At 70.6% G+C, this 57671-nt stretch carries 43 protein-coding genes, 1 tRNA gene, 4 pseudogenes and 1 riboswitch (1 of these 49 only partly in view); of the genes and pseudogenes, 30 read left to right on the top strand and 18 right to left on the bottom strand.

Going from position 1 to position 57671, the window contains the following annotated elements:
• The 7 genes from tmk to ACIBBB_RS31195 all read left to right on the top strand — a co-directional run.
• Positions 1–2549, top strand: the 3' portion of a protein-coding gene (gene tmk / locus ACIBBB_RS31225; RefSeq protein WP_398987931.1) for a dTMP kinase. It extends 880 nt beyond the left edge of the window; the window shows 2549 of its 3429 coding nt (coding positions 881–3429); its start codon lies beyond the left edge, outside the window; the stop codon is at positions 2547–2549.
• 207 nt (positions 2550–2756) lie between these two features.
• The gene (locus tag ACIBBB_RS31220; protein ID WP_398987929.1) at positions 2757–3962 is read left to right on the top strand and encodes a DNA polymerase III subunit delta'; all 1206 of its coding nucleotides are present in this window, start codon (positions 2757–2759) and stop codon (positions 3960–3962) included.
• A 111-nt stretch (positions 3963–4073) separates the two neighbouring features.
• Positions 4074–5603, top strand: a complete 1530-nt coding sequence (locus ACIBBB_RS31215; protein ID WP_398987927.1) for an alpha/beta hydrolase — start codon at positions 4074–4076, stop codon at positions 5601–5603.
• A 114-nt stretch (positions 5604–5717) separates the two neighbouring features.
• A tRNA-Thr gene (locus tag ACIBBB_RS31210) sits at positions 5718–5791 on the top strand.
• 867 nt (positions 5792–6658) lie between these two features.
• A complete protein-coding gene (locus tag ACIBBB_RS31205) occupies positions 6659–7093 on the top strand; it encodes a hypothetical protein (protein WP_398987925.1) in 435 nt (144 codons plus the stop codon).
• 82 nt (positions 7094–7175) lie between these two features.
• Positions 7176–7862 (top strand): TetR/AcrR family transcriptional regulator, encoded by a 687-nt coding sequence (locus ACIBBB_RS31200; RefSeq protein ID WP_398987923.1) that lies wholly within the window; start codon positions 7176–7178, stop codon positions 7860–7862.
• Positions 7863–8043: 181 nt separating this feature from the next.
• Positions 8044–8739, top strand: a complete 696-nt coding sequence (locus ACIBBB_RS31195) for a zinc-binding dehydrogenase (RefSeq protein WP_398987921.1) — start codon at positions 8044–8046, stop codon at positions 8737–8739.
• A 63-nt stretch (positions 8740–8802) separates the two neighbouring features.
• Here ACIBBB_RS31195 and ACIBBB_RS31190 read toward each other — a convergent pair whose 3' ends face one another.
• Together ACIBBB_RS31190 and ACIBBB_RS31185 are read right to left on the bottom strand one after the other, a co-directional pair.
• On the bottom strand, positions 8803–10527 hold the full coding sequence (locus tag ACIBBB_RS31190) for a lysyl oxidase family protein (RefSeq protein ID WP_398987919.1): 1725 nt from the start codon (positions 10525–10527) through the stop codon (positions 8803–8805).
• 350 nt (positions 10528–10877) lie between these two features.
• Positions 10878–11897 carry a LuxR C-terminal-related transcriptional regulator gene (locus tag ACIBBB_RS31185; protein ID WP_398987917.1) on the bottom strand — a complete coding sequence of 340 codons (1020 nt, stop codon included), beginning with the start codon at positions 11895–11897 and terminating at the stop codon, positions 10878–10880.
• Positions 11898–12078: 181 nt separating this feature from the next.
• On the opposite strand from ACIBBB_RS31185, the gene ACIBBB_RS31180 reads away from it, so the two are divergent.
• A complete protein-coding gene (locus ACIBBB_RS31180; protein WP_398987914.1) occupies positions 12079–12882 on the top strand; it encodes a BTAD domain-containing putative transcriptional regulator in 804 nt (267 codons plus the stop codon).
• Between the two features lie 458 nt (positions 12883–13340).
• On the opposite strand, the pseudogene ACIBBB_RS31175 reads toward ACIBBB_RS31180, so the two are convergent.
• Positions 13341–15993, bottom strand: a pseudogene (locus tag ACIBBB_RS31175) (polysaccharide lyase family 8 super-sandwich domain-containing protein).
• A gap of 181 nt (positions 15994–16174) precedes the next feature.
• Between ACIBBB_RS31175 and ACIBBB_RS31170 the strand changes: the two are divergent.
• The 4 genes and pseudogenes from ACIBBB_RS31170 (at position 16175) to ACIBBB_RS31155 (ending at position 20718) form a co-directional block, all read left to right on the top strand.
• A complete protein-coding gene (locus tag ACIBBB_RS31170; RefSeq protein ID WP_398987912.1) occupies positions 16175–16699 on the top strand; it encodes a PadR family transcriptional regulator in 525 nt (174 codons plus the stop codon).
• Positions 16696–17421, top strand: a pseudogene (locus ACIBBB_RS31165) (ABC transporter ATP-binding protein); the annotation flags it as partial. The gene ACIBBB_RS31170 and the pseudogene ACIBBB_RS31165, both read left to right, overlap by 4 nt.
• Positions 17422–17516: 95 nt before the next feature.
• Complete coding sequence (locus ACIBBB_RS31160) at positions 17517–19961, top strand: FtsX-like permease family protein (protein WP_398987910.1); 2445 nt, start codon at positions 17517–17519, stop codon at positions 19959–19961.
• A 115-nt stretch (positions 19962–20076) separates the two neighbouring features.
• On the top strand, positions 20077–20718 hold the full coding sequence (locus tag ACIBBB_RS31155; protein ID WP_398987908.1) for a GNAT family N-acetyltransferase: 642 nt from the start codon (positions 20077–20079) through the stop codon (positions 20716–20718).
• A 51-nt stretch (positions 20719–20769) separates the two neighbouring features.
• Here ACIBBB_RS31155 and metE read toward each other — a convergent pair whose 3' ends face one another.
• The gene (gene metE, locus ACIBBB_RS31150; RefSeq protein ID WP_398987906.1) at positions 20770–23091 is read right to left on the bottom strand and encodes a 5-methyltetrahydropteroyltriglutamate--homocysteine S-methyltransferase; all 2322 of its coding nucleotides are present in this window, start codon (positions 23089–23091) and stop codon (positions 20770–20772) included.
• A gap of 235 nt (positions 23092–23326) precedes the next feature.
• Positions 23327–23486, bottom strand: a riboswitch (cobalamin riboswitch).
• A 256-nt stretch (positions 23487–23742) separates the two neighbouring features.
• Here metE and ACIBBB_RS31145 point away from each other — a divergent pair.
• A complete protein-coding gene (locus ACIBBB_RS31145; RefSeq protein WP_398987904.1) occupies positions 23743–25308 on the top strand; it encodes a glycoside hydrolase family 3 protein in 1566 nt (521 codons plus the stop codon).
• A gap of 226 nt (positions 25309–25534) precedes the next feature.
• On the opposite strand, the gene ACIBBB_RS31140 is transcribed toward ACIBBB_RS31145, so the two are convergent.
• Positions 25535–27226, bottom strand: coding sequence for a bifunctional 3'-5' exonuclease/DNA polymerase (locus ACIBBB_RS31140; protein ID WP_398987902.1), 1692 nt, complete (start codon positions 27224–27226; stop codon positions 25535–25537).
• A gap of 204 nt (positions 27227–27430) precedes the next feature.
• On the opposite strand from ACIBBB_RS31140, the gene ACIBBB_RS31135 reads away from it, so the two are divergent.
• Positions 27431–28345 carry an NADP-dependent oxidoreductase gene (locus tag ACIBBB_RS31135; protein ID WP_398987900.1) on the top strand — a complete coding sequence of 305 codons (915 nt, stop codon included), beginning with the start codon at positions 27431–27433 and terminating at the stop codon, positions 28343–28345.
• 191 nt (positions 28346–28536) lie between these two features.
• On the opposite strand, the gene ACIBBB_RS31130 is transcribed toward ACIBBB_RS31135, so the two are convergent.
• A complete protein-coding gene (locus ACIBBB_RS31130; protein WP_398987898.1) occupies positions 28537–29103 on the bottom strand; it encodes a sugar O-acetyltransferase in 567 nt (188 codons plus the stop codon).
• Between the two features lie 223 nt (positions 29104–29326).
• On the opposite strand from ACIBBB_RS31130, the pseudogene ACIBBB_RS31125 reads away from it, so the two are divergent.
• Positions 29327–30566: pseudogene (locus ACIBBB_RS31125) on the top strand (DUF2786 domain-containing protein).
• A 66-nt stretch (positions 30567–30632) separates the two neighbouring features.
• On the opposite strand, the gene ACIBBB_RS31120 reads toward ACIBBB_RS31125, so the two are convergent.
• Positions 30633–31124, bottom strand: coding sequence for a hypothetical protein (locus ACIBBB_RS31120; RefSeq protein ID WP_398987896.1), 492 nt, complete (start codon positions 31122–31124; stop codon positions 30633–30635).
• Between the two features lie 267 nt (positions 31125–31391).
• Here ACIBBB_RS31120 and ACIBBB_RS31115 point away from each other — a divergent pair, with 267 nt between their 5' ends.
• Positions 31392–31628 (top strand): DUF397 domain-containing protein, encoded by a 237-nt coding sequence (locus ACIBBB_RS31115; protein WP_189108945.1) that lies wholly within the window; start codon positions 31392–31394, stop codon positions 31626–31628.
• Positions 31629–31738: 110 nt separating this feature from the next.
• Here the strand turns inward: ACIBBB_RS31115 and ACIBBB_RS31110 are convergent, their stop codons facing one another.
• Positions 31739–32233, bottom strand: coding sequence for an ATP-binding protein (locus ACIBBB_RS31110; protein ID WP_398987894.1), 495 nt, complete (start codon positions 32231–32233; stop codon positions 31739–31741).
• 336 nt (positions 32234–32569) lie between these two features.
• Here ACIBBB_RS31110 and ACIBBB_RS31105 point away from each other — a divergent pair, with 336 nt between their 5' ends.
• Both ACIBBB_RS31105 and ACIBBB_RS31100 read left to right on the top strand, forming a co-directional pair.
• Positions 32570–33451 (top strand): helix-turn-helix transcriptional regulator, encoded by an 882-nt coding sequence (locus tag ACIBBB_RS31105; RefSeq protein ID WP_329383713.1) that lies wholly within the window; start codon positions 32570–32572, stop codon positions 33449–33451.
• 193 nt (positions 33452–33644) lie between these two features.
• Positions 33645–35102, top strand: coding sequence for an aldehyde dehydrogenase family protein (locus ACIBBB_RS31100; protein WP_398987891.1), 1458 nt, complete (start codon positions 33645–33647; stop codon positions 35100–35102).
• A 25-nt stretch (positions 35103–35127) separates the two neighbouring features.
• Here the strand turns inward: ACIBBB_RS31100 and ACIBBB_RS31095 are convergent, their stop codons facing one another.
• Positions 35128–35868, bottom strand: a complete 741-nt coding sequence (locus ACIBBB_RS31095; RefSeq protein ID WP_398987889.1) for a bleomycin resistance protein — start codon at positions 35866–35868, stop codon at positions 35128–35130.
• A 40-nt stretch (positions 35869–35908) separates the two neighbouring features.
• On the opposite strand from ACIBBB_RS31095, the gene ACIBBB_RS31090 reads away from it, so the two are divergent.
• The 3 genes from ACIBBB_RS31090 to ACIBBB_RS31080 all read left to right on the top strand — a co-directional run bounded on the left by ACIBBB_RS31090 (position 35909) and on the right by ACIBBB_RS31080 (position 38400).
• Positions 35909–36550, top strand: a complete 642-nt coding sequence (locus ACIBBB_RS31090; RefSeq protein WP_398988030.1) for a PadR family transcriptional regulator — start codon at positions 35909–35911, stop codon at positions 36548–36550.
• Positions 36551–36697: 147 nt separating this feature from the next.
• On the top strand, positions 36698–37615 hold the full coding sequence (locus ACIBBB_RS31085; protein ID WP_398988028.1) for an ATP-binding cassette domain-containing protein: 918 nt from the start codon (positions 36698–36700) through the stop codon (positions 37613–37615).
• Complete coding sequence (locus tag ACIBBB_RS31080) at positions 37612–38400, top strand: ABC transporter permease (protein ID WP_398987887.1); 789 nt, start codon at positions 37612–37614, stop codon at positions 38398–38400. Before ACIBBB_RS31085 ends, ACIBBB_RS31080 begins: the two co-directional genes overlap by 4 nt.
• A 234-nt stretch (positions 38401–38634) precedes the next feature.
• On the opposite strand, the gene ACIBBB_RS31075 is transcribed toward ACIBBB_RS31080, so the two are convergent.
• The gene (locus tag ACIBBB_RS31075) at positions 38635–40080 is read right to left on the bottom strand and encodes a glutamate decarboxylase (protein WP_398987885.1); all 1446 of its coding nucleotides are present in this window, start codon (positions 40078–40080) and stop codon (positions 38635–38637) included.
• A gap of 379 nt (positions 40081–40459) precedes the next feature.
• Between ACIBBB_RS31075 and ACIBBB_RS31070 the strand changes: the two are divergent.
• Positions 40460–41161: pseudogene (locus ACIBBB_RS31070) on the top strand (DedA family protein); the annotation flags it as partial.
• A 208-nt stretch (positions 41162–41369) separates the two neighbouring features.
• Here ACIBBB_RS31070 and ACIBBB_RS31065 read toward each other — a convergent pair.
• Together ACIBBB_RS31065 and ACIBBB_RS31060 are read right to left on the bottom strand one after the other, a co-directional pair.
• Complete coding sequence (locus ACIBBB_RS31065; RefSeq protein WP_398988026.1) at positions 41370–43037, bottom strand: threonine/serine exporter ThrE family protein; 1668 nt, start codon at positions 43035–43037, stop codon at positions 41370–41372.
• A 202-nt stretch (positions 43038–43239) separates the two neighbouring features.
• On the bottom strand, positions 43240–43734 hold the full coding sequence (locus ACIBBB_RS31060) for an inorganic diphosphatase (protein WP_003968257.1): 495 nt from the start codon (positions 43732–43734) through the stop codon (positions 43240–43242).
• A gap of 188 nt (positions 43735–43922) precedes the next feature.
• Between ACIBBB_RS31060 and dacB the strand changes: the two genes are divergently transcribed.
• From dacB to folE, 6 genes are all read left to right on the top strand, one after another.
• Positions 43923–45428 (top strand): D-alanyl-D-alanine carboxypeptidase/D-alanyl-D-alanine-endopeptidase, encoded by a 1506-nt coding sequence (gene dacB, locus ACIBBB_RS31055; RefSeq protein ID WP_398987883.1) that lies wholly within the window; start codon positions 43923–43925, stop codon positions 45426–45428.
• Between the two features lie 78 nt (positions 45429–45506).
• Positions 45507–46637: a zinc-dependent metalloprotease gene (locus ACIBBB_RS31050; protein WP_398987881.1), complete on the top strand. Its 1131-nt coding sequence runs from the start codon at positions 45507–45509 to the stop codon at positions 46635–46637.
• Between the two features lie 242 nt (positions 46638–46879).
• Positions 46880–47956, top strand: a complete 1077-nt coding sequence (tilS, locus tag ACIBBB_RS31045) for a tRNA lysidine(34) synthetase TilS (protein ID WP_398987879.1) — start codon at positions 46880–46882, stop codon at positions 47954–47956.
• Between the two features lie 68 nt (positions 47957–48024).
• Positions 48025–48585, top strand: coding sequence for a hypoxanthine phosphoribosyltransferase (gene hpt / locus ACIBBB_RS31040; RefSeq protein ID WP_398987877.1), 561 nt, complete (start codon positions 48025–48027; stop codon positions 48583–48585).
• A gap of 195 nt (positions 48586–48780) precedes the next feature.
• Positions 48781–50808, top strand: coding sequence for an ATP-dependent zinc metalloprotease FtsH (ftsH, locus tag ACIBBB_RS31035; protein ID WP_398987875.1), 2028 nt, complete (start codon positions 48781–48783; stop codon positions 50806–50808).
• Positions 50809–50919: 111 nt separating this feature from the next.
• Positions 50920–51525 (top strand): GTP cyclohydrolase I FolE, encoded by a 606-nt coding sequence (folE, locus tag ACIBBB_RS31030; RefSeq protein WP_398987872.1) that lies wholly within the window; start codon positions 50920–50922, stop codon positions 51523–51525.
• 35 nt (positions 51526–51560) lie between these two features.
• Here folE and ACIBBB_RS31025 read toward each other — a convergent pair whose 3' ends face one another.
• From ACIBBB_RS31025 to ACIBBB_RS31000, 6 genes are all read right to left on the bottom strand, one after another.
• Complete coding sequence (locus ACIBBB_RS31025) at positions 51561–52049, bottom strand: DUF3180 domain-containing protein (protein ID WP_398988024.1); 489 nt, start codon at positions 52047–52049, stop codon at positions 51561–51563.
• Positions 52050–52187: 138 nt separating this feature from the next.
• A complete protein-coding gene (folK, locus tag ACIBBB_RS31020) occupies positions 52188–52784 on the bottom strand; it encodes a 2-amino-4-hydroxy-6-hydroxymethyldihydropteridine diphosphokinase (RefSeq protein WP_398987871.1) in 597 nt (198 codons plus the stop codon).
• Entirely contained in the window at positions 52781–53140 is a 360-nt protein-coding gene (folB, locus tag ACIBBB_RS31015; protein WP_398987868.1) for a dihydroneopterin aldolase, read from the bottom strand. The genes folK and folB overlap by 4 nt, the downstream gene beginning before the upstream one ends.
• Before the next feature lie 211 nt (positions 53141–53351).
• Positions 53352–53810 carry a nuclear transport factor 2 family protein gene (locus ACIBBB_RS31010; protein ID WP_398988022.1) on the bottom strand — a complete coding sequence of 153 codons (459 nt, stop codon included), beginning with the start codon at positions 53808–53810 and terminating at the stop codon, positions 53352–53354.
• 5 nt (positions 53811–53815) lie between these two features.
• A complete protein-coding gene (gene folP, locus ACIBBB_RS31005; protein ID WP_398987866.1) occupies positions 53816–54682 on the bottom strand; it encodes a dihydropteroate synthase in 867 nt (288 codons plus the stop codon).
• Positions 54683–54794: 112 nt separating this feature from the next.
• Positions 54795–55967, bottom strand: coding sequence for an ABC transporter ATP-binding protein (locus ACIBBB_RS31000; protein ID WP_398987864.1), 1173 nt, complete (start codon positions 55965–55967; stop codon positions 54795–54797).
• Positions 55968–56110: 143 nt separating this feature from the next.
• Between ACIBBB_RS31000 and ACIBBB_RS30995 the strand changes: the two genes are divergently transcribed.
• Together ACIBBB_RS30995 and ACIBBB_RS30990 are read left to right on the top strand one after the other, a co-directional pair.
• Positions 56111–56848 (top strand): ABC transporter permease, encoded by a 738-nt coding sequence (locus ACIBBB_RS30995; RefSeq protein ID WP_398987862.1) that lies wholly within the window; start codon positions 56111–56113, stop codon positions 56846–56848.
• Between the two features lie 3 nt (positions 56849–56851).
• Positions 56852–57619 carry an ABC transporter permease gene (locus ACIBBB_RS30990; protein WP_398987860.1) on the top strand — a complete coding sequence of 256 codons (768 nt, stop codon included), beginning with the start codon at positions 56852–56854 and terminating at the stop codon, positions 57617–57619.
• Positions 57620–57671: the final 52 nt, after the last annotated feature.

Genomic DNA, 57671 nt, shown 5'->3' with positions numbered 1-57671 from the left:
CCGCGTCCGTCTCGACCCTGTTCATGCTGGAGCTGCCCGGCGGCCCCACCCCGCGCCCGCGCTCGCCGCTCGAAGGCCTGCGCCGTCCGACGACCGGAACCGGTCCGGACAAGGGCCGTACGGGCGCGGTGCCGCTGCTCGTCTTCGCCGGCGCGGCCGTGGCCGGCGCCATCGCGTCCGCCGCCGCCGTCTCCGTACTGCACGCGAAGGACCTGGGCGGCGGGCCCGTCGCCTTCGCCCTCCTGATCCTCGCACTGACCGGCGGCGTGGGAGTGGGTGTCCGCGGCGCCGGGAAGGTGCTGCCGGGACTGTCCCGCCGGCGGCTGTTCGCGCTGGCGATCGCCTTCACCGGTGTCGCCCTGCTGGTCACGGGACTCGTACCGGACACGGCGACCGTGCTGTTCGTCGCGCTGCTCGCCGGTGTGTCCGCAGGTGTCGCGGCCGGCACCGGCCACGGGCTGATCGACCAGGAGACCGAGGAGTACCGGCGTGGCCGGCACACCGACCATCTCCAGGCCGTCGTTCGTGTCTACGTGGCGCTCGGCGCCGTGGTGGCCCCCGTACTCGCCGCCGCGATCGGACCGCACCGGCTGGCCTCCGGCGACTTCGTCTTCGCGCACGGCGGCGCGGCCTTCACACTGATGCTGGTCGGCGCGCTGCTGCTGCCCGTGGCCGCCGTCGTACTCGCCAAGACCGACGACCGGTCGGGCGTACCGCTGCGGCGGGATCTGCGTGACGCGCTGCGGGGCGGGGCCGACCCGGCGCAGGCCCTGGCCGCGAACGGTTTCTTCATCGCCATAGAAGGCGGCGACGGCGCCGGGAAGTCGACCCAGGTCGAGGCGCTGGCCGAGTGGATCCGCGCCAAGGGCCACGAGGTCGTCGTGACGCGCGAGCCGGGTGCGACGGCGGTCGGCAAGCGGCTCCGCTCGATCCTGCTGGACGTGTCGAGCGCCGGTCTGTCGCACCGCGCGGAGGCGCTGCTGTACGCCGCCGACCGCGCGGAGCACGTCGACTCGGTCGTACGCCCCGCCCTGGAGCGCGGCGCGATCGTCATCTCCGACCGCTACATCGACTCGTCCGTGGCCTACCAGGGCGCGGGGCGCGATCTGGCGCCGACCGAGATCGCCCGTATCTCGCGCTGGGCCACGGACGGTCTCGTACCGAATCTGACGGTGCTGCTCGACGTCTCGCCCGAGGCGGCGCGCGAGCGCTTCACGGAGGCGCCGGACCGGCTGGAGTCCGAGCCGGCCGAGTTCCATCAGCGGGTACGGGACGGCTTCCTCACGCTCGCCGCGTCGGACCCCGGCCGGTATCTGGTCGTGGACGGGGCGCAGGAGCCCGAGGCCGTCACCACGGTCGTGAGGCACCGGCTCGACCAGATGCTGCCGCTGTCGGCCGCAGAGGTGAAGGCGCAGGAGGACGCGCGGAAGGCCGCCGCCGAGGAAGCGCGGCGGCGGGCCGAGGAAGAGGCGGCGCGCAAGGCCGAGGAGGAGCGCCAGGAGCGCGAGCGGCAGGCGCAGCTCGCCAAGCTCCGGGCCGAGGAGGAGGAGCGCAAGCGCCGCGAGCTGGAGGAGGCGCGGCAGCGCGAGGCCGACCGGCAGGCGATGGAGGCCAGGGAGCGGGCCGAGGAGGCGCGCAGGCTGGCCGAGGAGGAGCGGGTACGGCGCGAGGCGGAGGACGCCACGCGGCGCGCGGAGCAGGAGCGGCTGCGGCGGCTCGCCGAGGAGGAGAGCCGGCTCAGGGCCGAGGCGGAGGAGCGGCGGCGCGAGAAGCAGCGCAAGGCTGAGGAGGCGCTGCTGCGGGCCGAGGAGGCGCGCCGGCTGGCGGAGGCGACGGCCGCGGCGCAGGCCGCGGAGTCTGCGGAGTCCGCAGGGACTGCTGGGGACGTGGGGGCCGCGGGGGCCGAACGTCCCGAGTCGGACAACGAGTTGACGGTGCCGACGCCGGTCGTGCCGGAGCCGCCCGCGGGTGCGCCGGGGGAGAAGCGGGTGGTCACCCCGGACGACGCGACGCAGGAGGTGCCGACGCCGTCGGGCGGGGCCGGATCGGGTGACTCGGGCGGTTCGGGTGACTCGGGAGGCTCGGGTGCGGGCAACGACGAGACGCGGGTGATCCCGAAGGTTCCGGATCCGGGGGAGGAGCCGGGTCGGCCGGGGTCCGGCGGGTCTTCGGGCTCGGGCTCTGGCTCGTCGGGTTCGAAGTCCGGGGCGTCGGGGGCGGTGGACCGGGCGGTCGACGAGACGGCCGTACTGCCGCCCGTACAGGACGCTCATCCGGCCGACCGGGTGCCGCCCGGCTACTTCCGGGACGACGCCCAGGGGTCGGCGCCCGCGCCGTCGGCGCAGTCCGCGCCGCCTCCGGCGGGGAACGACCAGACACGCGAACTGCCGCAGTTCGATCCGGAGCGGCCGGCACGGCGGCGTTCGGACTGGGCGGAGGAGACTCCGCTGGACGATCTTCCGACGCTCGCTGACGAACTGCTCGGCCCGCGTGACGATGACGACGACGTCGGCGGGGCGCGCGGCGGTCGCGGCCGGGGTGGTCGCTGAGCGCCGGGCCTGAGGGCCCGCGACTGGGGCTTGGGGTCCTCCGGGGTGCGGTGCTGGGGGCCGGGGGCTGGGGGCCGGAATGTCGGCCTCCGCCCTGGTGGGACGGGATTGTCAGACCCTGCCCCCACAATGGATCTCGAAAGTCGGCATCCGGTCCCGATCCCGGTCCGGATGCCGTAGCGCGCGACTCGAAGGCGGTGACGGCGCATGACCGTATGGGACGACCTGATCGGCCAGGACCGCGTCGCCGGGACGCTCACCGCCGCCGCCCGTGACGCGGACGCCCGGGTCACCGCCGAAGCCTCGGGCACGCCACCGCCCGAGGCGACGAAGATGACGCACGCGTGGCTGTTCACCGGCCCGCCGGGCTCCGGCCGCTCCACCGCGGCCCGGGCCTTCGCCGCCGCCCTCCAGTGCACCAGCCCGGACCGCGCGCTGGGCGGCGTGCCCGGCTGCGGGTTCTGCGACGGCTGCCACACGAGCCTGATCGGTACGCACGCCGACGTCGAGGTGATCCGCACCGACCTGCTCTCCATCGGCGTCAAGGAGACCAGGGAGCTGGTCCGCCGGGCCCAGCTCTCCCCGGCCGTCGGCCGGTGGCAGGTCATCGTCCTCGAAGACGCGGACCGTCTCACCGAGGGCGCGGGCAACGTGCTCCTGAAGGCCGTCGAGGAGCCCGCGCCCCGCACGGTCTGGCTGCTCTGCGCCCCTTCCCTGGAGGACGTGCTGCCCACGATCCGCTCCCGCTGCCGCCATCTCACGCTCCGTACGCCACCGGTGGACGCCGTCGCCGACGTCCTGATGAGGCGCGACGGCATTGAGCCGGAAGCAGCCGCTGCCGCCGCGCGCGCCACGCAGGGGCACATCGGCCGCGCCCGACGGCTCGCCACGGACGAACGGGCCCGTGCCCGCCGGGCCACGGTCCTCAAGGTCCCGCTGCGCGTCGAGGACATCGGCGGCTGCCTCCGGGCCGCCCAGGAACTCATCGACGCGGCGGGGGAGGACTCCAAGGAGGTCGCCGAGGGCGTGGACGTCAAGGAGACCGAGGACATGAAGGCCGCGCTCGGGGCCGCGCCGGGCGGCCGGATGCCGCGCGGTACGGCGGGCGTCATGAAGGAGCTGGCGGACCGGCAGAAGCGCCGTTCCACCCGCACCCAGCGCGACAGTCTCGACCTGGCGCTCACCGACCTGACGGGCTTCTACCGGGACGTTCTGGCGATCCAGTTCGGCTCGCGGATCGGGCTGGCCAACGAGGACGTACGGGACGCGCTCGACCGGATCGCGAGAGCGTCGACGCCGGAGGCGACGCTGCGCCGGATAGAGGCGATCGTGGCCTGCCGCCAGGCGCTCGACCGCAATGTGGCGCCGCTGCTGGCGGTGGAGGCGATGACGGTGTCGCTGCGGGCGGGCTGAGCCGGGCCCGCGTCGGCCTTCCGGGTGTGGCCCGTACGCCGTCCCGTTCGGAGGAGCCACTCGTACGGACGGGGAAAGTGACACCCACCCCGTGACGGCTAGGCTCCACGAATGGACTTCAGCCGCCTCCTCCGTCTCTCCGCCGCCGGGCTCGCCGCGGCCGGTCTGCTCCTTTCCGGCTGCACGTCCGACGACTCGTCGTCGGGCGAGGCGTCGCCGGTGTCGGGGGCTCCGACCGCGCTGAAGAAGTACTACGGGCAGAAGATCGACTGGCGTGGGTGCGGCGTTCCGGGGTTCCAGTGCGCCTCGATGAGGGTGCCACTGGACTACGACCGGCCGAACGGCACCGAGATCAAACTCGCCATCGCCCGCAAGAAGGCCACCGGGCCCGGCAAGCACCTCGGCTCCCTCCAGGTGAACCCGGGCGGCCCCGGGGGCTCGGCCATCGACTACCTCCAGGGGTACGCGGGCATCGGCTACCCGGCCCCGGTCCGCGCCCGCTACGACATGGTGGCCATGGACCCCCGCGGCGTCGCCCGCAGCGCGCCGGTCGAATGCCTCACCGGCAAACAGATGGACGCCTACACCCAGGTCGACCAGACACCCGACGACACGGCCGAGCGGGGCCTTCTGGCCGACTCCTTCAAGAAGCTCGCCGAGTCCTGCGAGAAGCAGTCGGCCGAGTTGCTGCCGCACGTCTCCACCGTCGAGGCCGCCCGCGACATGGACGTCTTCCGGGCCGTCCTGCGCGACGAGAAGCTGACATATGTCGGGGCGTCGTACGGCACCTTCCTCGGCGCCACGTACGCCGAGCTCTTCCCCCGGCGCGTCGGCCGCCTCGTCCTCGACGGCGCGATGGACCCGTCGCTGCCCGCGGAGGAACTGAACCGCGACCAGACGGCGGGCTTCGAGACCGCCTTCCAGGCATTCGCCGAGGACTGCGCCAAGCAACCGGACTGCCCCCTGGGCACCGGGTCGCCGGAGGAGGCGGGCCGCCGCCTGACGGCCTTCTTCAAGGCCCTCGACACGAAGCCGATCCCGACCGGCGAGCCCCGCAAACTCGGCGAGTCCCTGGCCACGACGGGCGTGATCAACGCCATGTACGACGAGTCCGCCTGGCCCGGCCTCCGCGAATCCCTCAGCAGCGCGATGGACGACGACGACGGCTCCGGGCTCCTCGCCCTGGCCGACAGCTACTACGAACGCGAGGGCGACGGCTCCTACACGAATCTGATGTTCGCCAACGCCGCCGTGAACTGCCTGGACCTCCCGCCGGCCTTCAAGAAACCCACCGAGGTCGAGGCGGCGGTGCCCTCCTTCAAGGAGGCCTCCCCGGTCTTCGGTACGGGCCTCGCCTGGGCGTCCCTGAACTGCGCGTACTGGCCGACCATGGCGACGGGCGCCCCCCACCGCATCGAGGCGAAGGGCGCCCCACCGATCCTCGTGGTCGGCACCACCCGCGACCCGGCGACCCCGTACAAGTGGGCCCGGTCCCTGGCCGAGCAGCTCTCCTCCGGCGTCCTGCTGACGTACAACGGCGACGGCCACACGGCGTACGGCCGCGGCAGCGACTGCGTGGACACGGCGATCAACACCTACCTCATCGAAGGCACCCCGCCGAAGAGCGGCAAGAAGTGCTGACCACACCCCCCTCCCCACCCAAGACCTGGTCCGGGGCACCCCCAAGAACCCTGTAGACTTACGGCCGCTGCTGATGCGAACCTGACCGTGCGCGGACAGCCAATTCCGCAGCTTGCCGCCTTAGCTCAGTTGGCCAGAGCAACGCACTCGTAATGCGTAGGTCTCGGGTTCGAATCCCGAAGGCGGCTCTGTGAAGGCCCCAGAACTCACTCGCCGTGATCTGGGGCTTTCGCTTTTTCCGGGGTCGGTTGGGGGCGTGCGCGATGGCCTCATGCCCGTAGGTGGCGGTCGGCGTAGCGACATGCCTTTCTCCGCAAGGGTGTCCGTGAGGATGCGTACGGCCTTTGGCCCGACGCCGTGCAGCGCGAGGAAGTCGGCCCTGGTGGGCGTCGCGATGGCGTCGAGTGTGGTCAGTCCGGCAGTGGCCAAGGCGCGGGTCGTCGCCTTGCCGATGCCGGCCGGTGGATCGCTTCCCGGTGGTGTGGGGGATTCCACGAGGGCGGTCAGTGCCGCGGCCAACTGCCTTGGTGCGCGGTCCTTCCACGCGGTCATCACCAGGGACCACAGGTGCCGGCCGCCGATGTCGGCCAAGGGCGCTTCGACACCGGTCGTCCTGCCGGCGTGGATGAGTCGTTCGGCGTTCGGGTAGGCGGCGGCCAGGGCGTCATCAGTTCCCGCGCCGGGTAGCCTCAACCGCACTGTGCCGTCCTTCGTGACCGAGGCGAAACTCCTTGCCCCGCACGGAATAGGTCACCGTCCCATTCGTGAGGCTGGTACTTCACACATGACGGCATCACCCGGGCGGAGTGACCTGATCGACGACACCCAGGGCCGGTTGGAGAGCGGCGGAGGGTGGCGCTCGGTCGACCACCAGCGGAATAGGTGAGTTCCGGACGATCGTGCCGTTTGCCCCGCGTCTCCGACCTCGCGCGGGGCGAGTGCGGAAGGCGTTAGCGAGAACAGTGTTCTTGATTCTGCTGCCGGGGCGGGGCGTTGCCTTCCTCGATAGAGAACGGTGTTCTCGCTCTTCCCTCTCGTCAGAAGGAAGCCCCGTCATGACCACAGCAGTCGCCACCGCCCACAGCACCCCCTCCGGCCGTTGGGATCTCATCGGGCGCAGCCTGATGGGGCTCAACTCCGCCGTCACCTTCGCCGTGTTCATCAACGGGTTCTTCCTGATGGCGGACGCGAGCGACGACCGGATGATGGTCGAAGGGTGGCGGACCTTCGGGTATCTCGTGTTCAGCGCGATGTGGGCGATGCTCGCCTGCCGGCCGCGGCAGGTGCCCGCGATATGGGAGATGGTGATCTTCCACAAGGTCGCGGCGACCGTGCTCGCCTTCACCGTCCTGGACACCACCGAGGGGATGCAGTCCTCGATCACCGACACCACGGTCGCGTCGTTGACGATCTTCGCGTACATCGTCTGCCGTGGGTGGGAGTCGTGGCGGGTCCTTCAGCGCACCGACGTGACGGACAAGGCGCTTTGAGCCCTAGCCGTGAGCTGGTCGGGGCGGTCCCCCGACCCCGACGTACGAGCGAGAACACCGTTGACTTAATAGGGTGGATTCCATGGTCACTTCACGGCAGGCGGCGCGCGAGCGGATGATGCGCGACATCGTGCGGGTGGGGCGTGAGCACCTGGCGACCGTGCTGCCTGCCGACCTGTCCCTGCGGGCCGTGGCCCGGGACATCGGTGTCGTGCCGTCGGGTCTCTACCGCTACGTCAAGGACCGCGAAGCGCTCATCACGCTGCTGATCGTCGACGCGTACGACGAACTCGCCGACGAGGTCGACGCGGTCCTCGCCGCCGCGTCGAGCCTGTCGCACCGTGAGCGGCTGGCGGCGGGCGTACTCGCGGCGCGGGCCTGGGCCGTTCGGGAGCCGTCCAGGTTCGCCATGCTCTACGGCACTCCGGTGCCCGGCTACGCGGCGCCCGGCGATCAGACCGTGGGGCCGGGTACGCGCCTTGCCCTCGCACTCGCCGGGGTGGTCGAGGGTGCCTGGCGGGCGGGCGAGTTGAGAACTGTGGAGGCTCCGGTCGATCCGGCCGTCCGCGCCGATATGGAGCGGTTGCGGGGGTTGTTCGGCTTCGAGATGCCGGTGGGCAATGTCTGCCGGGTCTACGGGCTGTGGTCCGCGGTCATCGGCGCCATCCTGTTCGACACCTTCGGCCATTACGCGGCGGATACGGTGACCGATCCCGAGAAGTTCCTCCGCGCCCACACCGACGGCCTCGCGGACACCGTCGGTCTCTGACGGCGGCCTCAACGGCCGGAGACGGTGAATGCCGCCGCCCGGGGGCGAATTCAGCCCCGGCTCAGCTGTCGTGACGAGGCGTCGCCGGGAAAGTCGCCGCCGCCGCCAGGGCCGTGAAGGCCCGGCGGGTGTGGGCGGACAGGGAGTCCGTGGGTGTGGACGCCCACGTCGTCAGGGCGCAGTGGAACGCGGCGACGACCATGTCGACCGCCAGCCGGGGGCGGAGATCCGCCGGGTCGGTACGGTCCCGGCCGGCGCCGACCTCGGGGCCATCAGCACCATCCCCGTGGCTGGCGGCAGCGCCCTGCGCGCGCTGGCGCGGATCGGGCCGCTCCTCGGCAAGCGGATCCTGGTCACCGCCGCGACGGGTGGCACCGGGCGGTACGCCGTACAGCTCGCCCGGCTCGGCGGCGCCCATGTCATCGCCTCCACCGGCGACCCGGACGCACACGGGGAGAGCCTGCGGGCGCTCGGCGCGCACGAGGTGGTCGCGGGGCCGGCCGGGCTCGGCGCGCCCGTCGACGGAGTGGTCGATCTTGTCGGCGGCGACCAACTCGTGTGCGCCTTCGAGCGGTTGACGGCCGGCGGGACCCTGGTCTCGGTCGGGCATGTCACGGCCGACCAGGGTGAGAACTTCCCGTACGGCGCGCTCTTCGGCCACGACGGACGGCACGACCGCTCACTCGTCACCTTCTTCCTGCTGGACTGCCCGGACCTCGGGCCGGACCTCGGTCTGCTCGCGGCCAAGGTCGCCGCCGGCGAACTCGACGCGCAGGTCTCCTGGCGCGGCGGCTGGGACAAGGCACCGGAGGCGGTCGGGGCCCTTCTCGATCGCCGCCTCCACGGGAAGGCCGTCCTCGACCTGCTCCGACCCTGATACGGCACCGGCCCCCGGGACAGGTCCCCGGGGGCCGGCGGTTCAATCAAGCGGTACCGAAGGTCAGTTGGCGTCGACCAGGTCGTGCGCCGGCACCTTCACCGTACGCGCGCCCGGCTTGCCGCCCAGGACGACCTTGCGCAGCGCGCTGTTGTTGTCGAGGCTCGTCTCCTTGAGACGGTTCTCGGGGTTGGCGAGCACCTGGATGTAGTAGGTGCCGTTCGGCAGGTTGGTGATGTCGAAGGACTGGCCCGGCAGGTCCTGCGTGTACGTGTCGCCGGAGCCGACGTCCAGCACCTCGCGGACGGAGATCGAGTTCTCCTGGCCGCACGCGGTGGACAGGTCGGTGTTGCCCGGGTGCCAGTTGGCGTTCTTCACCGTGTAGTCGACGGCGTCGGTGTTGGCCAGGCAGAACGCTTCCTTGCCGCTGCGCACCTGCTCGTTCTGGTCCGCCTTCAGCAGCCGGTAGCTGGCGAAGTCGGTGAAGTGCCAGTGCTCGTGGCCCGGCCGCGGGTCCCACTCCATGGTGCCGGTCGGGGTGTAGCCGACCTGCGTGCCGTCCGCGTCGTAGAAGTACTGGTAGGCGTCCATCAGCTCCTTGCCGGGGCTGCGGAAGCCGTCCACGACGAGCTGCGCGGGGCCCGCGTTCCAGACGTTGGCGCTGAAGGCGAGGTAGTCCTTGCCCTTGACGTCCTGGTCGCCGTCGCTGATCTGGATGCCGTAGGCCGGCAGCGAACGCAGGTCGGGCTTCGGCACGTCGGGGACCGACGCCTTGCCGGCGGGGCGCTTGGCGTTGGGCTTGACGGCGGGCGCCTGGCGGGAGCCGTCCGTGCGGCCGGGGCCGTCACCGACGGGCGCGACCGCGGTCTTGAGCGCGGCCTTCTTCAGCGCCCACGGCAGGGCCGGCGGGGCCGGGATGAGCGGGCCGTGGCCCACGTTGTACGAGGGGCCGGCGCCGCTCGTCGGGGCGGCGGGGGCCTCGGGGCGCATCGAACCGTGCCCGGCCATGCCCTTCATGGCCGCCATGTCGTGGCCGCTGTGGCCGGACATCGCCTTCTTGCCGCGCAGTCCGGCTCCCGACTCGTCCTCCCAACTGCGCTCGCGCACCGTCAGGTTGATCAGCTGCGGCTTGCTGGAGATGCCGAAGAGGTCGCGGTAGCGCTTGTTCACCGTCACCTTGGCGGTGTACTTGCCGGCGGCGAGGTCGACCGGTCCGGAGGAGTAGCCGGCGTACGTGTTGGACGCCCAGCCCTTCTCGACGCCCCACACCGAACCGAGGGTGAACGCGTTCTCCGGGCAGCTCTCCGGGTACTTCGACTTCGCGGGTCCGTCCGGGTCGATCCGGCCTGCCGCGTTGTTCGGGCAGTACTTCTCGGAGCGGTTGAGCACGACCTTGCGGTTCGTGTCGGTGATGGTGATCTGGGCGAAGTCCGGCAGCCCCGAGAAGTCCTTCACCAGGTCCGCGGGAAGCGCCTTGGTGGTGGTCTCGGTGCCGTTGTGGATGATCTGCTCGGCGACGACCGGGTCTTTGTACGACTTGCGGGTCACCTTGAGTTCGAACGGCCCGCCCTCGGCCGTGAGGTAGGTCCCGAGGTCGAGGTAGACGCCCGGGTCCTCCTTCCACGAGTCGAGTGTCAGCGAGTTGGTCGCGGCGATCAGGCTGAGCTTCGGCGTGGTCTGCGCCGAGTCGACCTCGGGCGCCGCGGCCACGACGCCGGCGGTAACGGCGAGCGCCGCGCCGGCGGCCAACGCCGAACGCCGGAGCCGGGCTTGGTGCGTTCTGGTCATCGTTCCTCGTTCTCCGAGTTTCCGAGCTTTCCGGATGCTTTCCGAATGCCTGCGTGGACGGTGGACGAACAGCCAACGCGACGTACGGACTCAGATCGCGGAACTGTCTTCCCCGTCCTTGAGAGGCGAGGGAAGGGGCCCGGGGTTGTCTGTGAACCGGGGAGACGTGGATCGTTGGCCGAAAGACGCTGTCAGGTGCCGCATCCGGCCTTCTTTGGGTCGTTTTCGATCGGCGTGCGTTCCGGCCGTGGTACTCCGAGGAAGTACGGCTCGGCGATTCGGGTGGTGCAGCGCCCGGTTCCGGTCGCGCCCGCTCCGGGTCGCGCCCGCTCCGTCGGCCCGGGTAGTGGTCAGTCCAGGTCGCGTTCGGGCGACGTCGCCCACCAGTGGACGAGCTGGTACACCGTCTCGTAGCCCAACTCGGTTCGCAGATTGGTCAGATGGACGTTGATGGTGCGCGAGCTGTAGCCGAGCGCCGTCGCGATCTGCTGCTGGTCCTGCCCCGAGACGAGCGCGCGCAGGATCGTGCGCTGGAGTTGCGTACTGACGGTCCGGCCCGCGGTGCCCTCCCGGGACCGCTCCGGGGCGCGCCACTCCTGCGCCAGAGTCCACTCCTGCTCGAAGGACTCGGCCAGATACGCGCACACCGCCGGGTCCCGGACCGTCCACGCGCCCGCGGAGTCCGGGCGCCCCTCCAGATGGTCGGAGAAGAAGGCGACCTTCCGGTCGAAGACGAGCACGCGCAGGAACGGCCTCGCCAGGGTGCGGAACAGCGCGCCCTTCGGCGCCATGACGGCCACCCGCTCCCGTACGTTGGGATTGGTGCGCGCGCTCACGTGATACAGCGTGCGCAGCGAGACGCCCCTGGTCAGCGCGGCGAGGTCGCGGTTGAACGCCTGCGTGAGGATGCGCCGCGTACGGAGTCCGGGCTGGGCCGCGAGCAGTTCGTGGGCCTCGTCGGCGGCCTCACCGATGTGGCGGTTGGCCGCTTCGACCCCCGCGATGTACCGGGATCCGGCCCGCAGCTCCTCCGCCACCGACGGCTGGTGCGACCGCAGTTCGTCGAGCAGCGCCGGGATCTCGTCCAGGCGCCGGGCGGTCCGCTCCAGCTCATCCCGCACGGACGCGCGCAGCCGGCGCTCCAGCCGGTCCAGGCTCACGGGGACGTAGCCGCCGATCGGTTCGGCCATGACGGCGCCGAGCGCGAGGAGGGACTCCACGCCCGGTACGTCCTCCGACACGGTCTCGCCCGCGATGAGGCGCGCGTAGAGTGCCCGTGCGTCGGGCGGCAGAATCGAGTCGACTTCGACCGGATTCGTTTTCTGTTTCTCGTCCCTTTTTGTCGCCTTCGGATTCGTCTCGGCCGTCATTGCCTTACGCCTTCAAATCCCGGAACTTCCGACGTCTGAGCAGCCGTATTTCTTGATCGGGGCCGCGGAACCAGACAGCCTAACTTCTCACCGGCCGCCTGCGTCTCGACGGGGCAGAACCAGCTGACATGCCCTCGGAGCGGCGACAGGCGAAAGGGCGCGCTCGGGCGAGAGGGAGACAATGAACGTTCGGCTTCTGGGCTTGATCGAACTGGCCGACCGCGGCCGCACACTTCCGCTGCCGTCCGCCCGTGCCCGCGCCCTTCTCGCCTCGCTGGCCTGGCAGCCGCGCACCGTGGTCACCGACGCCGTACTGATGGAACGCATCTGGGGGAGCGAACTCCCGGACAATCCGCGCGACTCGATCTACACGGCCGCGAAGCGGCTGCGCCGGGGCCTGGAGGTGGCGGGCCACACCCACCGGCTGGTGCGGCTGCGCGGCGGCTATCTGCTCGACGTGGATCCGGCCGAGGTCGACGTCCACCGCTTCCGGTCACAGGTCGCGCTGGCCCGGGACGCCGTACGCCGCGGCTATCTGTGCGAGGCGAACGACGCGTTCGGTACGGCGCTGAGCGGCTGGACGGGCACGGCGCTGGCCGATGTCGACAACTCCTGGGCGGCGCGGTGCCGCGAGACGCTGGGCCGCGAGCGGATGCTGGTCCAACTGGCCGGGATCGAGGTCAAGTTGGGGCTGGAGCGGCACAGCGAGGTGGCACCCGAGCTGTCGGAACTGGCCGCCGAACATCCCCTGGACGAAGGCGTCGCGGCGTTGCTGATGGTCGCGCTGCACCGCTGTGGTCTGCGGGCCGCGGCCCTGGCCGTGTACGCGGACACCCGTCGGCATCTCGTCCGTGAGCTGGGCGTCGAGCCGGGGGACGCGCTGCGGCGGGCGCACCAGGAACTGCTCGGGGAGAGCGGGCCCGTGGCTGTCGAGTGCGCGAGCACCACGGAGACGGCGTCGGCGCGGCTGCGTCTCGTCGGCTGATCCGGGCCGGCTGATCCGGGCCGGCTGATCCGGGCCGGGCGGTCCGGGCCGGGCGGTCCGGGCCGGGCGGTCCGGGCCGGGCGGTCCGGCGTCGTTGACCGGGGGCGGGTTTCGGGGACGTCGGCGCGGACTCGGACTCGGCTCGCATCCTGCCCCCTCTCCCTGACGTTCCAGGCCCACCCTCCGGCCGTACGGCGCGGAGCCCCGCGCACGCCGGCCGCCGGGGCCGGACAGCTCCCACGGCGGACGGCGTGAACTCCCCCGAGTAGGGGACTCTCCACACCTACGGCTCCGGGCCTGCCGGGCCGCCCCCGATCCCGCGGGAGGCGCCGCCGCACGGACCGGACACGTCACACCCTGCATCAGCCGTCGGTCCCGGCCCGGTCTCCGGCCGGTCGGCGGTCGGTCTCCGGCCGGTCGGCGGACGATCGACCGGGGCCGGGGCCGGGACGGGGCTTCTAGCGCAGCCGTGCCGTCAGGCTGCCGCCGTGCGCCTGACGGGTGTCGACGTCGAGACGGGTGCCGCCGAGCACCTTGCGGACGCGGACGCCGTCGTCGGACGCTACCGCCCGCAGCCAACGGCCGCGCAGGGTGACCGAGACCGTGCTCCGTTCCATCGTCGGGTCGGAGACCGCGATCGAGACCGTGCCGTCGCGTGATGTCCGCAGGAGCACCGACGCGGCGCCCTCGATCGACAGATGGCCCGCGCGGTGGGTGCCCGGCGTGAAGGTGTTCGCGGCGAGGAGGGACAGGCCGCGGTGCTCGACGGCCTGGACGCGCGTGGTGTTGGCGACGACGGACAGCGGTCCGCGACCGTGCCCGTCCTCTCGCCCGTGCCCGTCGGCGTACGCCTTCAACTGCCCTTCCGTGGCGTTCGGTACGAGCGCGTGGGCCGTCGACAGGCGCGGGGCGCCCGCCGGTTGGTCGACGGAGAGCGAGAACACCCGCTTGGTGACCAGGGTGTCGGGGTTGGACGTACGCACGAGGCGACGGCTCCTGGTGACGGTGTCCAGCGCGACTGTCGGAACGCTGTCGAGGCCACTGTCGCGTCCCCCGTCCCGGCCCCGGCCCCGCTCGCCGTCCAGAAAGAGGTACCCGACCGACACCCCCCTGCCCGCCGTCCGCGTACCGCAGCCAGGACACCGGGCCCGGCGCCGTACCACTGCCCGACCACGCCGCTCCGTCCCGGAGCCGCCCCGTCACCGTGACGGCGTCCGACGCGGCGGCGATCCTGCTGTCGAGCGTCGTCGTCACCGCGCGTCCCGCCGGGTCACCGACCCCGGCCGCCAGGACGACGATCTCCTCGTCGAACATGAACCACGACTTGGTGGCGGCGGCGTTCCGGTAGGCGACGAAGTCGTCGGGCAGCTCGCCGGCCTGCTTCGCGGCGTACGCGACGTCGTCGCCGAGCACGAGCCCGACCGCGCCGTACGTACCGAGACGGGCGCCGCCGGACAGGGTGTTGGTGCCGCGCGGGAAGTAGACGTAGGTGTTCTGCGACTCGGAGGACGAGGTGAAGCCGCGCTCCGGGTTGTCGTACCAGGCCGTGCCGTACAGCTCGGGGATCGTCCTGCGGGTCTCCACCGGCGCGGTGACACCGGCCAGTCGGTACGGCGACACCGTCGTGTAGTAGTCGACGCCGAAGGCGAGCGTCTGGTCCTGGCCGGCGAGGTACAGACAGTGCGCGCCGTCGCCCTGGAACCACGGCATCAGATTCTCGCCGCTCATGTACTCGTACTTGCTGATCCGGCCGGAGCTGCGGGCCAGGGCGAACGCGTAACCGGGCCGCCGGTGCACGGTCTTGTCCATCGCGTTGAACGCGGTGTGGCTCTCGGCGTCCCCGAGGTCCCGCGCCGGCACGGACGTGTCGGCGAGGATGTCGGCGTAGCGCGCGACGCTGACCGGTGAGACGAAGACGGCCGGGTCGAGCGCGGCCTTCGACGTCTGCCGTACGAACTTCACGTACCCCTTGAGCGCGTCGGCGTCGGTGCCGGTCGCGTGTCCCGAGAGGTCGACCACGGCCTCCACGACGACCGCGACGTCCGTGTACCCCGTCGCCGTCCGCGACACCCCGCGGCCCTTGACGACCTCCATCATCCAGCCCTCGAAGACGAGCGGCGCGAACCCGTCGGCCACCCAGCCCTGCACGACCGCCACCAGGTCGGCGGTGTCGATGTAGTCGGTGCCTTCGAGGATCTTGACGGTCTGCACGGCGCGGGTGAGCAGGACCTTGCCGTACGAGCCGGTGTACGCGACCGAGTCGTGCTGGATGAAGGAGCCGTCGGCGTAGAAGCCGTCGGTGACGCCGTGCTGCGGCTGGTACGGGTCGACCGTGGCGTACACGGTCAGCTGGTCGGCGACGGCCTTGGTGACGCGCGCGTCGTCGCCGGTGACGGCGCCCTGGAGGATTCGGTTGGTGGTGATGTCGGCGAGGTTGGCGCCGGTGTGGAAGCGGGAGTCGAGGTCGACGTCGCCGTCCTTGCCGTTGCGCAGATAGGCGTCCATCGAGGCGAGGTAGGTGGCGGCCAGATCGGGCCGGTACGCGGCGAGTTCGTCCTTCAGCAGGACGAGGGTCTTGCTGACGCTCGCGGAGATGCCGATCTCCCAGTTGAACCAGTTGCCGTAGTAGCCCTTCGACTGGTCGCCGTAGTACGTGTCGTGAAGCCGCGTCAGGCCGTCGACGACGCGCCGCTGGACGCTCACGTCGTCGCGGAGGTCCGAGGCGGCGGGGCCGGGGGCGCGGGTGGCGAGGGCGATCTCGTACAGGTACTGGTACGAGGTGTTGAGGTTCGCGTCGCTCGTGCCGAGGGGGAGGCCCTTGAAGAGTTCCCCGGGACCCGCGCCGTCCATCGCGGTGAGGCGGGTGCGGGCCGTCGAGGTGATGGCGGCGAGTTTGGCGGCGACCTCGGGGCGGGCGTTGGAGTCGGCGGTACCGGCGAAGATCGCGAGGGCGTTGGCGAGGATCGCGGCGTGGCCGGCGGGCGGGCCGGCCCCATCGGCGCCGCTTGAGCCCGGCGGCCGGACGTCGGCCTGAGCACGCAGTGGCGCGGCCATGGCGAGCAGGGCGGACGCGGGCAACATCGTCAGCAGGGTGCGGCGCGAGAGCTGCAAGGCGGTGCTCCAAACTCGGCAAACTCGGCCCGAAAGCGCTTGCCGCATCCAAACAACCGTGGTTGCGCCTGTCAACGAATCGGTGCCCGTGACGGGGAGGCCCCGCGTGGACGGTGGGGGCGGAAGTTCGTTACAACATCGCTATACACGTCATGTATACGCCGTGTGTAGAGTGTCCGCCATGTCAATCGGTCACACCCTCCTCGGGCTCCTCGAATCCGGCCCTCAGCACGGCTACAACCTCAAACGCGCCTTCGACGACTCCTTCGGCCACGACCGCCCGCTGCACTACGGGCAGGTCTACTCGACCATGTCCCGGCTGCTGAAGAACGGGCTTGTCGAGGTCGACGGCATAGAGGCCGGCGGAGGACCCGAGCGCAAGCGGTACGCGATCACCGAAGCCGGCATCACCGATGTCGAGCGCTGGCTCGCGCAGCCGGAGAAGCCGGAGCCGTATCTCCAGTCGACCCTCTATACGAAGGTCGTCATCTCGCTGCTCACCGGGCGCGGCGCCGCCGATCTGCTCGACACGCAGCGCGCCGAGCATCTGCGGCTGATGCGCGTCCTGACCGAGCGCAAGCGGCACGGCGATCTCTCCGACCAGCTGATCTGCGACCACGCGCTGTTCCATCTTGAGGCCGACCTGCGCTGGCTGGAACTGACCGCCGCCCGCCTGGACAAGCTCGCGGAGGAAGTACGCCGATGAGTGCCACGCCCCCCACCACCGCCCCCACGGCGCCCTCCACCACTCCCGCGGCCCCCGAAGGCTCGCTGCTCGTCGCGTACGACCTGCGCAAGTCGTACGGCGCCACCCCCGCCCTCGACGGCGCCTCGTTCTCGATCCACGCCGGCGAGATCGTCGCCGTCATGGGCCCCTCGGGATCCGGCAAGTCGACGCTGCTGCACTGCCTCGCCGGCATCGTGGCCGCCGACTCCGGGACCATCAGCTACCAGGGCCGCGATCTCACCGAACTGTCCGACAGGGCGCGCAGCGCGCTGCGCCGCACGGACTTCGGCTTCGTCTTCCAGTTCGGCCAGCTCGTGCCGGAGCTGACCTGTCTGGAGAACGTGGCGCTGCCGCTGCGCCTCAGCGGCACCCGCCGTAAGGAGGCCGAGCGGATCGCGCTGGAGTGGATGGAGCGCCTGGAGGTCACCGATGTACGGGCCCAGCGTCCCGGTGAGGTCTCCGGCGGTCAGGGGCAGCGCATCGCCGTCGCCCGCTCGCTCGTCACCTCACCCCGCCTGCTCTTCGCCGACGAGCCGACCGGCGCGCTCGACTCGCTCAACGGTGAGCGCGTGATGGAGCTGCTGACCGACGCGGCGCGGTCGGCGGGGACGGCCGTCGTCCTGGTGACGCACGAGGTGCGGGTGGCCGCGTACTCCGACCGCGAGGTCGTCGTACGGGACGGCAGGACGCGGGACATGGACGCCTACATCAGCGGCGCCGGTCCCAGCGGCGCCGGTCCCGGTCCCAGCGGCCGAAGCGGCGGCGGCCAAGCGGGCGGCGGCGTGGGGCACGCGGCATGACGCTCCTCGACCGGCAGGCGCCACCGCTCCCCCCGCTCCCGTCCCCCGCGACCGCCGTCGCCCCCACCGGTCTCCGCGCCTGGGCGCGGGACCTCGCCCTCGGCATGCGCTTCGCGGTCTCCGGCGGGCGCGAGGGCTGGGCCCGTACGGCGCTGACCGCGCTGGGCGTCGGCCTCGGCGTCGCGCTGCTCTTCGCCGCCGCCGCCGTACCGGGGATCCTCGACGCCCGCGAGGCCAGGAGTCAGGCGCTCGACATCCCGTCCGCCACCTCGCAGGCCGTCGGCGGGGGCAGCACCGACACCTTCATCTGGGCCGACGCGGGCACCGAATACCGCGGCGACCCGGTGAGCGGCCGGCTGCTGCGCCCGGAGGGCGCCGACGCCCCGCCGCCGCCGGGTGTCGCGAAGATCCCGGGCCCCGGCGAGATGGTCGTCTCACCCGCGCTGCGCGATCTGCTCGCGTCGTCCGAAGGCACGCTGCTGGCGCAGCGGCTGGACGACCGGATCGTCGGCACGATCGGGGAATCGGGTCTCGTCGACCCCGGCGATCTGCGCTACTACGCGGGCAGTTCGACGCTGAGCGTCGACGCCGCCGGTGTCCGGTCGTCCGGCTACGGCCACGAGGCGTCCGCCGCACCGTTCAATCCGCTGCTCGTGGTGCTCGTCATCCTGATGTGCGTCGTGCTGCTGGTGCCGGTGGGCATCTTCATCGCCACCGCCGTCCGCTTCGGCGGCGAGCGCAGGGACCGCAGACTGGCGGCGCTGCGGCTGGTGGGCGCCGACGTCAGGACGGTACGGCGGATCGCGGCGGGGGAGGCCCTGTTCGGGACGGTGGCCGGGCTGGCCGCCGGTGCCGCGCTCTTCCTGATCTCCCGTCAACTGGTGGGCCACATAAGGCTCTGGGGGTTCAGCGCCTTCCCGTCCGACGTGGTCCCGGAGCCCCGGCTGGCCCTGCTCATCGTGCTCGCCGTGCCGTTGGCGGCGGTCCTGGTCACCCAGGTCGCGCTGAGTTCGGTGGCCATCGAACCGCTCGGCGTCGTACGCGACACCGGTCTGCGCCGCCGCAGGCTCTGGTGGCGGCTGCTGCTGCCCGTCATCGGTATCGCCATCCTCGCGACGACCGGGCGTGTCGACGCGGCGACGACATCGGTCGGCCCGTTTCCCATCGCCGTCGGTGCCGCGTGTGTACTGATCGGACTCGCCGGGCTGCTGCCCTGGCTCGTCGAAGCGGTCGTCTCGCGGCTGCGCGGCGGACCGGTGCCCTGGCAACTGGCCACCCGAAGGCTTCAGTTGAGCAGCGGTACGGCGGCGCGGGCGGTGAGCGGCATCACTGTCGCGGTGGCCGGTGCCATCGCTCTCCAGATGATGTTCGGCGTCATGCAGAAGGATTTCCTCCAGCTCACGGGGCAGGACACGGACCGGGCGGACTTCTACGTCTCCGGCGAGTACGGCGACTCCGCGCTCGCGGAGCGGATGATCCAGGACTTCCGCGACACCAAGGGGGTCTCCAAGGTCATCGGCACCGTCGAGACCTATGTGGTCGCCACCGGCGCCCCCACGGACCAGGGCTGGCAGCCGACGACGAGCCTCACGGTGGGATCCTGCGCGACGCTGAAGGACATCGCCGAGCTGCCCTCCTGCCAGGACGGGGACACGTTCGTGGCGCACCTCGACTCCAGGGCGGCCAAGCGGGTCGGGGTGGCCGGGGTGGAGGAGCAGAACGCCCGTACGGACGAGGCCGCCACTCCCGGCAAGGAGATCGACCTGACCGGGGACTACGGGGAGGGCAGGGGCAAGCCCGTGCTGTGGACGCTGCCCAGGTCGGCCCGGACGGTGACCGCCTTCCCCGATCCGATGGGCGACGTGCACGACGGCATCCTCGTCACGCCGGGCGCTCTCGGCCCGCGCGGACTGCCCGGGGCCACGGCCACGGCCTCCGTCAAGGTCGACCGGGAGGTGCCGGACGCGGCCGAGTACGTACGCGGAACGGCGGCGGACATCGACCCCACGCTGCGGGTCCGCGCGCTTCAGAACCTTGAGCGGGACAAGCAGTACGCGAGCGTGCAGAGCGGCCTCCAGGTGGGCGGCACTCTCACGATGATGCTGATCGCCGCGAGCATGCTGGTCTCGCAGATCGAGCAACTGCGCGAGCGCAGGCGGCTGTTGTCCGTCCTGGTGGCCTTCGGTACGCGGCGCGCGACGCTGGCGTGGTCGGTGCTGTGGCAGACGGCGGTGCCGGTGGTGCTGGGCACGGGCCTCGCGATCGCCGGCGGGCTCGTCCTCGGCGAATTCATGCTGGGCATCATCGGGAAGTCGATCGGTGACTGGTGGGTCTTCGTCCCGTACGCGGTGGTCGGCGCGTCGGTGATCCTGCTGGTGACGCTGGCGAGCCTGCCACCGCTGTGGCGGATGATGCGGCCGGAGGGGCTGCGGACGGAGTAGGGCGGCGGGGTGGGGCGGGCCGGGTCGGACGGCGGCGTCGGCCGCATCACCCCGGCAGGTGATCCGGCGGGTAATTCGGTCGACGCGCCGCCGGCCGGTTCGGCAGGCTCCCGTCATGGAACCTCATGTCTGGCCCCTGTACGGCCTGCGGATCACCACGCCCCGCCTCGAACTCCGGCTCCCGGATCTGGACGAGCTGTCCGACCTGGCGGCGGTCGCCGCCGCCGGGGTGCACGACGAGGACACGATGCCCTTCTCCGTGGCGTGGACCGACGCGAGCCCCGAGGAACGGGGCCGGGCGACCTTCCAGCATGTGCTCGGCACCGTGGCGGCCTGGACCCCGGGGGCCTGGACGCTGAGCCTGGCCGTCCGCCGCGAGGGGGAGGTGGTCGGCCGCCAGGACCTGGGCGCGGACGACTTCGCGGTGACCCGCGAGGCACTCACCGGCTCGTGGCTGGGCCTGACGCACCAGGGGCGCGGCATCGGAACGGAGATGCGGGCGGCCGCGCTGCACCTGGCGTTCGAGGGGCTGGGCGCGCGGTATGTGACGTCGGCCGCGATGACCGACAACGCGCGGTCGCTGCGGGTCTCGGAGAAGCTCGGCTACCGCCCGGACGGGCTGACGGTGGTGTCGGTAGGGGGCGAGGCGCGCCCCCAGCAGCGGCTGCGCCTGGACCGCGCGGGGTGGGAGGCGCACCGTACCGTCCCGGTCGAACTGCACGGCCTGGAGCCGTCGTTGGCGCTCTTCGGTCTGTAACTGATGGGTGTGGCCGGGGACGTAGGCCCCCGGCCACAGCGGGATGGTGGATCAGTCCGCCGTCGGCAGGCCCGCCCGGATCTCGCGGGCCGCCGCGACCAGGTTCTCCAGCGACGTACGGACCTCCGGCCAGCCGCGCGTCTTGAGACCGCAGTCCGGGTTCACCCAGAGCCGTTCGGCCGGGATGGCCTCAAGTCCCTTGCGCAGCAGCGTCGTTGCCTCGGCCGTGCTCGGGACGCGCGGCGAGTGGATGTCGTACACGCCGGGTCCCGCCTCGCGTGGGTAGCCCTCGGCGGCGAGTTCGCCGGCCACCCGCATATGGGAGCGGGCCGCCTCCAGGCTGATGACGTCGGCGTCGAGATCGTCGATGGCCCGGACGATGTCGCCGAACTCCGCGTAGCACATATGGGTGTGGATCTGGGTGTCCGGTCGTACGCCGCCGGTGGCGAGGCGGAACGATTCGGTCGCCCACGCCAGATACGCGGCTCGTCCGTCGTTACGCAGCGGCAGCGTCTCGCGCAGGGCCGGTTCGTCGACCTGGATCACCGAAGTGCCCGCCGCCTCAAGGTCGTTGACCTCGTCGCGCAGCGCGAGGGCGACCTGCCGCGCGGTGTCGCCGAGCGGCTGGTCGTCCCGGACGAAGGACCAGGCGAGCATGGTGACGGGCCCGGTGAGCATGCCCTTGACCGGACGGGCGGTGTGCGACTGCGCGTACGACGTCCAGCGCACGGTCATCGGAGCAGGCCGCGAGATGTCACCGGCGAGGACCGGCGGGCGTACGTAACGGGTGCCGTACGACTGCACCCAGCCCTGCCGCGTGGCGGCGTAACCGGTCAGCTGCTCGGCGAAGTACTGGACCATGTCGTTGCGTTCCGGCTCGCCGTGCACCAGGACGTCGAGCCCCGCCTTCTCCTGGAAGGCGAGGACATCGCGGATCTCTTCCTTGATCCGCTCCTCGTATCCGGCGGTGTCGATCCGCCCGGCGCGCAGGTCGGCCCGCGCGGTGCGCAGGTCGGCGGTCTGCGGGAACGAGCCGATGGTGGTCGTCGGCAGCGGCGGCAGACCCAGGTGCGCCCGCTGGGCGGCGGTCCGTACCTCGTAGGGCTGCGAACGGCGGGCGTCCGCGCCGGTGACGGCCGCGGCGCGGGCGCGCACGGCCGGGTCGCGGGTGAGCGCCGAGCCCCCGCGGGAGGCCAGAGCGGCGCGGTTGGCGGCGAGTTCGGCGGTGATCGCGCCGGTGCCCTCGGTCAGGGCGCGGGTCAGGGTCGCGACCTCCGTGCTCTTCTGGCGGGCGAACGCCAGCCAGCCGGCGATCTCCGGGGCGATGTCGTGCTCGGCGGTCGCGTCGAGCGGGACGTGCAGCAGGGAGCAGGACGGCGCGACGTCGACGCGGTCGGCGAGGCCGAGGAGCGTGCCGAGCGTGGCGAGGGACTTCTCGAAGTCGTTGATCCAGATGTTGCGTCCGTCGACCACGCCCGCGACCAGCCGCTTGCCCGGCAGTCCGCCGGCGGACGCGAGGCTTTCGAGGTTGGCGGCGGCCGGACCGGTGAAGTCCAGCGCGAGCCCTTCGACGGGCGACTTGGCGAGCACCGGCAGGGCTTCGCCGAGCCGGTCGAAGTAGGAGGCGACGAGCAGCTTCGGCCGGTCGGTCGGACCGCCCAGGTCGTGGTAGGCGCGGGCGACGGCGGCCAGTTCGGCCGGGGTGCGGTCCGCCACGAGCGCGGGCTCGTCCAGCTGCACCCAGTCGGCCCCGGCCGCGCGCAGGTCGGCCAGGACCTCCGCGTACACGGGAAGGAGCCGGTCGAGCAGCGTCAGCGGCTCGAAGCCGTCGGGCACGCCGGGGGCGGGCTTGGCCAGCAGGAGGTAGGTGACGGGGCCGAGGAGCACGGGCCGGGCGGTGAGGCCGAGCGCGAGGGCTTCGGTCAGCTCGGCGACCTGCTTGGTGGAGTCGGCGCGGAAGCCGGTGCCGGGGCCGAGTTCGGGGACCAGGTAGTGGTAGTTCGTGTCGAACCACTTGGTCATCTCCAGCGGCGCCACGTCCTGCGTACCGCGCGCCATGGCGAAGTACCCGTCCAGCGCGTCGGTGTCGACCGCGGCGCGGTGCCGCCCGGGGATCGCGCCGACTATCACGCTGGTGTCCAGGACATGGTCGTAGTACGAGAAGTCGCCGGTCGGGATCTCGTGGACACCGTCGGCGGTGAGCTGCTCCCAGTTGGCCCGGCGCAGCCCGGCCGCCGTGTCGCGCAGGGTGCCGGCGCCGACGGCGCCCCGCCAGTAGCCCTCGACGGCCTTCTTCAGTTCGCGGTGCGCGCCCTGGCGCGGGTAGCCGTACACGGTGGCGCGTGCTGCCGCGGCTGCGGACTTGTCTGTCACGGAACTCTCCTTCGCGAGTTGTCCTGCGATCCCGGGACGGATCGAGGACACGAAGGGGTACGGAATCGGACGGGCTCCTCGGTACGCGTGTCTACGCGTCCGCGTGTGTTCGTGTGTGCACGTCTGTGAATGTGCGTGCACGCGCCAGCACGGCTGCCCGACCGATATGTACGCCGACCCGCCCACGAGGTCACCGGGATGTCCGTACGCGATCGGTCGCGTACGGGCAGCGGGCAGGTCTTCGGACTCACGGGCACACCCGCCGGGTGCGGACACCCGGTGGACACCTACTGACCGTCGCTTCCCAGGCCCGGCTCGGGCCCAGTGCTGATGACGGCGGTCGTTCCCACTCACCGCTGCGGGGCAGTCCCGGATTCCCACCGGGTTCCCTCTTACGACGCTCCCGCCCTGCGGACGGGAACGAACCAGCTGCACCGCCCAGCCTAGCCGTTGTCCATCCGCTCCCTCGAAGCCTTACCAAATATTCATGAACGGGCTAATCCACCTGCTTCCGGGTCGAGTTCGTACAACGCGGCAGGCCGATACCTCCTTGACACGCCTATTGGTCTAAGCCAACATCCGATTGGCCTGTACCAAGTTCAAAGGGCGGTTCGCTGAGCCGGCCGAGCGACGCGCCTTCGGAGGATCCGCATGGAGTCGAGCAGCCGACCCAGCAGCCGTCACCAGCAACTGACGCGTCTCGCGGAGACCGTGCTCCAGCCCGGGTTCGTGGGCACGACCGTCCCCGACTGGGTCCGCCGCAGAATCGCGGGCGGTCTCACCTCCGTCGTCCTGTTCGGCCGGAACATCGTCGACCCCGAACAGGTCGCGCGCCTCACCGCCGAGCTACGCGCGGAGAACCGCGACCTCATCATCGCCATCGACGAGGAGGCCGGCGACGTCACCCGGCTCGAAGCCTGGACCGGCGCCTCCCGGCCGGGCAATCTCGCGCTCGGCGCCGTGGACGACGTGGATCTGACCGAGTCCGTCGCCCGCGACATCGGGCGCGAACTCCACGCCGCCGGTATCTCCCTCAACTACGCGCCCAGCGCCGACGTCAACTCCAACCCCCTCAACCCGGTCATCGGCGCCCGCTCCTTCGGCGCCCGTACGGACGTCGTCTCCCGGCACACCGCCGCCTGGGTCCGCGGACTACAGTCGGCCGGTGTCGCCGCCTGCGCCAAGCACTTCCCCGGCCACGGCGACACCTCCGTCGACTCCCACCACGGGCTTCCGCGGGTGACGGCGAGCGCCGAGGAGATCGCCGCCACCGCGCTGCCGCCGTTCGTCGCCGCGATGGAGGCGGGCGTGCGCGTGGTGATGACCGCGCACCTGCTCGCGCCCGCGTACGACGCCGAGCTGCCCGCCACCCTGAGCCCCCGCATCCTCGTCGACCTGCTCCGCGGCGAGCTGGGTTTCGACGGACTGGTGGTGACGGACGGCATCGAGATGCGCGCGGTCACCGCCCGCTACGGCATCGACGGGGCCACCGTACGGGCGGTCACGGGCGGGGCGGACGCCGTGTGCGTCGGCGGCGAGCACGCCGGTGAGGCGACCTTCGACCAGCTCACCGACGCCCTGGTCCAAGCCGTGCTCGACGGCACGCTCCCGGAGGCGCGGATCAACGAAGCGGCGGCGCGGGTCGCCGAGTTCGCCGCCTGGTCGGGCAGCCGTACGCGGGCCGTGGCCACCGACGACGCCGCGTCCGACATCGGCCTCGTCGCCGCCCGGCGCGCGCTGCGGGTGTCGACCGAGCAGGGCCGGGACTCAGTGCTGCCGCTCGTCGGCGCGCCGCACGTGGTGGAGCTGTCGCCGACGATGAATCTGGCCGTCGACGGGCAGACCCCCTGGGGCGTGGCGGCTCCGCTGAGCGATCTGCTGCCCGGCACCACATCCGTACGGCTGACGGAGGCCGATCTGATGGGGGCCGGTGACCTGACGGAGCCGGGCGACATGGCGGCGGCCGCTGATCTGCTGGACCGCAAGGTGCTCGATCCGGCGGCCGAGCGTTCGCTGGTCGTCGTGGTGCGCGACGCGGCGCGGCACGGCTGGATGTCGGCGGCGATGGCGCGGCTCCTGGGGAGCCGGCCCGACGCGGTGGTCGTGGAGATGGGCGTACCGAACGGCGCGGCGCCCGGCGCCGTGCACCTGGTCACCCATGGCGCGACCCGGGTCTCGGGAGTGGCGGCGGCGGAGTTCCTGGCGGGCCGCCGCTGATTCCGATGCCCACCGCCGAGCGTAAATCCCCAGGGTGTGTTCCGAAAGTCCCGTCCGGCTCACGACGCCGGGCACGGCATCTCGCTGCGTTGTCCTCAGTCGCCCGAGTGCGCCCGGTCCATCCACCACGCCGATCCTCCGCCTTGCGATCGTGGGCACCGCCCGCGGCGAGCACCGCCCGCAGGGCCCCGCCCTGCGGGCGGACGACGCCACTCGCCGGCACGCCCTACTTGGCGTCCGAATAGCGCTCCACCGTCGCCGTCGTGAAAGGAAATCGCACCGGCGTCTCCCCGAAGGCGATCCGGCCCGCCAGCTCACCGGCCTCGCGGATCGCCACCGCCACGTCCGCCGCCTCCTCCCACGGGCAGTGCACGATCACCTCGTCGTGCTGGAAGAAGACCAGCTCCGCCCGCATACCGGCGGTCGCGCTCCGCAGCGCCGCCAGCATCAGCAGCGCCCAGTCGGCCGCGCTGCCCTGCACCACGAAGTTCCGCGTGAAGCGCCCCCGCGCGCGGGCGTTCGTCGACGCGTACCCCGGCGTGAACTCGCCGTCACCGGACGGCACTTCGTCGGACTCCTGCGGGATCCCCGCCTCGCCGCCGTCCTCCGAACCGGCCGCCGGCGGACTCGTCCGGCCCAGCCACGTCCGTACGAGTCTGCCCTCCTCGCCCGCCCGCGCCGCGTCGTCGACATACTCGACGGCCCGGGGGAACCGTCTTCGCAGAGCCGCCAGATTCTTCAGGCCGTCGCCCGACGTCTGGCCGTAGACCGCGCCCAGCAGGGCGAGCTTCGCCTGCGCGCGATCGCCGGAGAACGCGCGGTCCGACAGCACCTTGTACAGATCGTCGTCGTGCCCGGCGACCTCCATCAGCCCCCGGTCGCGGGAGATCGCCGCCAGCACCCGTGGCTCCATCTGGTCGGCGTCCGCCACCACCAGCCGCCACCCCTGGTCGGCGACGACCGCTCCACGTATGACCCGCGGGATCTGCAACGCGCCGCCGCCGTTGGTCGTCCAGCGGCCGGAGACCGTACCGCCCGGGAGATACTCCGGCCGGAAACGGCCGTCCCGCACCCAGTCCTGGAGCCAGCTCCAGCCGTGCGCCGTCCAGATGCGGTACAGCTTCTTGTACTCGATCAGCGGAGCCACCGCCGGATGGTCGATCTCCTCCAGCTCCCACCGCCGCGTCGACCTCACCTTGAACCCGGCCCGCGTGAACGCCTTCACCACGTCGGCCGGCAGATCGGGCCGTACGCGCCGCCCGAACGCCTCCGAGACCTGATCGGCCAGCTCGGCCAGCCGCCGGGGTTCACCTCCGCCCGCGTACCGCTCACCCAGCAGCTCGTCCAGCAGGGCGCGGTGCACATCCGCCCGCCACGGCAGCCCCGCGCCGTGCATCTCGGCGGCCACCAGCATCCCGGCCGACTCCGAGGCCGTCAGCAGCCGCATCCGGTCCGGATGCTCCGCCGCCCCGTGCCTCCGCTGCTGCTCCGCGTAGACCTCCAGAAGCGCCTCGAACGGCACGTCCGCCCCCGCCTGCGGCTCGAAGAGCGAGGACTGCGAACCCGGTTCGGCGGCTCGCTGCGGCGGATCCGGCGGTACGGGCCCGTGCCGCAGCCGCGCCCAGGCCGCCGCCGCCGACCGGGGTTCACCGAGCCGCCCCTCGTGGCCGAGCAGCAGCAGCTCCGCCGCCTCGATGTCGTAACACCGCTCCACCCGGACCCCGGCGGCCAGCAGCCGGGGCACCAGCTCCGCGCTGCACCGCCACACCCACCGCGTCACCTCCGGCAGCCGTGCCCGGACCGCCTCGACGAGATCGGGCGCGCGCAGCACGGGACCGGCGGGGCGCGCGTCCGCGCCCAGCGGCGCGAGCCACGCGCCGCCGCCCTCCGCCGGGGCCAGTGCCCACCGTCCGATCATGCGTCCGAGTCTCCCAGCCGGGTCTGACAACGGGCCGGTGCGGAACTGACCCGGGCGGAACATTCGAGAGGCGGACAGGGCTCCAGGCAGAGACCATCGAAATGACTCATACGGCATGAAACTTTACGAATCGCATCGGTATTGCCCAGGAGGCGGCGAGGAGCGCCCCGCGACGCCGATGGGTTCGTACTTACGGAGGCTGACATGCAGGCGATCGTTTTCAACGAGTTCGGCGGTCCTGAGGTGCTTCAGCTCACGGACATCGGGCAACCGCAACCAGGACCCGGCCAGATCCGCGCGTCCGTACGGGCGGCGGCGGTCAACCCGGCCGATGTGAAGATCCGTAAGGGCTGGATGGCGGACGTCGTCCCGACGACGTTTCCCGAGGTCCCCGGCCGCGAGTTCTCGGGAGTCGTGGACGCGGTCGGCGACGGCGTCATCGGACTCTCCGTGGGAGACGAGGTCCTCGGCTGGTCCGTGGGCGGTGCGTACGCGCAGTACACGCTGGCCGGCGTCGTCGTACCCAAGCCGGCCGGACTGAGCTGGGACGTGGCGGCCGCCATCCCCGTCGCCGGCGAGACCGCCCGGCGGGTGCTCGACGACCTCGCCGTCAAGGAGGGCGAGACTCTTCTCGTACACGGCGCGGCCGGATCGGTCGGATCCATGGCGGTCCAGCTCGCCCTGGCGCGCGGCGCGACGGTCATCGGCACCGCCTCACCCACGAACCACGACTACCTCCGGCTGCTCGGCGCCACCCCGGTGACGTACGGCGACGGCCTTGTCGAGCGCGTGCGCACCGCCGCGCCCCAGGGTGTGGACGCCGTCTTCGACACGGCCGGCAAGGGCGTGCTGCCGGACTCGATCACCCTGCGCGGCGGCACGACCGACCGCATCATCACGATCGCCGACCCGACGGCCGCCGAGCACGGGGTGGCCTTCTCCGCGGGCGGCTCGACCCCGGAGGAGAGCCGTGCCGGCCTCGCCGAGCAGGCCCGGATGGCGACGGACGGCACGCTGCGCGTCCTGGTGGCGCAGACGTACCCACTGGCCGACGCGGCCCAGGCGCAGTCGGCGAGCGATTCGGGCCACACGCGCGGCAAGCTGATCATCAAGCCGTGAGCTGAGGGGCCCCTCAGGGGGAGCGGGGACTCCGGTCCCGCTGTCGTTGATCTGTCAGCCGCCCGTCGTCCGCCGCCCCCGCCGCCGCGAGCCTTGAAGCCGGGGGGGCGAGCGTGGGGCGCCGCGCGTGGGCGCGCCGCCCGGTTCGTCTCCCGGTCACGGTGCCGGTCTCCGGTAGAGGTCCCCCCCGCCTACTCCAGCTCGCGAATCACCCGCGCCGGATTGCCGACCGCCAGGACCCCGGCCGGCAGGTCCTTCGTGACCACGGATCCCGCGCCGACCACCGTGTTCTCGCCGATCGTCACGCCGGGACAGACGATCACGCCGCCGCCGAGCCAGACGTTGTCGCCGATGGTCACGGGCGACGCCCGCTCCCACCCCGCCCTGCGGCGCTCGGTGTCGAGTTCGTGGGTCGGTGTGAGCAGTTGGACGTTCGGGCCGATCTGGACGTCGGAGCCGACGGTGATCGGCGCGGGATCGAGGAAGACCGCGCCGAAGTTGATGAACGTACGGGCCCCGATGCTGATGTACGTGCCGAAGTCGCAGTTGAACGGGGGCCGGATCCGTACGCCCTCACCCACCGAACCCAGCAACTCGTCCAGTATCCGCTCGCGCCCCTCCGCGTCGGGCAGCCCGCGCCCGTCCGTCCCGTTGTACGCGGAGCACAGGTCCGCCCGCCGCCGGGACTCCGCCGCCAGCTCCTCGTCGTCCGGCAGATACCACTCGCCCGCCAGCATCAGTTTCTTGTTCCCGCCCATGCGCGTCCGTGTCCTCTCGTCGCGAGTTCCCCCACGGTAGGTCGGCGCGCCGGATCGTGTACCGGTACCTCCCTTACCTGTGGACAGACGGGCGATCGCGCAGGTAGTGCAGTAGTTCGATATGCACAGCCTGTGGATAAGTCGTCTTCTGGGACCATGGACGGCGGCCCGTCTCCACGACGGCGAGGGGCCTGCCGATCAAGGGACAAGGAGAGACGGCCCCATGCGAGGTCCAGGTACGCCGGGCGAGTCAGGTGCGGTCGACGGCGCGTTCGCCGCCGCGCTCTACGCCGACCCGGAGGCGGACGGCGGCCGGGGCCTGGACACCGGCGCCTCGCTGCTCGCCGCCGATCCGGCGGCCGATGCCGAACTGCGACGACGGGGCGAGCGGTTCCTGCGCCTGGCCTGGGAGCGCGGCTGGCAGCCCGCCGGACGTCGTACGGCTCGTGCGCCGCGACCTCGACGAGACGCATGTGCGTCTCGTCGCCGAGCTGATCGCCACGGAGGCGGTCCGGTACGAACGGGTCGCCCCGCGCTGGCACGCTCAGCTCACGGAGATCGCGTTGGACCTGGAAGCCGAGCGCAAGGCCGGGACCGCGCCCCGGTCCGCCGACCGCTTCTCGTACGCGACCACCGCCCTGGAGCTGTACCGGCTGCTCCTCGGGCTCCCGGCGATCGAGGCCGTGGGGCCGGTCCCGGGCACGCCCGTCCACCTCCCGGTGGCCGACGGCGAACCGCGCATGCTCACCCGGATCCGCGCCCTGCTCGCCAAGGCGGAGGGCACCGACTTCCCCGAGGAGGCCGAGGCCCTGAGTGCCAAGGCGCAGGAGCTGATGGCCCGGCACAGCATCGACGAGGCGCTGCTCTCCGACCGCGCGCACCGCGGCGACGTGCCGGCCGCCTGCCGGATCGGGGTGGACGCGCCGTACGAGACGGCGAAGGCGATCCTGCTCGACGCCGTGGCGTCCGCCAACCGCTGCCGTTCGGTATGGAACAGCGCTTTCGGCTTCTCCACCGTGGTCGGTTTTGAGCCGGATTTGGAAGTGGTCGAGCTGTTGCACACGTCGCTGCTCGTGCAGGGCACGGCGGCGATGACCCGTGCGGAGGCTGCTCAGCGCGCGTCGGGCCGCAGGCGGACGAAGACCTTCCGGCAGTCGTTCCTCATGGCGTACGCCCACCGGATCGGCGAACGGCTCGCGGCGACCGCGGAGCAGGTCACGGCAGACGCCGCAGGCGCCGAAACCGCCGGTACGGGCACCGGTGGCCGCGCTCTGACCTCCGGCGGGGGAGGGCGGTTGCTGCCCGTCCTGGCGGCACGGGAGGTGGCGGTCGCCGACCGCGCGGAGCGGATGTTCCCCGAAACCGTGCGGACGAGGGTGCGCGGTGTGACCGACGGCGAAGGGTGGGCGCACGGCACGGCGGCGGCGGACCGGGCCCAGGTGACAGGCTCCGGCCGGATGTGACCTCCTCATAATGAGGGCGCCGGGTTCAGCTGACCCAACGCCCTCAAGAGGAGAAAGCGGTATCCGTCACGGCACCGGAATATCGGTCGGCAGCCCTTCGGGCAGTTCGCCCGGCTCCGTCTTGGCGAGGCTGTCCTTCGCGCCGCCCTCCCACGAAAGCACCAGGTTCTTCCCGTCGTTGGAGTCGATCGACCCCATCGTGCGTTCGGTGTTCCCGTCGGCACACTTCAGCGAGAGCATCGGCTCGCCGCCCATGTCCTGGACGTCGCCCTGGCAGATGTGCTCGCCGGCGATGAGAGCCGCCTGGCCTTCCTTGACGGACAGCGCGACGGCCTTGCCCTCCGTCATTCCGGCCCAGGTGCCTTCGAGGCCGTCGGCGGTGCCGCCGGTGGCCGGGGTGGATTCGTCGGCACTGGCGGCCGGCTCGCTCGTGGCCGGCGCGCTGGAGCCCTTGGCCTTGGCGGCGCCGTCACCGCTGTCGCTGTCGCCACAGCCGGTGAGAGTGAGCGCGACCACGAGTCCCGCCGCCGCGACGCTGGATCGTACGATCTTGTGCACGTGCAAGTCCCCCTTCAGTTCTCACGACCGCGCCAAGCTACCAGGACGGCATCAAGACAGATCTGGGCCGACGAGTTCCGGACGAGTCCGGGAAACGGCGGCACCGAAAGGGCTTTCCGCTCGTCTCAATGAATGAGGCAAAAGCTCGTGAGTCTGTAGTCAAGGGAACACCCCGCGTGCACGTGCATCTGCTCATGCATTGGCATGTGAACACAGCTATGATCCGAGCTAGTTGACACCTGCACCATGCAACTCGGGGAGCGTCCTGTGCACCACGCGTACAACGGCATGGCGGCCACCGAGCTTCACGGAGTCGTCTGGCAGAAGAGCAGGCACAGCAATTCGCAGGGCTCCTGCGTGGAGTTCGCCAAACTGCCCGGCGGGTCGGTGGCGGTCCGGAATTCACGCCACCCGGAAGGACCCGCCCTCGTGTACACCCGGGCCGAGATCGTGGCCATGCTGGCGGGTGTGAAGGACGGGGAATTCGATCATCTGACGGCCTGAGACCGAGCTCTCAAGCCATTCGCAGTCGGCCGACCCGTCGTCAACCGCTCGCCGTCAAGTGCCCGCTGTCAACCGCTCGCCGTCAACCGCTCGTGCTCCGCCGCCCGTCCTCATTCGGTCGGCAGCCGGAACAGCGCCCAGACCACCTTGCCGTGCAGTGAGCCGGCGAGCGGATGCCACCCCCACGTATCGCTGAACGACTCCACCAGGAACAGCCCTCTGCCGGACTCCGCGGCGAAGTCCTCGCCCGACTCGCGCGCGGTGGGACCCGCGTAGCTGGGATCGCGCACCGCGCACACCAACCGCGTCGTCCAGCGCATCAGATGCAGCCGTACGGGCGGTTCCTGAGCCTCGCGCGGCGTGTCCGAGGGGAGGGCGTGCCGCAGTGCGTTGGTGACGAGTTCGGATACGACCAGCGCGACATCGTCGAAACGGTCGTCGAGTTCCCACTGGCAGAGTGTCGTCCGGGTGAACTGCCGTGCCCCGCGCACCGCTTCGTAGCGGGCCGGGAGCGCGCACGACGCCGAGCTGGAGACGGCTGCGGGATCGATCGGCGGAAGCCCCTGCCTTAACGGCTCGAGCACGGTCGATCCATTCGTCCCCATGCGAGGCACTCCCCGGGATTCGCGGCCGTAGCGATACTGCGGTGGTACAGCGTCACAACACGTCAAACACGAACGAGCACGCAGGTGCGGCGAGGACCATGGTTCCCAATGCGTAGAGCAGATGCAAGGGCAGATGCACGTGCACGCGCCCGACTTGGCCCAGGATGTGGTGTTCCGGTTTATTTCTTCTGTCGACCACTTTGGCCCTCTTCTCAAAGGCTTCTCATTTCTGTAATCGAATGAGTACGGGGTGATGCGTTTGATGGCACAATCCGGCTCTCAGGGTTCGGGGGTGCTCCGGGGTTGTCGTGGGAGAAATAGTGGGAGATGGACCGTATGGGGAGGGTTGGAGACGTGACCGCAGTCGAACCGGGCGGATCCGTGGTGCGGCGCATACTGCTGGGCTCGCAGCTGAGGCGGCTGCGTGAGTCGCGCGGCATCACTCGTGAAGCGGCCGGTTACTCGATCCGCGCGTCGGAGTCCAAGATCAGCCGTATGGAGTTGGGGCGGGTGAGTTTCAAGTCCAGGGACATCGAGGACCTGTTGACGCTCTACGGAGTCGCCGACGAGATGGAGCGCGGGTCCCTGATCGGTCTCGCCCGTGAGGCCAACGTCGCCGGCTGGTGGCAGAGCTTCGGCGACGTGCTGCCCGGCTGGTTCCAGACATACATCGGACTCGAAGGCGCCGCCTCGCTGATCCGTATCTACGAAGTCCAGTTCGTGCACGGCCTGCTGCAGACCGAGGCGTACGCGCACGCCGTCGTCAAGCGCGGCATGCCGAACGCACCCCAGGCAGAGATCGACCGCCGCGTCGCGCTGCGCCAGGAGCGCCAGAAGGTGCTCGTCTCCGAGCGCGCCCCGCGCTTCCACGCGGTGCTGGACGAGGCCGCGCTGCGCCGCCCGTACGGCGACCGGTCGGTGATGCGCGGTCAGTTGGCCCATCTCATCGAGATCTCCGAGCATCCGACGGTCACGCTCCAGGTGATGCCCTTCAGCTTCGGCGGGCACGCGGGCGAGAGCGGTGCCTTCACGATGTTGCGCTTCCCCGAGTCCGACCTCTCCGATCTCGTCTACCTGGAGCAGCTCACCAGCGCGCTGTACCTCGACAAGCAGGAGGAAGTCACCCAGTACGAACGGGTGATGACGCGGCTGCACGAGGACAGCCTCGGACCGGCCGAGAGCCGTGACCTGCTGAGAGGTCTGCTGCAACTCTCCTGAACAATCCGCGATCGACCGAAGTCGACCGCGAATGACCGTGAATGACTAAGAATGGCCGCGATCGACCGAAGTCGAGGGTCCATACGGTTATCGGCGCCTATCGGCATCGGGCGTTCTTGAAGGGCCTTCACTCTGATGCCGCGTAAGTATGATGACGTGACATCAGTTTTCCGGTTCTGAGGTTAGGGATCATATGTCCTTCTTCGCCGAACTCGACCAGCAGTTCATCGACGGCGAGTGGCGGCCCGGCAGTGGCTCGTGGGACATCATCGATTTCAATCCCTACAACGGCGAGAAGCTGGCATCCATCGCGGTGGCGACGGCCGACGAGGTGGACCAGGCGTACCGGGCCGCCGAGCGCGCACAGGTCGTCTGGGCCGAGACCAACCCCTACGCCAGGCGGCGTGTCTTCGAGAGCGTCCTGCGCATCGTCGAGGACCGCGAGGAGGAGATCACCGAGGCGATCATCGCCGAGCTCGGTGGCACGCGCCTCAAGGCCGCGTTCGAGCTGCGTCTCGCCAAGGAACTCCTGCGCGAGGCCGTACAGCTCACGCTGCGCCCCGAAGGCCGGATACTTCCCTCCCCGGTGGACGGCACGGAGAACCGGGTCCAGCGCGCGCCCGTCGGCGTGATCGGTGTCATCAGCCCCTTCAACTTCCCTTTCCTGCTGTCGCTCAAATCGGTCGCCCCGGCGCTGGCGCTCGGCAACGCCGTCGTACTGAAGCCCCACCAGAACGCGCCGATCTGCGGCGGTTCCCTGGTGGCGAAGGTGTTCGAGGACGCGGGCCTGCCGGCCGGGCTGCTGAACGTCGTCATCACCGACATCGCCGAGATCGACGACGCGCTGATCGAGCACCCGATACCGAAGGTCATCTCCTTCACCGGTTCCGACCGGGTCGGGCGGCACGTCGCCGTCGTCTGCGCGAAGAACTTCAAGCGCTCCGTGCTCGATCTCGGCGGGAACAGCGCGCTGATCGTGCTCGCGGACGCCGATGTCGACCACGCGGTCCACGCGGCGGTCTTCAGCCGGTACGCGTACCAGGGCCCCGTCTGCATGGCGGCGAACCGCATCCTGCTCGACCGTACGATCGAGAAGGAGTTCACCGAGAAGTTCGTCGCCAAGGTCAGGACGCTGACCGTCGGCGACCCGTCCGACCCGGAGACGGTCATCGGCCCGCTCATCAGCTCGCAGCAGGCCGACGCCGTCGCGGCGCAGGTCGAGGAGACCGTGGAGGCGGGCGCGACCGCGCTGGTGCGCGGCAGGGTCGACGGCAATCTCGTCTCGCCGACCGTGCTGACCGGTATCGCAGCCGACTCGCCCCTCCTGGCCCAGGAGATACTCGGCCCGGTCGCGATCCTGCTGCCGTTCGACAGCGTGGACGAGGCGGTCAGGATCGCCAACGACACGCGGTGCGGGCTGAGCGGCTCCATCCACACCGGCGATGTCGAGCGGGGCGTGCGCGTCGCGCGACGGATCAACACCGGCATGATCCACATCAACGACGGCACGGGCCACGACGAGCCGATCGTCCCGTTCGGCGGCGAGAAGCACTCCGGGGCGGAGTGGCTGAACGCGGAGTCGATGGTCGACGCCTTCACCACCCAGAAGTGGATCTCCGTTCAGTACGGGCGCTCAGCCTTCCCGTTCTGAGACCGGGGCGCCGCCGCGGCTTGGGCTACGGCTCCTGGCGCTGTAGCGACTCCAGCAGCTCCGCGGCCCGTTTCATGTCGTCACTCACCTCCGTGCGCTGCTCCTCCGTCAGTTCGACGGCAGCGGCCCGGCCGAGGAAACTGTCGGCCTCCTCGATGTCGTTCAGACGCTCCGCGACGTCGCCGCGCAGGACGAGCAGCCGGTAGAGCTGTACGGGGGTCGGCGGCGCGCTGTCAGCCGCCTCTGCCTCGTTGAGGGCATGGTCGAGGACCTTCACGGCGGCCCCCAGGTCCTCCTTCGAGTCGGCGAAGGCCAGTGCCAGGTGGAGGGCGCGCGCGTACGGCTCCTTGGGAGGGGGCTGGTGGTGCCCGTCGCTTTCGGGGTCGTTCGGCTGCCCGATCCGGATGCTGTTGCCGGCCGGGTCGGTCATGAGGAACTGGCGCACGCCGTACGACATGTCCTTGACCGGACCGATCCGGGGCAGCCCACGGGTCGGGATCCTCCCGTACGCCGCCTTGAGCCCGGCACGGAAGGCGCTGTGCATCCCCTCGACGTCGTCGGTCAGTACGTAGCAGCCGCTGATCGACTCGGTGGGCTCGTACTTCCTCATCCCGAAGAACTGCAGTTCCACGTCGCCGCGCTCGACGACCACGTACGCGTAGGGGCTCTTCTGTATGAAGGTGATCTCGAAGCCGAGTGCTGTGTAGAAGTCGACTACCGGTTGGATGGTCTGACACGGGAGGAGCGGGATGGTCTTCTCTGTCATGTCGAGTAGTCTAGTCAAAGTTGAATAGAAGGGTATGGCGATGTCAGCGATCCGGCTGCTGGTGCTCGGGGCGGTGCGCCAGCACGGCCGCGCGCACGGCTATCAGGTCCGCAACGACCTGGAGTTCTGGGGCGCGCACGAGTGGTCGAATGCCAAGCCCGGCTCGATCTATCACGCGCTGAAGCAGATGGCGAAGCAGGGCGAGCTGCTCGCGCACGAGGTCGCGCCGAGCACGGCCGGCGGCCCGCCGCGCACCGAGTACGAGCTGACGGAGGCCGGGACCGCGGAGTACTTCCGGCTTCTGCGGGAGTCGTTGGTCGCCTACGACCAGAAGATGGACGTGCTGTCGGCCGGTGTCGGCTTCATTGTCGACCTGCCGCGCGCCGAGGCGGTCGAGCTGCTGAAGGAGCGGGTGCGGGCCATCGAGGACTGGCGGGCGTCCGTGACCGAGCACTACGTGCCCGAGGACGGCCCGGAACAGCTCGGGCACATCGGCGAGATCATGAACCTCTGGATCAGCCAGGCCGACTCCGGGGTCGAGTGGACGCGCGGGTTCATCAAGCGCATCGAGGGCGGCGCGCATGTCTTCTCCGGCGAGGGTGACCCCTTCGTCGGAGTGCTCGCCGAAGGTGAGGAGAACCCGTACGCGACGGGCGTCCCCGCCGAGGGTGACGACGACTGACGGTGGCCGGCGCCGCACCCCAGCGCCTCTAATCAAGTTTGACTAATCCGCCCTTCGTGCTTTACCTTTCGCAGTGTAGTCAAGTTTGACTACGAGGCGAAGGGGCTGGAGGCGAAGGCATTGACTGACGCGACGGACGCGATAGTCATGGAAGGCGTACGCAAGCGGTACGGGGAGAAGTCCGCGCTCGACGGGCTCGATCTCGTGGTGGCGCGCGGCACCGTGCACGGGATGCTCGGGCCGAACGGCGCGGGCAAGACGACGGCCGTACGGGTGCTGGCCACGCTTCTGCGGCACGACGAGGGCGTCGTACGGGTCGCGGGCCACGACCTCCGTACGGAGGCGCAGGAGGTACGCCGGCGGATCGGGCTGCTCGGACAGCACGCGGCGGTGGACGAGGAACTGAGCGGGCGGCAGAACCTCGACATGTTCGGGCGGCTCCACCACCTGGGCGCGCGGCGGGCGGCGGCGCGCGCCGACGAACTGCTGGAGCGCTTCGGGCTCGCCGACACCGGACGCAAGTCGATCAAGCAGTACAGCGGGGGCATGCGGCGCCGCCTCGACCTGGCGGCCTCTCTGATCACCGATCCGGCGGTGCTCTTCCTGGACGAGCCGACGACCGGACTCGACCCGCGCGGGCGGGCCGAGGTGTGGGCCTCGGTGCGCTCGCTGGTCGGCGGAGGCACGACCGTACTGCTGACCACGCAGTACCTGGACGAGGCCGACCAGTTGGCGGACCGGATCTCGGTCGTCGACAGCGGGCGCGTGATCGCCGAGGGGACCGCGGACCAGCTGAAGGCGAAGGTCGGCGGAGACCGGATCGATGTCGTCGTCCGCGACGCGCGGCAACTGGCCCCGGCGGCAAGGCTGTTCGGGGACGAGGCGACGGTGGACGAGGACCGCCGGCTGGTCGGCGTCCCCGCGCCGGACCGGATGGCGGCGCTGACCGGGGCCGTACAGGCGCTGGCGGCGGCCGGGATCGAGGTGGAGGACGTCGTGGTGCGCAGGCCGACGCTGGACGAGGTCTTTCTGCAGCTGACGCACCGTAGGAAGGAGGCCGTATGAGTACGACGAACGCGACCGTGTTGATCGACAGCTGGACGATGACGCGGCGCGAACTGGCCCACTGGCAGCGGCAGCCGGTCCAGGTCGTCATCGGTCTGATCTTCCCGGTGATGCTGCTGCTGATGTTCGGCTATCTGATGGGGGCGGGGCGAGGCGTCGAGGGCGAGTACATCAGCTTCCTCGTCCCCGGGATGCTCGCGCTGACCATGGTCTTCGGACTTGAGGCCACGATGCTGGCCGTCACCCAGGATCTCGGCAAGGGGGTCATCGACCGGTTCCGCTCGATGCCGATGGCGTCGTCGGCGGTGCTGGTGGGCCGGAGCGTCGCGGACATGTTCCAGTCGGCGCTGAGTCTGGTGGTGATGATCGGAGCCGGGTTCGCGCTCGGCTGGCGCTGGGACGGCGGAGCCGCGGCGCTACTGGGGGCGGTGGGGCTGCTGCTCCTGCTGCGGTTCGCGATGCTGTGGCTCGGGATCCACCTGGCGATGGTGGCCGGCAAGCCGGAGCTGGTGCAGGCGGTGCAGATCCTGGTCTGGCCGATCGGTTTCTTCTCCAACGCGTTCGCGGCGCCGCAGTCCATGCCGGACTGGCTCGGGGCCGCGGTCGAGTGGAACCCGCTGTCGGCGACGGCGGCAGCGGTACGTGATCTGGCGGGCGTTCCCGGGCAGTTGAGCGGGTCGTGGGCGGCGGAGCACGCGTATCTCCTGGCGGTGGCGTGGCCGGTGGTGCTGATCGCGCTGTTCTTCCCGCTCGCGGTACGGCGGTTCCGCAGGCTGAGCCACTGATCATTCGGCGACAGGCAGGCGACAGGCAGGCGGTCGGCAGGCGGTCGGCCGGTGGTGGGCCGCCGGCCGGTCGGCAGTCCGTTCGCGGATGCCCGGCGGCCCGGTGCCGGTCTGTCGCCGGGTGGAACCTTCCCGGGGTTCGCGGTGTATCAGAGGCAGAACCGCATGCGGGGCGACGTGCTCCGCGGACCTCGGGGGGAATCCATGCGTACGATCTTCACGGCCTGGCGCCGGTCAATGGTGGAAGGCCGTGGCCTTCGACTTGTCCCGGCCCAGGGGCTGGGGCTGGAGCCGCAGTTCGGGCAGCAGCAGCCGCAGATCGTCGAGCAGCAGCGCGGAGAGGTCGGCCGAGAATCCGTTGCGGCACACCACGCGCAGGACGGACAGGTCCTCGCGGTTGGCCGGGAAGGTGTAGGCGGGCATGAGCCAGCCGTGCTCCCGCAGCCGCCGCGAGACGTCGAAGACGTCGAAGTTGGTCACATGCGGGGCGGTGGTGAAGGCGAAGACGGGCAGTTGGTCGCCGCGGGTGAGCAGCCGGAATTCGTCGATTTCCCCGATCTTCCGGGCGAGCGCGCAGGCCACGTCCCGCGTGGTCTGCTGGACGGCGCGGTATCCGTCCCTGCCGAGCCGCAGGAATGTGTAGTACTGGGCGACGACCTGCGCGCCCGGCCGCGAGAAATTCAGCGCGAAGGTGGGCATCTCGCCGCCCAGGTAGTTGACGCGGAAGACCAGTTCGTCGGGCAGTTCGGCCGACGTGCGCCACAGCGCCCAGCCGACGCCCGGGTAGACCAGGCCGTATTTGTGCCCGGAGGTGTTGATCGAGGAGACGCGCGGGAGCCGGAAGTCCCAGACGAGGTCCTCATCGAGGAAGGGCGCGATCATCGCGCCGGAGGCGCCGTCGACATGGACGGGGATGTCCAGGCCCGTGCGCTCCTGGAGGGCGTCGAGGGCCGCGCAGAGCTCGGCGACGGGTTCGTACGAGCCGTCGAAGGTGGAGCCGAGGACGGCCACGACGCCGATCGTGTTCTCGTCGCAGAGATCGGCGGCCGCCTGCGGGTCGAGGTGGAAGCGGTCGCCCTCCATGGGAAGGAGCCGGGGCTCGACCTCCCAGAAGTTGCAGAACTTCTCCCAGCAGACCTGGACGTTGATTCCCATCACGAGATTGGGCCGGGCGCCGCCCGGATAGCGGTCCCGGTTCTTGGCCATCCAGCGTCGCTTGAGCGCGAGCCCGGCCAGCATGCAGGCCTCGCTGGAGCCGGTGGTGGAGCAGCCGACGGCGAGGGACGGGTCGGGGGCGTTCCAGAGGTCGGCGAGCATCGCGACGCACCGGCGCTCCAGCTCGGCCGTCCGGGGGTACTCGTCCTTGTCGATCATGTTCTTGTCCCGGCATTCCCCCATCAGCACCCCGGCCTGCGTCTCCATCCAGGTGGTGACGAAGGTCGCCAGATTGAGCCGGGAGTTGCCGTCCAGCATCAGCTCGTCGTGGACCAGTTGGTAGGCCGTGGACGGAGGCATGGGACCGTCGGGGAGCCGGTGCTTGGGCGGGGCGGACGACATCTCGCCGACCGGGTCGGCCTCCCCGAAGAAGGGGTTGAGCGACAGCCGGCGACGCTCGGTCTGATCGTCGGCCGGGCCGCGCGTGTTGCCCTCGGATTTCTCCGTGCCGCTGCGAAGTGCCATCGGTTTCCCTGTCTCCCGGGGTCTCTCGCGTCGGCCGCCGAGGCCGGTCGTGATGGCGCGAGTGAATTCGTTGGTGGCAGGGCATCGGCGGCTGAGACGTCAGGCGCGACGATACGGACAAAACGGGCGACTGGCTCGCCGGAAGTCCGTTCGGGGTATCCGGCCGGCCCTGGAGCCCGGTCGTGGCGGGGACGAAAGGCGCGCTTCGGTCCCGGTCCAGACCGATCGCGAGCTGTGCGGACCGGGTGGAACCTCAGTCAGGGCTGGAGCGTTGATAGCTTTGGGCAGCCGACATCCGCTGACGGCGGATGGACGACGCTGATGCAGCGACGGCCGATTTCGACGATCGACCGACTATCGACTCAGGAGCCCGGACCTCGTGACAACCCTTGCGCTCGGACCGAGCTGGCTAGACCCGGATTATCTGATCGGGACCTTCGGCCTGATCGGCGTCCTGGTCATCGTGTTCGCCGAATCCGGCCTGCTCATCGGCTTCTTCCTGCCGGGCGACTCGCTGCTGTTCACCACCGGACTGCTGGTGACGTCCGGCACGCTCGACAGGCCGCTGTGGCTGGTCTGTCTCCTGGTCGTGCTGGCGGCGATCATCGGCGACCAGGTCGGCTATCTCTTCGGCCGTAAGGTCGGCCCCGCACTCTTCAAGCGCCCCGACTCCAAGCTCTTCAAACAGGAGAATGTGGAGAAGGCGCACGAGTTCTTCGAGAAGTACGGGCCCAAGTCGCTGGTGCTGGCCCGCTTCGTGCCCATCGTGCGGACGTTCACGCCGATCATCGCGGGCGTCAGCCGCATGAACTACCGGTCGTTCGTCACGTTCAACATCATCGGCGGCGTGCTCTGGGGTGCGGGCGTCACGCTGCTGGGCGCCGCGCTGGGCAAGATCGACTTCGTCCACAAGAACATCGAGATGATCCTGATCCTGATCGTGGCGCTCTCGGTGCTGCCGATCGTGATCGAGTTCCTGCGGGCCCGTTCCCACTCCAAGAAGGCCGCCGCGGCGGGCGAGCCCACCGGTCCCGCGAACCCCGGAAACCCCGCGGGACCCACGGCGCCCGGACAGCACGCCCACGTACCGCAGGACTTCCAGACCCAGCAGCTCCGGGTCACGCGCGACGAGTACGGTGCCCCCCGGCCGTATGCCACACCGGAGGCTCCGGAAGACCCGGAGACCCCGCCGCGCGGGCGCCACGCCAGGCGCTGACGGACGAAGCCGGAGGCCGGTCGCCGCACCGGAGCCGGTCGCGGCACCTGCGCCGGTCGCCTGACCGGCGGGATCAGAAGCCGCGCGTCCGCTTGGCCGCGCGGCGGCTCGAACCACGTCCCTGGCCGGGCACCTTCAGGAACAGCCGGGAGAGCTCGCCGCCGAAGTTGACCCCGATGGCGATCGCCAAGGCCAGCGCGGCGGCCGTGGAGAGCGAGGCCAGGCCCTCGTTCACATGGTTCTGCGCGAAGCCGAGCAGCCCGAAGTAGGTGGCCGAGCCGGGCAGCAGCGGCCCGATCGCGGCGGTTACGTACGGCAGCGCCGAGGCGAACCGGTAGCGGGAGAACAACTGCCCGAAGAGCCCCACCACGCCTGCGGCGACCGCGGTCGCCGCCACCGGCGAGATCCCTCCGGTGTCGTGCATCGCCCCGTAGACGGTCCAGGCCACGCCCCCGTTCAGGGACACCATCAGCACGGTGGACCGTTCCTGCTGGAGCAGGATCGCGAAGGCGAAACTGAGCGCCACCGCCGCGCAGATCTGGAGCACGGGCCGCCCCGCCGCGGCCTGGAGCGCCACGTCCGGGTTGAGCTGGGCGTTCAGCTGGACGCCCAGATACAGCGCGATCAGCACCCCCATCACGATCGCGATGAAGAAGTACATGACTTCGAGCAGCCGTGCGGCGGCGGTGATGTAGTAGCCGGTCAGACCGTCCTGCACACCCGCCACCAGGGCCCGCCCCGGCAGCAGCGCGAAGAGTCCACCGGTGATCACGGCCGACGGCCGGATCTCCCAGTTCGTCGCGGACGCCGCCAGGGTCAGCGTCACCCCCATCGCGGCCGGCGGCATGGCCGCGACCACGAACTGGTAGAACTCAGGAATCCCGCGCCCCGCGCACAGCCAGGCCAGCCGGTCACCGAGCATCGCGCCGATCATCGCCGCGACGAACACCAGCAGACCACCACCGACCAGCACCGACGCGGACCCGGCCAGCACCCCGCTCGCGCAGGTCAGCGCCCACCCCGGATACGGATGCCGGTTACGGCGGATCTCGGCCAGCCGCCGGTACGCCTCCTCCAGGGTGACGTCCGTGTCCTCGGTGGTGATGTCGGAGACGAGCGTGTAGACGGCTGCGAGCCGGGTGTAGTCGGTGCCCCGCCTGCGTACGGTGCGACTGGCCGTCACCGGGTCGTCCACCAGCGACGGCTGGTAGGAGATGGACAGCAGGGTGAAGGTGACGTTCGGCTCGCAGCGGTCGAGACCGTACGCGCGGCTGACCGCGAACATCGCGGCCTCGACGTCCTCGGCCCCCTCACCACCCGCCAGCAGCAACTCGCCGATACGCAGCGTCAGGTCGAGCACGCGCGGCACGGCCGGCCCGGTCTCGTCGTGCCGCTGCACGACCTCCACCACCGGCCGGTCCCCGACCGGCATCCGCAGCAGCGTGCGCATCTGGTCCTGCCACGGCGCCTCTTTGGTCAGCCGGACGACGGGCACGCCCTCCGCGGGTGTGAACGCCGGCGGCGACTGCCGCGCGCGGTAGGTCCGCGGCAGGTCGAAGGCCGAATGATCGGTCTCCTGTGTGCTCTCCGGACTCAGACCCTGCGGAACCGCGAATTCCGAGGTGGTGCTGCCGTCCTCGGGTGCCGGCACCTGGTCCATCCCGGACGGGGGAGTGAAGGCGCTGTGCGCCTCGTCGGACGAAGGCTTACGCTCCTCGGCCTCGTCCCGCTCGCCCACCACTGTCTTCGCCCTCACTCAGTCTCGTCGGTGCCGTTCCGGCACGGTTCGCACAGCAGTTTGTTCAGTATGGACACGGGCGCGGAGATGGGCGCACGCGAGCGGCGGACGGCGCACCCGAATGGTGCGCTGCCCGCCGCTGGTACGCGTCGGCTCCCCGTCCCTCAGAGCCCGGCAGCCGCCGAGCCCCGGTCCGTGGGAAGTGCTAGTGAGCGCCGCCCTGCGCCTCGAGGCGCTTGTACGAGGCCTCGATCTCGGCCTCGGCCTCGGCACGGCCCACCCAGTCCGCGCCCTCGACCGACTTGCCGGGCTCCAGGTCCTTGTAGACCTCGAAGAAGTGCTGGATCTCCAGGCGGTCGAACTCCGAAACGTGGTGGATGTCCCGCAGGTGCTCCACGCGCGGGTCCGAGGCGGGGACGCACAGCAGCTTGTCGTCGCCGCCGGCCTCGTCCGTCATCCGGAACATGCCGATCGCACGGCACTTGATGAGACAGCCGGGGAACGTCGGCTCGTCCAGGATGACCAGTGCGTCCAGCGGGTCGCCGTCCTCACCGAGAGTGTTCTCGACGAAGCCGTAGTCGGCCGGGTAGCTGGTCGAGGTGAAGAGACGACGGTCAAGGCGGATCCGGCCGGTCTCGTGGTCCACCTCGTACTTGTTTCGCGAACCCTTAGGGATCTCGATGGTGACGTCGAACTCCACGGGTGGCTCCTCCATGATCAACACAGATGTCGGTGATTGCTGCTGTCGGTGATACCGCACGTCACCGGGGCCGACCCCGGGGGCGAGCAGGTTCGGCCATCGCTGGCCGGGGCACCGTGCTCATGGCAACGCGCAGTGATTAAGTGTCCCCCACGCAGCTGTGTGATCGCGAAAGGGGCTGGTCAACCGTGCTTGAGCCGAAAGTGTGGCAGCTCACGGCAGGTTCCGCCGTGTTCGGCCTGGTACTGGCGGCCGGGGCGGTGGCCATGGCCGGCCCCTGGGACACCGGTCAGCGTAAGGCCGAGCGCGACTGGGCCGCCGCCCAGAGTCGTACAGGTGGCGCACATCACCCGGGCGGGGGCGTGCGCGAGCCCGCACCCGCGCCCAGCGCCGCCGGCGTGCTCGCCGAACTCGGCGCGCCGGTGGAGTCCCTCTCCGCGCCCGCCGATCTCCCCGCCGACCTGCGCGAGACCCTCGGGCCGCTCCTCGGGTCCCCCGACCTCGGACCGGCGCCAGCGGCGTCCGTCGTCGACGTCGCGACGGGTGAACAGGTCTTCGGGCAGCGGGCCGACCGGCCGATGACCCCGGCCTCCACCATCAAGATCGCCACGGCGGTCGCCGCGCTCTCCGCCCTCGGCCCCGACCACCGCATCGCCACCACCGTGGTCACCGCGGACGACAAGGGCAAGGGCGACGGCAAGGCCGACGACGACAAGGCCGAGGACAAGAGTGACGAGAGCGACGAGAGGGACGAGAGGGACGAGAGCCCGACCGAGATCACCCTCGTCGGCGGCGGCGACGCCACCCTCGACCGGAAGAGCCTGCGCGCCCTCGCCCACGACACCGCCAGAGCGCTCCGCGACCGGGGCGTGCACCGGGTCACCGTCCGCTTCGACGTCTCCCTCTACTCCGGCCCCCGCGAACACCCGATCGGCCCCAACGACAACATCGCGCCGGTCACCGCCCTGATGACCGGCCAGGGCCGGCTGGACGACTCCGCCCGTGACTCGTTCGGCGGACCGGCGCCACGCAGCGGCGACCCGGCGGGCGACGCCGCGGATGTCTTCGTCGATCTCCTGCGCGAAGGCGGCGTCAGGACCACGAAGCCCCCGGCCCTGGGCACGGCCCCCAAGGACGCCGACCGTCTCGCCGTGACGCGCTCACGTCCGGTGTCCGCGCTGGTCGAGCGGATGCTGACGAACAGCGACAACGACATCGGCGAGTCACTCGTCCGGCAGGTCGCGATCGACACGGGCAGACCCGCGAGCTTCGCCGGCGCCCAACAGGCCGTCCAGGCCGAGCTCAAGAAGCTGAAGCTGCCCGTCGACGGCGCGCTCCTGCGCGACGGCAGCGGTCTCAACCGCCACGACCGGATCACCACCGGCCTGCTCACCGCGCTGCTCGCCCGTGCGGCCGACCCTGGCCGACCCGAGTTGCGGGCGGTCCTCACCGGGCTCCCGGTGGCCGGATTCAGCGGCACGCTCCAGGGGCGGTACACCGACGGCGACGCGATCACCGGCAGCGGCCTGATCCGCGCCAAGACCGGCACACTGACCGGCGTGAACTCCCTGGCGGGCACGGTCGTCGGCCCCGGCGGACGCCTCCTCGCCTTCGCCTTCCTGGCGGAGGAGGCCCCGGCTCCCGACACGGCACAACGGGCCCTGGACCACCTCTCGGCGGAACTGGCCTCCTGACCACCCGTGTCGCCGCGCGGCCAGAACCTCGCGTCCGACACATCACCGCCTTTCGGCGCGAGCACGTACGGTTGACGCATGACGAGCATCGGTGGGGTCGAGATGGTGGACTGGAATCTCGCGGTGGCAACCGCGACCCGCCTCGCGCGGCCGGGACCGGAAGTGAGCCGGGACGAGGCCCGCGAGATCGTCGCCGAGTTGCGGCGGCACGCCAAGGCGGCCGAGGAGCATGTGCGCGGCTACACCCGGATGATCCCCGAAGGCCACGAGCCACCGGACACCCCGGTCCTCGTCGTGGACCGGGCGGGCTGGATCAAGGCGAACGTCGCGGGCTTCCGTGAGCTGCTCAAACCGCTCCTCGACAAGATGCAGGACCGCCGGTCGGGCACCCCGGGCGGCGCCGTCCTCGGCGCTGTGGGCGGCAAGGTGACCGGCGTCGAGCTGGGCATGCTGCTGTCGTTCCTGTCCTCGCGCGTTCTCGGTCAGTACGAGACGTTCGCCCCGCCCAGCCGGGACCTCCCTTCGAGCGACGGCGGAGGCGGCCGGCTGCTGCTGGTCGCGCCGAACATCGTCCACGTCGAGCGCGAACTGGACGTCGACCCGCACGACTTCAGGCTCTGGGTCTGCCTGCACGAGGAGACCCACCGCACCCAGTTCACCGGCGTGCCGTGGCTCCGTGACCACCTTGAGGGTGAGATCCAGTCATTCCTGGAGGAGACCGAGGTCGACCCCTCCACCGTCGTGGAACGCCTGCGTGAAGCGGCCCAGTCGCTCACCGGCAACCGTCCCGAGGGCGAGGACGAGGAGGAGGGCCGGAGCCTGGTCGAGCTGGTCCAGACTCCGGGCCAGAAGGAGATCCTCGGCCGTCTCACCGCGGTGATGTCCCTGCTCGAAGGCCACGCCGACTTTGTGATGGACGGCGTGGGTCCGCAGGTCGTGCCTTCGGTGGCCGAGATCCGCGAGAAGTTCCAGCAGCGCAGGGCCAAGGGCGCCAGCCGGCTCGACCAGGCGCTGCGCAAGCTGCTGGGGCTGGACGCGAAACTGCGGCAGTACCGGGACGGGGAGCGTTTCGTACGCGCCGTGGTGGAGCAGGTCGGCATGGACGGCTTCAACCGCGTCTGGACGTCCCCCAACACCCTTCCCACGAAGGCGGAGATCGCCAAGCCGGCGGACTGGATCGCACGGGTGCACCGCAAGGCCGAGTCCTGATCCTCCTGAGGAGTCGTAAGCCTCTTTAAGAGGGGCGCGCGAAGCTCCGTGCCGGATGTCAACGTCCACAGGTGTCCACCGGAATGGGCCAGCATCACCCATCCGAGGGACCGTGGGCGGTGGGTAGGCGTGCAATGCTCGGGGAACGGCCCGGTTCTGTCACCATCGACGCACTCTGTGTGACTGAACCCCGTCCCTACTCCGACCGAGGCACCCCCCAAACATCACGAAGGGCACCGGACATGGGTCCCCATCCTGCGGTCGCGGCGATACGCCTGGCGGTCCGCCGCGTACTCCACGACGTCATCACCGAACACTCCGAACGCGCGGGCTCCGGCATCGAGCGCTCCCGGCTCACCCCGGCGGCCGACGCCGGCCCCGCCGCCGCACCGCCCCCGGCCGACGGCCGGCCGCTGGTGCTCGTCGCCTGCTCCGGCGGCGCCGACTCCATGGCTCTCGCCTCCGCCCTCGCCTTCGAGGCCCGCAAGCTCTCCGTCCGCGCGGGCGCCGTCACCGTCGATCACGGACTCCAGCCCGGCTCCGACCTCCGTGCCGCCGAAGTCGTCACCCGGCTCGTCGCGATGCGGCTCGACCCCGTCGAGTCCGTGGCCGTGACCGTCGGCCGCGACGGGGGGCCCGAGGCCGCCGCCCGCGACGCGCGTTACGCCGCCCTCGACGCCGCCGCCGAGCGGCACGGCGCAGCCGCCGTCCTGCTCGGCCACACCCGCGACGACCAGGCCGAGACCGTCCTGCTCGGTCTCGCCCGCGGCTCCGGTACCCGCTCGCTCTCCGGGATGGCTCCCGTCTCCGGCGCCACCGGCCGCTACCGCCGGCCCTTCCTCCAACTCGACCGGCAGACCGCCCGCAAGGCCTGTCTGGTCCAGGCGATCCCGGTCTGGGACGACCCGCACAACGCCGACCCGGCGTACACCCGTTCGCGTCTGCGCCACGAGGGCCTGCCCGCCCTGGAGAAGGCGCTCGGCAAAGGCGTCGTCGAGGCCCTGGCCCGCACGGCGCAGCTCTCCCGTGACGACGCCGACGCCCTCGACGCCTGGGCGGCCGACGCCGAGTCAGCTGTACGGGACGACGCCGGACAGCTGGAATGCGCCAAGTTGTACGCACTTCCGCCCGCCGTCCGCCGCCGTGTTCTGCGCCGGGCCGCCGTCGTCGCCGGGGCGCCCGCGGGGTCGCTCTTCGCCCGGCACATCGAGGAGATCGACCGGCTGATCACGGGCTGGCGAGGCCAGGGAGCCATCAACCTGCCGGGCCGCGTCGAGGCCCAACGGCAGGGTGGCAGACTGGTCATCCGGCAGGGCTGAAGCGCAGAAGCACGACGGCTGTGTCTCCCGGGCGGCGAGTTCCGGCCTCCTGGCCGACAACGAAAGTGATGCGGGTGGACCACAAGGACATGGGCGCCGACCTCAAGTCGGTGCTCATCACCAAGGAAGAAATCGACGAGAAGCTCGTCGAACTGGCCGCCAAGATCGACGCGGAGTACGCGGGCAAGGACGTTCTCCTCGTCGGCGTCCTCAAGGGCGCCGTCATGGTGATGGCGGATCTGGCGCGTGCGCTGTCCACCCCGGTGACGATGGACTGGATGGCCGTGTCCTCTTACGGAGCCGGGACCCAGTCGTCCGGTGTGGTCAGGATCCTCAAGGATCTGGACACCGACATCAAGGGCAAGCACGTCGTGATCGTCGAGGACATCATCGACTCGGGCCTGACGCTCTCCTGGCTGCTGTCGAACCTCGGCTCGCGGGAGCCGTCCTCGCTGGAAGTCTGCACGCTGCTCCGTAAGCCGGATGCCGCAAAGGTCGCGATCGATGTGAAATGGATCGGTTTCGACATTCCGAATGAGTTTGTTGTCGGCTATGGCCTTGATTACTCGGAGAAGTACCGAAATCTTCCATTCGTCGGCACTCTCGCCCCCCATGTCTACGGCGGCTGAACCGGGCGCCGAGCCCGTGGTGCCGGGCCGGGAACCCCCGCACCCTTCCCGCCGTTGGAGCATGGGAAGACCGGTTTACCGGCAGTCCCGTGCGGTCGCGGGTGACAATGCTGGGGTACCGTCCGAAGAACAGTCTTTTCTCACAGCAGCATTTACCTACGGGCAGGAGGGACGGGGCGTTCTCGCTCCGTATGGATGGACGTGAAGCGATACTTCCGTGGGCCTGTCATGTGGATCGTGCTGGCCGTCCTCGCCGTGGTCGTGTTGATGCAGGTCGTCGGCTCGTCGGGCGGCTACAAGACGGTGGACACCGGCGAGGTCGTCCGTGCGATCGACAACAACCAGGTCGACCAGGTCAAGCTGACCACAGGCGACGAACAGATCATCAAGATCGACCTCAAGGACGGCCAGAAGGTCCAGGGCGGTGACAAGGTCCAGGCGAGCTACATCGGCTCCCAGGGCACCGGTCTGGCCCAGACGTTGCAGCGCAAGTTCGAGAGCGGCGACATCAAGCAGGGCTACACGGTTTCGCCCTCCAAGCAGAGTCCTTTCGTCTCTGTGCTGCTCTCCCTGCTGCCCTTCGTCCTCATCGTCGTGGTCTTCCTGTTCCTGATGAATCAGATGCAGGGCGGCGGCTCCCGAGTCATGCAGTTCGGGAAGTCCAAGGCCAAACTCATTACGAAGGACACTCCCAAGACGACGTTCGCCGACGTCGCGGGGTCCGACGAAGCGGTCGAGGAGCTCCACGAGATCAAGGAGTTCCTCCAGGAGCCCGCGAAGTTCCAGGCTGTCGGCGCCAAGATCCCGAAGGGCGTGCTGCTCTACGGCCCGCCCGGTACGGGCAAGACGCTCCTCGCCCGCGCGGTCGCCGGTGAGGCCGGCGTCCCCTTCTACTCGATCTCCGGTTCCGACTTCGTCGAGATGTTCGTCGGTGTCGGTGCCTCCCGAGTGCGTGACCTCTTCGAGCAGGCCAAGGCGAACGCCCCGGCGATCGTCTTCGTCGACGAGATCGACGCCGTCGGCCGGCACCGCGGTGCGGGCCTCGGCGGTGGCCACGACGAGCGCGAGCAGACGCTGAATCAGCTGCTCGTCGAGATGGACGGGTTCGACGTGAAGGGCGGGGTCATTCTGATCGCCGCCACGAACCGGCCCGACATCCTCGACCCGGCGCTGCTGCGCCCGGGACGTTTCGACCGCCAGATCGCTGTCGACCGCCCGGACATGCTGGGCCGTCTGGAGATCCTCAAGGTCCACCAGAAGGGCAAGCCGGTCGCCCCGGACGTCGACCTGGGCGCTGTCGCCCGCCGTACGCCCGGCTTCACCGGAGCGGACCTGGCGAACGTGCTGAACGAAGCGGCGCTCCTGACGGCGCGCAGCGACAAGAAGCTCGTCGACAACCACTCCCTGGACGAGGCGATCGACAGAGTCGTGGCGGGCCCGCAGAAGCGGACCCGGATCATGTCCGAGAAGGAAAAGAAGATCACCGCCTATCACGAGGGCGGCCACGCCCTGGTCGCGGCGGCGTCTCCGAACTCCGACCCGGTGCACAAGATCACGATCTTGTCCCGCGGCCGGGCCCTGGGTTACACCATGGTCCTGCCCGACGAGGACAAGTACTCGACCACGCGCAACGAGATGCTGGACCAGCTTGCCTACATGATGGGCGGGCGCGCGGCGGAGGAGCTGGTCTTCCACGACCCGACCACCGGCGCGGCCAACGACATCGAGAAGGCGTCGGCGACGGCACGGGCCATGGTCACGCAGTACGGCATGACCGAGCGGCTCGGCGCGATCAAGTTCGGCGGTGACAATTCGGAGCCCTTCGTCGGACGTGAGATGGGCCACCAGCGCGACTACTCGGAAGAGGTCGCCGCGCTGGTCGACGAAGAAGTCAAGAAGCTGATCGAGACCGCGCACAACGAGGCCTGGGAGATCCTCGTCGAGAACCGCGACGTTCTCGACAACCTGGTCCTCGCGCTGCTGGAGAAGGAGACGCTCAACAAGGAGCAGATCGCCGAGATCTTCTCGACGATCGTGCGGCGCCCGGCCCGTCCGGCGTGGACCGGCTCCTCGCGGCGTACGCCTTCGACCCGCCCGCCGGTGCTCTCGCCCAAGGAGCTGGCCCTCACCAACGGGGCGACCGGTTCCAACGGCGTGATTCCCGGAGTGACGAACGGCGACTCCTCGCCCGAGGCTGTTCCGGAGGAGCGTCCGGAGAGCTGACCCCGCGCTTCTCACCAGGCCCGGAATAGATGCCGCGCCCCACAGGTCTTAGCCTGATGGGGCGCGGCATTTCTGTTGCCGCGCACGGAACGGCAGAGGAACGAGGCCCAGATGACCAATCCCGTGAGGCTCGACGGTGAAGGTGAGATCGGCGAGTTCGACGAGAAGCGGGCCGAGCACGCCGTACGGGAGCTTCTGATCGCGGTGGGCGAGGACCCGGACCGCGAGGGCCTGCGCGAGACGCCGGGCCGGGTGGCCAGGTCGTACAAGGAAATATTCGCGGGGCTCTGGCAGCGGCCCGAGGATGTCCTGACCACGACGTTCGACATCGGCCACGACGAGATGATCCTGGTGAAGGACATCGAGGTGCAGAGTTCCTGCGAGCACCATCTGGTGCCCTTCCACGGTGTCGCGCACGTCGGCTACATCCCGTCGTCCGACGGGAAGATCACCGGGCTGTCGAAGCTGGCGCGGCTGGTGGACGTCTACGCGCGCAGGCCCCAGGTCCAGGAGCGGATGACCACGCAGATCGCGGACTCGCTGATGAAGATCCTGGAGCCGCGCGGTGTGATCGTGGTCGTCGAGTGCGAGCACATGTGCATGTCGATGCGCGGAGTGCGCAAGCCCGGTGCCAAGACGATCACCTCGGCGGTACGAGGTCAGCTGCGCGACCCGGCGACCCGCAACGAGGCGATGAGTCTGATCATGGCCCGCTGAACCAGTTCCGGTCGGGCCGACCTGGCCCGGACAGGTCAGACGTGGGCGGCGCCGTGGTTGTTGTCGTCGTGTCCGTCGTCCGGCAGCTTGAGCACACGCTCCAGGAAGAACGCGGCGGCGATCACCGCGATGCCGGCGACCACCGATGCTCCCGCGTAGTACGCCTGGTCCCGTCGGGCGGGGATCTCCAGGAAGCCGAGCAGGAAGACGCCGGTCCCTCCGTACATCCCGGCGACCAGCGCGGCGACCAGCGCGCTCGCCTGACCGAAAACGACCGCTCGGGCGGCCATCAGCGGATCCACACCCTTGGCGCCCGGCCGGCGCTCACGCTGGGCACGCAGCCGGGAGCGGAGCGAGAGGGCCGTCGCCGTGAGGACGACGGCGATCACCGCGAGCACGATGGGCGCGGCGAGAGGCACGCTGGGCAGGGTCCCGAGCGAGTCCCAGAGGCGGGCGGCGCCCCACGAGAGCACCCCGGCCACGGCGAAGAGGCCCGCCAGAACCCCGATCCGCAATTGCCTCACCGCGAGAGACCGCCCTTCACCCTTGCTCGTCACCGACACACCTACTCCACACACGTACTCCGGGCACACCCACCGGCAGCCCGACCCGCACCCGGGGCCGGTCCTCCGACCGGACTACCCGTTCGCAGTGCCCAACGACTAGTCGGGCAGGCGGAGTTCCAGGTCCGCGCGAGGCTCCACGCCCTTCTGCTCGACGACGGCGAGCAGTTCGGAGACCGTACCCCGCCCGGCGAGCCGCGCCTCCGGCTCCACGTCGTGCCAGGGCACGAGCACGAAGGCCCGCTGGTGGGCGCGCGGGTGGGGGAGGGTGAGCGCCGGGTCGTCCGAGACGACATCCGCGTACGCCACGATGTCGACGTCGATCGTGCGCGGCCCCCAGCGTTCCACGCGGACGCGGTCGAACGCCTCCTCCACGGCCTGGGCCCGCTCCAGCAGGGACGAGGGCGGCAGCGTGGTCTTGACCACGAGGACCGCGTTGAAGTACGTGGGCTGGGTGCCCGGTTCGACGCCCCAGGGCGCCGTCTCGTACACCGGGGACACCGCCTTCACCCGCAGGCCGGGGGTGTCCTCCAGCGCGTCGATGGCTCCCTGGAGGGTCTCCAGCCTGTTGCCGAGGTTGGACCCGAGGCTGATCACGGCGCGCTTCGGATTGGACAGCGTGACGTCCGCCGCGTCGACCTGGGCCACCACCGAGGCCGGCACCGGCTGAACGGTCGGATCACTCTGTGGATTCATACTCGGCTCCGGGTGATGGTGATGGTCACGTCGTCGAAGGGCACCGTGATCGGGGCGTCCGGCTTGTGGAGCGTCACCTCGACCTCCTCGACGGCGTCGTGCTTCAGGCACTGTTCCGCGATGCGCTCGGCGAGTGTCTCGATCAGGTCGACCGGTTCGCCCCGCACGACGGCCACGACCTCCTCGGCCACGACTCCGTAGTGGACGGTTCTCGTCAGGTCGTCGCCCGCCGCCGCGGGGCGGGTGTCGAGGCTCAGCACCAGATCCACGATGAAGGTCTGCCCCTCCTCGCGCTCCCGGGGGAAGACGCCATGGTGCCCACGGGCCTTGAGGCCGCGCAGCGCGAGACGGTCCACGCGAATCACTCCTGCTGTCGTTGGTCAAGAGGGGCACTATGCCGTATGCGGACGACGCGTGTCCCCGGTCGAATCTACTCGCGGGCACCGACACAGCCTGCCCGTGGGGGCCTCGGCCACCGCGGGCCACGTCCGCGGCGGGCTCCGGGCGACAGGGAACCGCAGGTAACTCCCAGGGCACGGGGCCGGCCCTTGTAGATGCCATACCCACTCACGCGGGAGATTCGTCGTCCTGCTCGTCGTCGGTTTCGGCCAGAACGGGGGAGCCGTGATGGGACCAGACCCGCCAGCCCTCGGGGGTGCGACGGAAGACGTTGGTGGCGACCACCAACTGGCCGACGAGCGGGCCGAGCGCACCGCTCTCCTCGGCCGGTCCGCCGCTGAGGATGTTCTCGGTACAGGTCACGAGAGCGGTGTCGCCGGCGACGGACACCAGGACATCCGTAAGGAAGAACTGGATGTACTCGGTGTTGGCCATGATCAGCGCGTACGAGCGCAGTACCTCGCCGCGGCCCGTGAGCACCGGCCAGCCCGGGTGGACGCAGCTGACGCCGGGGCTGTCGCCGTCCAGCCAGAGGTCGGACAGCTCGTCGAGGTCGCCACGCTCCATCGCTTCGTAGAAGGCCGTGTTGAGGGCGTCGACCTGTTCACTGTCGGTCCCGCTCGGCAGGCTCTTCACCGGGCTCCCTCGACGGCGCGCGCCACGCGGACGGCGTCGGCGGTCGCGCGAACCTCGTGCACCCGTACCGCCCAGGCGCCCTCGTGGGCGGCGATCGCCGAGACGGCGGCGGTCGCGGCGTCCCGTTCGCGTGCGGGTGGCGGTGCGCCGTCACCGGCCAGTACGCGGCCGAGGAACCGTTTACGGGACGCGGCGACCAGCAGCGGTCTGCCCAGCGTCCGGAGGTCCGCCGTGTGGGCCAGCAGTGCGAGGTCGTGCTCGGCCCCCTTGGCGAAGCCGAGGCCGGGGTCGATCACCAGGCGCTCGGGGGCGATGCCGCCGGCGACCACCGCCTCCATGCGGTCGCGCAGTTCGGCCACCACCTCGGTGACGACGTCCGTGTAGACGGCGCGGCTGTTCATGTCCTGGCTGAAACCGCGCCAGTGCATGACGACGAAGGGCACGCCCGCGGCGGCGACGGCGGGCACCATGGCCGGGTCCGCGAGGCCGCCGCTGACGTCGTTGACCAGGACGGCTCCGGCGGCCACGGCCTGTTCCGCGACGGAGGCCCGCATGGTGTCCACGGACACCGTGACTCCCTCGGACGCCAGGCCCCGCACGACGGGCAGGACGCGCCGCAGCTCCTCGTCCTCGTCGACGCGAGAGGCGCCCGGACGCGTTGACTCGCCGCCGACATCCACCAGGTCGGCGCCCTCGGTGACCAGATCGAGGCCGCGCTTGACGGCGGCGGTGGTGTCGAACCAGCGGCCGCCGTCGGAGAAGGAATCGGGCGTCACGTTGACGACTCCCATGACCGCGCAGCGGTCCCACTCCGGCAGGCCGTCGACCGTGCCCCTTCCGCCCTGCGGGCGCAACGTACTCATACGTCCCACCCTAGGCCCGTACGTGCCCGGGTACGCCCCCACCGGGCGGGGACGGCCCCTCACCGGGGGACACCGCCGGGCCCGCGGCGCGGTACGGGGACGCGGCGCGCGGTCAGGACGCCGCGATCTGCGCGACGGTCTCCAGTTCCACCTCGGTGCGGGGGATGGCGTGCGCGTCCGCGTCGATCGAGCGGCGCAGCGCCTCGTGCAGCCGGGCCGGGGTCAGCACGCCGAGGAAGCGCCCCGTCTCCTCCTTGTCGATGACGGCGATCCAGCCGGCGTCGTGCTGGAGCATCGTGGAGAACGCCTGCTTGAGCGAGGCGCCCACGGGCAGCCAGGCCTCCATACGACGGGCGTGCTCCCGTACGGTCCCCGAGGAGCCTGTCTGCTCGGTCGAGATCCAGCCGTGCAGATTGTCGTCGCCGTCCAGGACGACCGCCCAGCGCGCGCCTTCCTTGGAAAGCTTCGCCGCCGCGGTCCGCAGCTGGTCGTCCAGGTGCAGGACGGGCGGCTGTTCCAGGTCGCCCTCCTCGATCGGCGTGACCGAGAGCCGCTTGAGGCCGCGGTCCGCGCCGACGAAGTCGGCGACGTACGGCGTGGCGGGCGCGCCCAGCACGGCGGCGGGGGCGTCGAACTGCTCGATGGTGCCCTGCCCGTACACGGCGATCCGGTCGCCGAGGCGGACCGCCTCCTCGATGTCGTGCGTGACGAAGAGCACGGTCTTGTTGACAGCCGCCTGGAGCTTCAGGAACTCGTTCTGGAGGTGTTCGCGTACGACGGGGTCGACCGCGCCGAAGGGCTCGTCCATCAACAGGACGGGCGGGTCGGCGGCCAGTGCCCGTGCCACGCCCACGCGTTGACGCTGACCGCCGGAGAGCTGCTCGGGGTAGCGGTCGCCGTGGACGGACGGGTCGAGGCCGACCAGATCGAGAAGTTCGGCGGCGCGCTCACGGCTCTTGCCGCGCGGCCAGCCGAGGAGATGGGGGACGGTCGCCGTGTTCTCCAGGATCGTCTTGTGCGGGAACAGGCCGACCTGCTGGATCACATAGCCGATCCGGCGCCGGAGCTGGACAGGGTCGACAGCCGATATGTCCTCTCCGTCCATGAAGATCCGGCCTTCGGTCGGTTCGATCAACCGGTTGACCATTTTCATGGTGGTCGTCTTGCCGCAGCCGGACGGTCCGACGAGCGTGACCAGCTCGCCCGCTCCGACCTCCAGGCTGAGGTCGTCGACGGCCGTGGTGCCGTCCGGGTACCGCTTGGTGACGTGCTCGAATCGGATCATGATTTCCCCATTGTGACGGGTCTTGTGTGAAGGCAATGTTGCCGAAATGTGGCGGCCTTCCGCGATTGTCAGTGGTCGGGGATAGGGTCGCCGAGACAAAGACACCAGACATACGTTCGGGGAGATAGGGGAGGCGGGGGTGGATGAGCGCTCAAAGCTGTCTGGCGGCGAACGAATGGATCTGCGGAGAGTACCTCCGCTCCCGTAGCCAGGAGTTGATCGATGCGACGGTCCAGCACATCTGGATCACCGTTGTCTCGGTCCTCATCGGGCTGCTCGTGGCCTTTCCCCTCGCCCTGCTCGCACGCGCCAAACCGGCTTTCGCCGGCCCTGTGCTCGGACTGACGACGCTGCTCTACACAATCCCGTCGCTGGCGATGTTCTCGCTGCTGCTGCCGTTCTTCGGACTGTCGTCCGCGCTGGTGATCACCGGCCTGGTGCTGTATTCACTGACGATCCTTGTGAGGAACATCATCGCGGGGCTCGACTCCGTTCCGGCGGAGGCCAAAGAGGCAGCGCGCGGGATGGGGTACGGCTCCGGACGGCTGCTCTGGGAGGTCGAGCTGCCGCTCGCGCTGCCCGCGCTGATGGCGGGTGTCCGGATCGCGACGGTCTCGACGGTCGCGCTGACGACCGTCGGCTCGATCGTGGGACGCGGCGGGCTCGGCAATCTCATCGAGGACGCGCTGCCGAGCCTGTTCAAGGCCCAGGTGCTCGCCGCCTCGGTGCTCTGCGTGCTGCTGGCGATCACGGCCGACCTGCTCCTCCTCGGACTCCAGCGGCTGCTCACACCCTGGACCCGCACACGTACGGGCGAGCGCCGCGCGGCACGTCCGGCGCGCGAGGGCCGGACCGGCCGTCCGGTGAAGGTGGGGGGCTGACCGATGGATGTTCTGGCAGACGCGTGGACCTGGCTGATCACCGGTTCCAACTGGTCCGGTGAGGGTGGTGCGCTGGCCCGGCTCGGTGAGCATGTGTACGTCAGCGGGGTCGCGCTCGCACTCGCCTGTGCGATAGCGCTCCCGACGGCCTTCTACCTCGGGCACATCGGCAAGGGCGGCGCGCTCGCGATCAACATCTCCAACGTGGGGCGGGCGGTCCCGGTCTTCGCCGTGCTCGCCCTGTTCATGCTCTCCCCGCTGCGCAACGCCGGTTATGTGCCGACCATCGTCGCACTGATCCTCTTCGCCGTGCCGCCGCTGCTGACCAACGCCTACGTGGGCATGCGGGAGGTGGACCGGGCGGTGCTCGAAGCCGCCAGGGGCATGGGGATGTCCGGGCGACAGCTCTTCGTACGGGTCGAGCTGCCCCTCGCGTACCCGATGGTGATGACCGGCCTCCGGTCCGCTTCCGTGCAGGTGATCGCCACCGCCACGATCGCGGCGATGGTGGGACAGGGCGGCCTCGGGCGGATCATCACCGCCGGCTTCAACACCTACGACACCCCGCAGGTGGTCGCCGGGGCGCTCCTGGTGGCGCTGCTCGCGCTGGTCGTCGAGGGCGTGCTCGTCGCGCTGGACCGGGTGCTCGACCCGTCTCCGTCCGCCACCACCGTCCGGGCACCGGTGCCCGGCGCGCGCGACGGCGCCGCGGGCGACGCCCTCGGCAAGGATGACGTGCTCCCGCTGGACCGGGTGACGAAGACGGTGTGACATGACGACCGAGTGACACGACAAGCGTGTGGATCCACGACCGTTCGAATCA

Origin of the sequence: Streptomyces sp. NPDC051217 (genome assembly GCF_044455465.1) — a bacterium.
Taxonomy (GTDB): Bacteria; Actinomycetota; Actinomycetes; order Streptomycetales; family Streptomycetaceae; genus Streptomyces.
Note: the sequence above shows the minus strand (reverse complement) of the source record. Positions and strands in the feature narration are given on the sequence as shown.

Coding starts and splice junctions, on each gene's coding strand:
- ACIBBB_RS31135 (WP_398987900.1), top strand. CDS start 27,431: ATGCAGGCGATCGTTTTCAACGAGTTCGGCGGTCCTGAGGTGCTTCAG.
- ACIBBB_RS31190 (WP_398987919.1), bottom strand. CDS start 10,527: ATGACCAGAACGCACCAAGCCCGGCTCCGGCGTTCGGCGTTGGCCGCC.
- ftsH (WP_398987875.1), top strand. CDS start 48,781: ATGGACGTGAAGCGATACTTCCGTGGGCCTGTCATGTGGATCGTGCTG.
- ACIBBB_RS31155 (WP_398987908.1), top strand. CDS start 20,077: ATGGAACCTCATGTCTGGCCCCTGTACGGCCTGCGGATCACCACGCCC.
- ACIBBB_RS31200 (WP_398987923.1), top strand. CDS start 7,176: ATGGTCACTTCACGGCAGGCGGCGCGCGAGCGGATGATGCGCGACATC.
- folP (WP_398987866.1), bottom strand. CDS start 54,682: ATGAGTACGTTGCGCCCGCAGGGCGGAAGGGGCACGGTCGACGGCCTG.
- folE (WP_398987872.1), top strand. CDS start 50,920: ATGACCAATCCCGTGAGGCTCGACGGTGAAGGTGAGATCGGCGAGTTC.
- ACIBBB_RS30995 (WP_398987862.1), top strand. CDS start 56,111: ATGAGCGCTCAAAGCTGTCTGGCGGCGAACGAATGGATCTGCGGAGAG.
- ACIBBB_RS31110 (WP_398987894.1), bottom strand. CDS start 32,233: ATGGGGACGAATGGATCGACCGTGCTCGAGCCGTTAAGGCAGGGGCTT.
- ACIBBB_RS31085 (WP_398988028.1), top strand. CDS start 36,698: ATGGAAGGCGTACGCAAGCGGTACGGGGAGAAGTCCGCGCTCGACGGG.
- ACIBBB_RS31130 (WP_398987898.1), bottom strand. CDS start 29,103: ATGGGCGGGAACAAGAAACTGATGCTGGCGGGCGAGTGGTATCTGCCG.
- ACIBBB_RS31160 (WP_398987910.1), top strand. CDS start 17,517: ATGACGCTCCTCGACCGGCAGGCGCCACCGCTCCCCCCGCTCCCGTCC.
- ACIBBB_RS31105 (WP_329383713.1), top strand. CDS start 32,570: ATGGGGAGGGTTGGAGACGTGACCGCAGTCGAACCGGGCGGATCCGTG.
- ACIBBB_RS30990 (WP_398987860.1), top strand. CDS start 56,852: ATGGATGTTCTGGCAGACGCGTGGACCTGGCTGATCACCGGTTCCAAC.
- folK (WP_398987871.1), bottom strand. CDS start 52,784: ATGAATCCACAGAGTGATCCGACCGTTCAGCCGGTGCCGGCCTCGGTG.
- ACIBBB_RS31050 (WP_398987881.1), top strand. CDS start 45,507: ATGACGAGCATCGGTGGGGTCGAGATGGTGGACTGGAATCTCGCGGTG.
- ACIBBB_RS31140 (WP_398987902.1), bottom strand. CDS start 27,226: ATGATCGGACGGTGGGCACTGGCCCCGGCGGAGGGCGGCGGCGCGTGG.
- ACIBBB_RS31080 (WP_398987887.1), top strand. CDS start 37,612: ATGAGTACGACGAACGCGACCGTGTTGATCGACAGCTGGACGATGACG.
- ACIBBB_RS31220 (WP_398987929.1), top strand. CDS start 2,757: ATGACCGTATGGGACGACCTGATCGGCCAGGACCGCGTCGCCGGGACG.
- ACIBBB_RS31180 (WP_398987914.1), top strand. CDS start 12,079: ATGAACGTTCGGCTTCTGGGCTTGATCGAACTGGCCGACCGCGGCCGC.
- tilS (WP_398987879.1), top strand. CDS start 46,880: ATGGGTCCCCATCCTGCGGTCGCGGCGATACGCCTGGCGGTCCGCCGC.
- ACIBBB_RS31095 (WP_398987889.1), bottom strand. CDS start 35,868: ATGACAGAGAAGACCATCCCGCTCCTCCCGTGTCAGACCATCCAACCG.
- ACIBBB_RS31100 (WP_398987891.1), top strand. CDS start 33,645: ATGTCCTTCTTCGCCGAACTCGACCAGCAGTTCATCGACGGCGAGTGG.
- ACIBBB_RS31000 (WP_398987864.1), bottom strand. CDS start 55,967: ATGATCCGATTCGAGCACGTCACCAAGCGGTACCCGGACGGCACCACG.
- ACIBBB_RS31185 (WP_398987917.1), bottom strand. CDS start 11,897: ATGACGGCCGAGACGAATCCGAAGGCGACAAAAAGGGACGAGAAACAG.
- ACIBBB_RS31215 (WP_398987927.1), top strand. CDS start 4,074: ATGGACTTCAGCCGCCTCCTCCGTCTCTCCGCCGCCGGGCTCGCCGCG.
- hpt (WP_398987877.1), top strand. CDS start 48,025: ATGCGGGTGGACCACAAGGACATGGGCGCCGACCTCAAGTCGGTGCTC.
- ACIBBB_RS31145 (WP_398987904.1), top strand. CDS start 23,743: ATGGAGTCGAGCAGCCGACCCAGCAGCCGTCACCAGCAACTGACGCGT.
- ACIBBB_RS31090 (WP_398988030.1), top strand. CDS start 35,909: ATGTCAGCGATCCGGCTGCTGGTGCTCGGGGCGGTGCGCCAGCACGGC.
- ACIBBB_RS31205 (WP_398987925.1), top strand. CDS start 6,659: ATGACCACAGCAGTCGCCACCGCCCACAGCACCCCCTCCGGCCGTTGG.
- ACIBBB_RS31170 (WP_398987912.1), top strand. CDS start 16,175: ATGTCAATCGGTCACACCCTCCTCGGGCTCCTCGAATCCGGCCCTCAG.
- ACIBBB_RS31075 (WP_398987885.1), bottom strand. CDS start 40,080: ATGGCACTTCGCAGCGGCACGGAGAAATCCGAGGGCAACACGCGCGGC.